Annotated in this window: 54 protein-coding genes (2 of these 54 cut by a window edge); 32 read left to right on the forward strand and 22 right to left on the reverse strand. The window is 63.2% G+C overall.

Features of this window, described 5'->3' with window-relative positions; translation table 11 throughout:
* Positions 1-532, reverse strand: partial view of a ParA family protein gene (locus BLS60_RS08695; protein ID WP_070880206.1) — the 5' portion only. Its footprint begins 233 nt before the window's first position; 532 of the gene's 765 nt are visible here — the first part of the coding sequence; it begins with the start codon at positions 530-532; its stop codon lies beyond the left edge, outside the window.
* Between the two features lie 229 nt (positions 533-761).
* Here BLS60_RS08695 and BLS60_RS08700 point away from each other — a divergent pair, with 229 nt between their 5' ends.
* The 22 genes from BLS60_RS08700 to BLS60_RS08805 are packed head-to-tail and all read left to right on the forward strand — an operon-like array spanning position 762 to position 19,610.
* Positions 762-1,475, forward strand: coding sequence for a beta-ketoacyl synthase chain length factor (locus BLS60_RS08700; RefSeq protein ID WP_092366966.1), 714 nt, complete (start codon positions 762-764; stop codon positions 1,473-1,475).
* Positions 1,448-2,257, forward strand: coding sequence for a lysophospholipid acyltransferase family protein (locus BLS60_RS08705; protein WP_208597289.1), 810 nt, complete (start codon positions 1,448-1,450; stop codon positions 2,255-2,257). Before BLS60_RS08700 ends, BLS60_RS08705 begins: the two co-directional genes overlap by 28 nt.
* Positions 2,238-2,498 (forward strand): phosphopantetheine-binding protein, encoded by a 261-nt coding sequence (locus BLS60_RS08710; protein ID WP_070880208.1) that lies wholly within the window; start codon positions 2,238-2,240, stop codon positions 2,496-2,498. The genes BLS60_RS08705 and BLS60_RS08710 overlap by 20 nt, the downstream gene beginning before the upstream one ends.
* A 10-nt stretch (positions 2,499-2,508) precedes the next feature.
* The gene (locus tag BLS60_RS08715) at positions 2,509-2,766 is read left to right on the forward strand and encodes an acyl carrier protein (RefSeq protein ID WP_092366969.1); all 258 of its coding nucleotides are present in this window, start codon (positions 2,509-2,511) and stop codon (positions 2,764-2,766) included.
* Positions 2,763-3,308 (forward strand): COG4648 family protein, encoded by a 546-nt coding sequence (locus tag BLS60_RS08720; RefSeq protein WP_070880210.1) that lies wholly within the window; start codon positions 2,763-2,765, stop codon positions 3,306-3,308. The genes BLS60_RS08715 and BLS60_RS08720 overlap by 4 nt, the downstream gene beginning before the upstream one ends.
* Positions 3,305-4,963: an acyl-CoA synthetase family protein gene (locus BLS60_RS08725; RefSeq protein ID WP_092366971.1), complete on the forward strand. Its 1,659-nt coding sequence runs from the start codon at positions 3,305-3,307 to the stop codon at positions 4,961-4,963. Before BLS60_RS08720 ends, BLS60_RS08725 begins: the two co-directional genes overlap by 4 nt.
* Positions 4,960-5,709 carry a glycosyltransferase family 2 protein gene (locus tag BLS60_RS08730; protein WP_092366978.1) on the forward strand — a complete coding sequence of 250 codons (750 nt, stop codon included), beginning with the start codon at positions 4,960-4,962 and terminating at the stop codon, positions 5,707-5,709. The genes BLS60_RS08725 and BLS60_RS08730 overlap by 4 nt, the downstream gene beginning before the upstream one ends.
* Positions 5,709-6,644: an LpxL/LpxP family acyltransferase gene (locus BLS60_RS08735; protein WP_070880213.1), complete on the forward strand. Its 936-nt coding sequence runs from the start codon at positions 5,709-5,711 to the stop codon at positions 6,642-6,644. The genes BLS60_RS08730 and BLS60_RS08735 overlap by 1 nt, the downstream gene beginning before the upstream one ends.
* Positions 6,625-8,169: an HAL/PAL/TAL family ammonia-lyase gene (locus BLS60_RS08740; protein WP_092366980.1), complete on the forward strand. Its 1,545-nt coding sequence runs from the start codon at positions 6,625-6,627 to the stop codon at positions 8,167-8,169. Before BLS60_RS08735 ends, BLS60_RS08740 begins: the two co-directional genes overlap by 20 nt.
* Positions 8,159-8,584: an acyl-CoA thioesterase gene (locus BLS60_RS08745; RefSeq protein WP_092366982.1), complete on the forward strand. Its 426-nt coding sequence runs from the start codon at positions 8,159-8,161 to the stop codon at positions 8,582-8,584. Before BLS60_RS08740 ends, BLS60_RS08745 begins: the two co-directional genes overlap by 11 nt.
* Positions 8,581-9,183, forward strand: coding sequence for an outer membrane lipoprotein carrier protein LolA (locus BLS60_RS08750; RefSeq protein WP_070880216.1), 603 nt, complete (start codon positions 8,581-8,583; stop codon positions 9,181-9,183). The genes BLS60_RS08745 and BLS60_RS08750 overlap by 4 nt, the downstream gene beginning before the upstream one ends.
* Positions 9,167-11,494, forward strand: a complete 2,328-nt coding sequence (locus BLS60_RS08755) for an MMPL family transporter (protein WP_092366984.1) — start codon at positions 9,167-9,169, stop codon at positions 11,492-11,494. The genes BLS60_RS08750 and BLS60_RS08755 overlap by 17 nt, the downstream gene beginning before the upstream one ends.
* A complete protein-coding gene (locus BLS60_RS08760; RefSeq protein ID WP_092366986.1) occupies positions 11,491-12,639 on the forward strand; it encodes a cation:proton antiporter in 1,149 nt (382 codons plus the stop codon). Before BLS60_RS08755 ends, BLS60_RS08760 begins: the two co-directional genes overlap by 4 nt.
* Positions 12,626-13,870, forward strand: coding sequence for an NAD(P)/FAD-dependent oxidoreductase (locus BLS60_RS08765; RefSeq protein ID WP_092366988.1), 1,245 nt, complete (start codon positions 12,626-12,628; stop codon positions 13,868-13,870). Before BLS60_RS08760 ends, BLS60_RS08765 begins: the two co-directional genes overlap by 14 nt.
* Before the next feature lie 10 nt (positions 13,871-13,880).
* The gene (locus BLS60_RS08770; protein WP_092366990.1) at positions 13,881-14,603 is read left to right on the forward strand and encodes a class I SAM-dependent methyltransferase; all 723 of its coding nucleotides are present in this window, start codon (positions 13,881-13,883) and stop codon (positions 14,601-14,603) included.
* Positions 14,600-15,079, forward strand: a complete 480-nt coding sequence (locus BLS60_RS08775) for a DUF3261 domain-containing protein (RefSeq protein WP_092367000.1) — start codon at positions 14,600-14,602, stop codon at positions 15,077-15,079. Before BLS60_RS08770 ends, BLS60_RS08775 begins: the two co-directional genes overlap by 4 nt.
* A complete protein-coding gene (locus BLS60_RS08780) occupies positions 15,076-16,284 on the forward strand; it encodes a beta-ketoacyl-[acyl-carrier-protein] synthase family protein (RefSeq protein ID WP_092367002.1) in 1,209 nt (402 codons plus the stop codon). Before BLS60_RS08775 ends, BLS60_RS08780 begins: the two co-directional genes overlap by 4 nt.
* Positions 16,281-16,751: a hotdog family protein gene (locus BLS60_RS08785; protein ID WP_092367009.1), complete on the forward strand. Its 471-nt coding sequence runs from the start codon at positions 16,281-16,283 to the stop codon at positions 16,749-16,751. Before BLS60_RS08780 ends, BLS60_RS08785 begins: the two co-directional genes overlap by 4 nt.
* Entirely contained in the window at positions 16,748-17,476 is a 729-nt protein-coding gene (gene fabG / locus BLS60_RS08790) for a 3-oxoacyl-ACP reductase FabG (protein ID WP_092367012.1), read from the forward strand. The genes BLS60_RS08785 and fabG overlap by 4 nt, the downstream gene beginning before the upstream one ends.
* A 16-nt stretch (positions 17,477-17,492) precedes the next feature.
* Positions 17,493-18,719, forward strand: coding sequence for a beta-ketoacyl-ACP synthase (locus tag BLS60_RS08795; protein WP_070880224.1), 1,227 nt, complete (start codon positions 17,493-17,495; stop codon positions 18,717-18,719).
* Positions 18,720-18,750: 31 nt separating this feature from the next.
* Positions 18,751-19,152, forward strand: a complete 402-nt coding sequence (locus tag BLS60_RS08800) for a hypothetical protein (protein WP_172139228.1) — start codon at positions 18,751-18,753, stop codon at positions 19,150-19,152.
* A gap of 17 nt (positions 19,153-19,169) precedes the next feature.
* The gene (locus tag BLS60_RS08805) at positions 19,170-19,610 is read left to right on the forward strand and encodes an excinuclease (protein WP_092367017.1); all 441 of its coding nucleotides are present in this window, start codon (positions 19,170-19,172) and stop codon (positions 19,608-19,610) included.
* A gap of 272 nt (positions 19,611-19,882) precedes the next feature.
* On the opposite strand, the gene BLS60_RS08810 is transcribed toward BLS60_RS08805, so the two are convergent.
* Positions 19,883-20,437: a methyltransferase family protein gene (locus BLS60_RS08810; RefSeq protein WP_092367020.1), complete on the reverse strand. Its 555-nt coding sequence runs from the start codon at positions 20,435-20,437 to the stop codon at positions 19,883-19,885.
* Positions 20,438-20,497: 60 nt separating this feature from the next.
* On the opposite strand from BLS60_RS08810, the gene BLS60_RS08815 reads away from it, so the two are divergent.
* The 6 genes from BLS60_RS08815 to BLS60_RS08840 are packed head-to-tail and all read left to right on the forward strand — an operon-like array spanning position 20,498 to position 24,868.
* Complete coding sequence (locus BLS60_RS08815; protein WP_070880229.1) at positions 20,498-20,905, forward strand: hotdog family protein; 408 nt, start codon at positions 20,498-20,500, stop codon at positions 20,903-20,905.
* Positions 20,898-21,782: an ABC transporter ATP-binding protein gene (locus tag BLS60_RS08820; RefSeq protein ID WP_092367022.1), complete on the forward strand. Its 885-nt coding sequence runs from the start codon at positions 20,898-20,900 to the stop codon at positions 21,780-21,782. Before BLS60_RS08815 ends, BLS60_RS08820 begins: the two co-directional genes overlap by 8 nt.
* Positions 21,779-22,966: an ABC transporter permease gene (locus BLS60_RS08825; RefSeq protein ID WP_070880231.1), complete on the forward strand. Its 1,188-nt coding sequence runs from the start codon at positions 21,779-21,781 to the stop codon at positions 22,964-22,966. The genes BLS60_RS08820 and BLS60_RS08825 overlap by 4 nt, the downstream gene beginning before the upstream one ends.
* Positions 22,948-23,214 carry an acyl carrier protein gene (locus BLS60_RS08830; protein ID WP_070880232.1) on the forward strand — a complete coding sequence of 89 codons (267 nt, stop codon included), beginning with the start codon at positions 22,948-22,950 and terminating at the stop codon, positions 23,212-23,214. Before BLS60_RS08825 ends, BLS60_RS08830 begins: the two co-directional genes overlap by 19 nt.
* Positions 23,211-24,320 carry a beta-ketoacyl synthase N-terminal-like domain-containing protein gene (locus BLS60_RS08835; RefSeq protein ID WP_092367025.1) on the forward strand — a complete coding sequence of 370 codons (1,110 nt, stop codon included), beginning with the start codon at positions 23,211-23,213 and terminating at the stop codon, positions 24,318-24,320. Before BLS60_RS08830 ends, BLS60_RS08835 begins: the two co-directional genes overlap by 4 nt.
* Positions 24,317-24,868: a hypothetical protein gene (locus BLS60_RS08840; protein ID WP_092367027.1), complete on the forward strand. Its 552-nt coding sequence runs from the start codon at positions 24,317-24,319 to the stop codon at positions 24,866-24,868. Before BLS60_RS08835 ends, BLS60_RS08840 begins: the two co-directional genes overlap by 4 nt.
* Before the next feature lie 148 nt (positions 24,869-25,016).
* Here BLS60_RS08840 and darH read toward each other — a convergent pair whose 3' ends face one another.
* The 4 genes from darH to BLS60_RS08860 are packed head-to-tail and all read right to left on the reverse strand — an operon-like array spanning position 25,017 to position 28,505.
* On the reverse strand, positions 25,017-26,018 hold the full coding sequence (gene darH, locus BLS60_RS08845; RefSeq protein WP_092367036.1) for a BtrH-related acyltransferase DarH: 1,002 nt from the start codon (positions 26,016-26,018) through the stop codon (positions 25,017-25,019).
* Positions 26,015-26,422, reverse strand: a complete 408-nt coding sequence (locus tag BLS60_RS08850) for a DarG family dialkylresorcinol biosynthesis protein (protein WP_092367038.1) — start codon at positions 26,420-26,422, stop codon at positions 26,015-26,017. Before BLS60_RS08850 ends, darH begins: the two co-directional genes overlap by 4 nt.
* Complete coding sequence (locus BLS60_RS08855; protein WP_092367041.1) at positions 26,412-27,569, reverse strand: beta-ketoacyl-ACP synthase III; 1,158 nt, start codon at positions 27,567-27,569, stop codon at positions 26,412-26,414. Before BLS60_RS08855 ends, BLS60_RS08850 begins: the two co-directional genes overlap by 11 nt.
* 18 nt (positions 27,570-27,587) lie before the next feature.
* Positions 27,588-28,505 carry a hypothetical protein gene (locus tag BLS60_RS08860; protein WP_092367043.1) on the reverse strand — a complete coding sequence of 306 codons (918 nt, stop codon included), beginning with the start codon at positions 28,503-28,505 and terminating at the stop codon, positions 27,588-27,590.
* A gap of 161 nt (positions 28,506-28,666) precedes the next feature.
* On the opposite strand from BLS60_RS08860, the gene BLS60_RS08865 reads away from it, so the two are divergent.
* On the forward strand, positions 28,667-28,990 hold the full coding sequence (locus BLS60_RS08865) for a DUF2141 domain-containing protein (RefSeq protein ID WP_241077598.1): 324 nt from the start codon (positions 28,667-28,669) through the stop codon (positions 28,988-28,990).
* Positions 28,991-28,996: 6 nt separating this feature from the next.
* Here the strand turns inward: BLS60_RS08865 and hemE are convergent, their stop codons facing one another.
* The 12 genes from hemE to BLS60_RS08925 all read right to left on the reverse strand — a co-directional run bounded on the left by hemE (position 28,997) and on the right by BLS60_RS08925 (position 45,830).
* Entirely contained in the window at positions 28,997-30,064 is a 1,068-nt protein-coding gene (gene hemE / locus BLS60_RS08870) for a uroporphyrinogen decarboxylase (RefSeq protein ID WP_092367044.1), read from the reverse strand.
* Positions 30,065-30,175: 111 nt separating this feature from the next.
* Positions 30,176-31,270, reverse strand: coding sequence for a glycerol dehydrogenase (locus tag BLS60_RS08875; protein ID WP_092367045.1), 1,095 nt, complete (start codon positions 31,268-31,270; stop codon positions 30,176-30,178).
* Positions 31,271-31,398: 128 nt separating this feature from the next.
* Entirely contained in the window at positions 31,399-32,817 is a 1,419-nt protein-coding gene (locus BLS60_RS08880; RefSeq protein WP_070880241.1) for an FAD-dependent oxidoreductase, read from the reverse strand.
* A 101-nt stretch (positions 32,818-32,918) separates the two neighbouring features.
* Positions 32,919-37,367, reverse strand: coding sequence for a glutamate synthase large subunit (gene gltB / locus BLS60_RS08885; RefSeq protein WP_092367046.1), 4,449 nt, complete (start codon positions 37,365-37,367; stop codon positions 32,919-32,921).
* Between the two features lie 221 nt (positions 37,368-37,588).
* A complete protein-coding gene (locus BLS60_RS08890; protein ID WP_092367047.1) occupies positions 37,589-39,172 on the reverse strand; it encodes an SPOR domain-containing protein in 1,584 nt (527 codons plus the stop codon).
* Between the two features lie 7 nt (positions 39,173-39,179).
* Positions 39,180-40,286, reverse strand: coding sequence for a 3-dehydroquinate synthase (aroB, locus tag BLS60_RS08895; RefSeq protein WP_092367059.1), 1,107 nt, complete (start codon positions 40,284-40,286; stop codon positions 39,180-39,182).
* A 51-nt stretch (positions 40,287-40,337) separates the two neighbouring features.
* Entirely contained in the window at positions 40,338-40,856 is a 519-nt protein-coding gene (aroK, locus tag BLS60_RS08900) for a shikimate kinase AroK (protein ID WP_070880245.1), read from the reverse strand.
* 3 nt (positions 40,857-40,859) lie between these two features.
* A complete protein-coding gene (locus tag BLS60_RS08905; protein ID WP_070880246.1) occupies positions 40,860-43,004 on the reverse strand; it encodes a type IV pilus secretin PilQ in 2,145 nt (714 codons plus the stop codon).
* 54 nt (positions 43,005-43,058) lie between these two features.
* Positions 43,059-43,577, reverse strand: a complete 519-nt coding sequence (gene pilP, locus BLS60_RS08910) for a type 4a pilus biogenesis lipoprotein PilP (protein WP_070880247.1) — start codon at positions 43,575-43,577, stop codon at positions 43,059-43,061.
* Positions 43,574-44,197 (reverse strand): type 4a pilus biogenesis protein PilO, encoded by a 624-nt coding sequence (pilO, locus tag BLS60_RS08915; protein WP_070880248.1) that lies wholly within the window; start codon positions 44,195-44,197, stop codon positions 43,574-43,576. Before pilO ends, pilP begins: the two co-directional genes overlap by 4 nt.
* Entirely contained in the window at positions 44,194-44,766 is a 573-nt protein-coding gene (locus BLS60_RS08920) for a PilN domain-containing protein (RefSeq protein WP_070880249.1), read from the reverse strand. Before BLS60_RS08920 ends, pilO begins: the two co-directional genes overlap by 4 nt.
* Positions 44,766-45,830: a pilus assembly protein PilM gene (locus BLS60_RS08925; protein WP_070880250.1), complete on the reverse strand. Its 1,065-nt coding sequence runs from the start codon at positions 45,828-45,830 to the stop codon at positions 44,766-44,768. The genes BLS60_RS08920 and BLS60_RS08925 overlap by 1 nt, the downstream gene beginning before the upstream one ends.
* 181 nt (positions 45,831-46,011) lie before the next feature.
* On the opposite strand from BLS60_RS08925, the gene BLS60_RS08930 reads away from it, so the two are divergent.
* The gene (locus BLS60_RS08930) at positions 46,012-48,450 is read left to right on the forward strand and encodes a penicillin-binding protein 1A (RefSeq protein ID WP_092367061.1); all 2,439 of its coding nucleotides are present in this window, start codon (positions 46,012-46,014) and stop codon (positions 48,448-48,450) included.
* Positions 48,451-48,667: 217 nt separating this feature from the next.
* Here BLS60_RS08930 and BLS60_RS08935 read toward each other — a convergent pair whose 3' ends face one another.
* From BLS60_RS08935 to rpmE, 4 genes are all read right to left on the reverse strand, one after another.
* On the reverse strand, positions 48,668-49,936 hold the full coding sequence (locus tag BLS60_RS08935; RefSeq protein WP_070880252.1) for a malic enzyme-like NAD(P)-binding protein: 1,269 nt from the start codon (positions 49,934-49,936) through the stop codon (positions 48,668-48,670).
* 102 nt (positions 49,937-50,038) lie between these two features.
* A complete protein-coding gene (locus tag BLS60_RS08940) occupies positions 50,039-51,478 on the reverse strand; it encodes a M48 family metalloprotease (RefSeq protein WP_092367063.1) in 1,440 nt (479 codons plus the stop codon).
* On the reverse strand, positions 51,475-52,272 hold the full coding sequence (locus BLS60_RS08945; protein WP_092367065.1) for a thermonuclease family protein: 798 nt from the start codon (positions 52,270-52,272) through the stop codon (positions 51,475-51,477). Before BLS60_RS08945 ends, BLS60_RS08940 begins: the two co-directional genes overlap by 4 nt.
* A 26-nt stretch (positions 52,273-52,298) precedes the next feature.
* Positions 52,299-52,511, reverse strand: a complete 213-nt coding sequence (gene rpmE / locus BLS60_RS08950; RefSeq protein ID WP_042552353.1) for a 50S ribosomal protein L31 — start codon at positions 52,509-52,511, stop codon at positions 52,299-52,301.
* Positions 52,512-52,835: 324 nt separating this feature from the next.
* Here rpmE and BLS60_RS08955 point away from each other — a divergent pair, with 324 nt between their 5' ends.
* Both BLS60_RS08955 and argS read left to right on the forward strand, forming a co-directional pair.
* Positions 52,836-55,055 carry a primosomal protein N' gene (locus tag BLS60_RS08955; RefSeq protein ID WP_092367072.1) on the forward strand — a complete coding sequence of 740 codons (2,220 nt, stop codon included), beginning with the start codon at positions 52,836-52,838 and terminating at the stop codon, positions 55,053-55,055.
* Positions 55,056-55,187: 132 nt separating this feature from the next.
* A protein-coding gene (argS, locus tag BLS60_RS08960) for an arginine--tRNA ligase (protein ID WP_092367074.1) crosses the window boundary here: on the forward strand, positions 55,188-56,779 show its 5' portion. 172 nt of this gene lie beyond the right edge of the window; 1,592 of the gene's 1,764 nt are visible here — the first part of the coding sequence; the start codon lies at positions 55,188-55,190; its stop codon lies off the right edge, out of view.

Raw genomic sequence — 56,779 nt, forward strand, 5'->3', positions numbered from 1 at the left:
CTTCGTTATGGTCTTCTTTCAGCTCGTCGATTTCGCGCAGCAGGCCGTATAAGGCGTTGCGCGAGAACGTGTCACAATCGAAGGGAATCAACACACGATCTGCCGCGATCAGGGCGGAAACGGTATAGAAATTCAGCGCTGGCGGCGTATCCAGGTAAATCTGCTCGTAATCCTCCGACAACTCTTCGAGCAGTTTTCGCAGTTTGTTGATCTTGTGCTTTTGTTCCAGCTTTGGCTGCAGATCCGCCAGCTCGGACGTGGCGGTGATCACGTGGAGGTTGTCGAAGGGGGTTTCGTAGATATCGACCTTGCCCTTCTTGAGACCGCCCGAGAGCGTCTGCTTGAAGAAGTCGGCGATACCTACGGGAATGTCATCGCCGGTCAGGCCGGTCAGATAATGGGATGAGTTTGCCTGGGTATCCAGGTCGACCAGCAACGTCCGATAACCCTGAGAGGCGCTGACCGCCGCCAGGTTGCAAGCGATACTGGATTTGCCCACACCACCCTTCTGATTGAATACCACGCGTCGCATCTGCACCTCCTCACTAGTACATTGATACTAGGCATAACCTCGTGACAGAAGCGAGAAACAAGCGAAACGGGTTACCCATCAGAAAATCGCTACATAATGTTTGCGGGTGCTCGCCATCGCCCGGATAATGCCGGACGCAGCATCGCTCCCATCGACATGTTTTTTTGTCGCGCAGGGCAGTCGCATAGACAAGGAATGCCCAGCGGGCCAAGCAGAGTTTCATCTAGACATGCATTTCAGGATCGATCAATGGCGTGCCTGGGCTCCTGGCCTGGACAATACGGATAAGTGGCTCGCCTGGAGCAGGGCACCCGAATGCCTGCTCGATACCGGTGAGCAACCTGACGTCAGCTTCCTCCCCGCCCTGCAACGCCGTCGCTTGAGCCGCCTGGCTCGCATGGTGTTTCAGGTCGGCTGGCCGCTTGCCGAAGGTCACTCTGAACTGCCGCTGGTATACATTTCGCGGCACGGCGAAACCCCGCGCAGCCTGTCCATTCTTCAGGATCTTGCAGCAACAGAACCCCTGTCACCGACACAGTTCAGTCTTTCGGTGCACAACGCGATTATCGGCCAGTGGTCGATCCTGCGTGCTGATACCAGCGAGATGACCGCCCTGGCGGGTGAAGGCGATGGCTTGGAGATGGGCATGCTGGAAGCCGCCACGCTGCTCGCCGAGGGTGCGCCCGCCGTGCTGCTGGTGATCGGCGAAGAAGCGCAGCCGGCGCTGTATGCTCCGTTCATTGAGGATGTGCCGTTTCCCTACGCCCTGGCCCTGCTATTGGTACCAGGCGACGACTGGAATCTGCAGCTACATAAAGGCACTGGCGCACGCGCCGCCTGGCCACATCCGTTGAGCCTGATACAGAGCCTGTGCAACGGCTGTGAAACCCTCGAACACACCTGGAAAGAGCGCCAATGGACCTGGTCACGCAAGATCCCGTGAAGCGCTACAGCCCCCCTTACTGGTGGCGGCTGATGGCCACTGCGGCCAGCTTCACCCTGTTCGGAATCGGCGGCCTGCTGCTGCGCGTGCTGGTGTTTCCAGTGTTATCGCTGCTGCCGGGCGACGCTGCCGCTCACCAGCGCCGCGCTCGCCAGGTGGTGAGCTGGAATTTCCGCACCTTCGTCAAATTCATGCACCGTAGCGGCGTGCTTACTTACGAAGTGGAAGGCGCCGAGCGCCTCGGCCGTCCGGGCCAGATGATCATTGCCAATCACCCCTCGCTCATTGACGTGGTGGTCACCATCGCCTTTACCCGCAACGCCAATTGCGTGGTGAAACAGAGCCTGTGGAACAACCCGTGCATGCGCGGTCCAATCCGCTCGGCGGGTTACATCAGCAACAGCGGCAGCATGGACATGCTCGACGAAGCGGCGGGCGTACTGCAGCAGGGCCAGACCCTGGTGATCTTCCCGGAGGGCACACGCACCACGCCCGGCAGCCCGCCCGAGTTTCACCGCGGCGCGGCGGCGATCGCCTTGCGCGGCGCCCATGTGATTACCCCGGTGGTGATCAGCGTCTCACCTACCACGCTCACCAAAGCGGAGCCGTGGTACCGGATTCCGGCGCGGCGTTTTCACATTCACCTGCGAGTGGGCCAGGACATCGACCCGGCGCAATTCACGGCCATGGGATCGGCACCGGTCGCGTCCCGCAAACTCAACGACCACTTGCATCAGCATTTCATAAAGGAGCTCGCCAGAGATGAGCGCTCTACAGCTTGAGATCAAACACCTGATCATCGATTCCCTGGGTCTCGAAGACATCACCCCGCAGGACATCGGCGACGACCTCACCCTGTTCGGCGAAGGCCTCGGCCTGGACTCGGTGGATGCCCTGGAGCTGGGCCTGGCGATCCAGAAGCGTTTCGGCATCAAGATCGACGCCGAAGCCAAGGACACCCGCACCCACTTCGCCAACGTGGCCAGCCTGGCAGCCTTCGTTGCCAGCCGCCAGGCCGCCTGAGGACACCACCATGCAAACCCGTGACGAAATTTTCGCCACCTTGCAAGACGCGCTGGTGGAGCTGTTCGAGCTGAGCCCGGAGCGGATCAGCCTGGACGCCAACCTCTACGAAGACCTGGAGATCGACAGCATCGACGCCGTCGACCTGATCGACCACATCAAGCGCCAGACCGGCAAGAAGATTGCCGCCGAAGCATTCAAGTCGGTGCGCACCGTCGGTGACGTGGTCGAAGCGGTGTATCAGCTGGTCAACGCGGAACCGGCATGAGCCGCCTGCTCGGCCTGCTGGTCGCGCTGGCCAGCGTGGCCTATCCGTTCGCCGTGTACTTCGGCGCCGGCCACCTGTCGCCAACGCTGTTTGCCGCTTTGCTCGGCGGCCTGTGGTTTGCCCGGTTGCTCAGTAACCCGCGTGACCGCAACAGCCAGCAGATGACCGGGGCCGTGCTGGTGTTCTGTCTGCTGTTGGTGCTGGCCGACGAGCCGGCGCTGCTGCGCTGGTACCCGGTGCTGGTCAGCCTGCTGCTCGGCTTGCTGTTCGCCAGCAGCCTGAAACTCGGCATGCCAATGGCTGAACGCCTGGCGCGGCTGAGCGAGCCTGAATTACCCGAGGTCGCGGTGCGTTACACCCGCCGGGTGACCGAAGTGTGGGCCGTGTTCATGCTCGCCAATGGCCTGGTAGTGGTTGCGTTGAATCTGTGGGCACCCTTGTCCTGGTGGGCGCTGTACACCGGGCTGATTTCTTACCTGCTGATGGGCCTGCTATTCGCCGGCGAATGGCTGGTGCGTCAACGTGTAAGGAGATTTGCATGAACTGGCTTAGCCTCGACACCCTGCTGCTGGAGGCGGATGCCAGCCGCCAGGTCACGCCGCAGCTCAACCACGCCGCGCTCCGCCAGCGTGCCCTGAGCCTTGCCGGCCACTGGCAGGCGAGCGGAGTGAAACGCGTAGCTCTGCACCTGCAGGATGCCGCCGACCTGGCCGTTGCCCTGCTCGCCGCCTGGCACGCCGACGTGCATGCCTTGCTACCGTCGGACGCGCAGCCCCAGACCCGCCAGCGTCTCGGCGCCGAGGTCGACCTGTGGCTGGAGCACCTCGATGAACCGATCACCGCCGCACCGCTGCCAGCTCATCGCCTCGACCTGGAGCGCTGCCGCCTTACCCTGTGCACCTCCGGCTCCAGCGGCGAGCCGAAGCTCATCGACAAGAGCCTCGGCCAACTGACCAATGAAGTACAGGCGCTGGAAACCCTGTGGGGCGAGCGCCTTGGCGATGCGCTGATCATCGGCAGCGTGGCCGCCCAGCATATCTACGGCCTGTTGTTTCGCGTGCTCTGGCCGCTGTGTGCCGGCCGCGTGTTTCTGCCCAGGGCACTACCCTTCCCGGAAGACCTGCAGCTGGCCAGCCTGCCGCATCCCGACTTTGCCTGGGTCACCAGCCCGGCGCTGCTCAAACGCATGGGCGACAACCTCGACTGGTCGGCGCTGGGCCGCGTGCGCCAGGTGTTTTCCTCCGGTGGTGCATTGCCGGCCGAGGCAGCCACCTCCGTGCAGCAGCGCCTCGGCCAATGGCCGACGGAGATCTACGGCAGCTCGGAGACCGGCGGCATCGCCTGGCGCCAAGGCGGCGAGTCCTGGCAGCCGTTTGCCGACGTGCAGTTGGCACTGAACGACGAAGGCGCCCTGCGTCTCAGCTCGCCCTACCTGCCGGCCGGCCATTGGGAACAGATGGCCGACGCCGCGCAGATCGATGCCGACGGCCGCTTCACCCTCGGCGCGCGCCTGGACCGCATCGTCAAGCTGGAAGAAAAACGCATTTCTCTGCCGCTGCTCGAGCAGGCGCTGGCCGCGCACGAGTGGGTCAGCGAAACGCGCCTTGGCGTTCTGCAGCAAGGTCGTGCCTTCCTCGGCGCGCTGGTCGCACTGTCGCCGGAAGGCCTGCATGCGCTGCGCAACCAGGGCCGCCGCCAGGTAACCGAGGGCCTGCGCCAGCACCTGGCCGGCCACTGCGAGGCCATCGCCCTGCCGCGCCGCTGGCGCCTGCTGCCGCACCTGCCATACAGCAGCCAGGGCAAGCTGGGTCAGGCGCAGGTCAACGAGTTGCTGGCCGCCGATCGCCCGACGCGGGTCGAGCCGTTCAGCGCCCGGGAAGAAGCCGGCGAATGGCACCTCGAGCTGGACGTGCCGCTCGACTTGGCACATTTCAGCGGCCATTTCCCTGGCACGCCGGTGCTGCCGGGCGTGGTACAGGTCGACTGGGCGCAGCAGCTTGCACGCGCGCTGATCAGTGATCTGCCACCGCTGTTCGGCGGCATGGAAGTGCTCAAGTTCCAGCAGTTGGTGCGCCCCGGCGACCGTCTGCAACTGACTCTGCGTTTCGACCGCGAGCGAAACAAGCTGTACTTCACGTTCCGCAACGGCGAGGCCAACTGCTCGTCCGGGCGCATCCTGCTCAAGGCGGCGCCATGAACCTGGCAATCGGCAGTCATCGCCCGTGCGCACTGATCCCGGTGTACAACCACGAGCACGCGCTGCCCGCTGTAGTAACCGCGCTGCTCGAAGCCGGGCTGCCCTGCGTGCTGGTCGACGATGCCTCGAGCCCGGCCTGCGCCGCGGTAATCGACCAGCTCGCCGTGGCGCCCGACACCTACCTGCTGCGCCTTGCGGAGAATCAGGGTAAGGGCGGGGCGGTGATGGCCGGGCTGCGCGAGGCCCAGCGTCTCGGTTTCAGCCATGCCCTGCAGGTGGACGCCGACGGCCAGCATGACCTGCACGCGGTGCAGGCGTTTCTCGACGAATCCCGCGCACACCCCGAGGCCATCGTCTGCGGCTACCCGCAGTACGACGCCAGCGTACCCAAGGGCCGCCTGTATGCGCGTTACCTGACTCACGTGTGGGTGTGGATCAACAGCCTGTCGCTGCAGATCCGCGATTCCATGTGCGGTTTCCGGGTCTACCCGCTGGCCGCCAGCGTGGCGCTGATCGACTCGGCGACGCTGGGTACGCGGATGGATTTCGACTCGGAAATTCTTGTGCGCCTGTCCTGGCGCCAGCAACCGATGCGCTGGCTGCCAACCCGCGTGCATTATCCCGCCGATGGCATCTCGCACTTCCGCTTGTGGCAGGACAACGTGCTGATCTCGAAAATGCACACCCGGCTGTTCTTCGGCATGCTCTGCCGGGCGCCCTGGCTGCTCTATCGGCGGTGGCGCTGATGGGCCAGAACGAGCATTGGGCCGGCCAGCGTGAGCGCGGCAGTTTCGCGGCAATGAAATTTACCGCCCTGGCGTCCCGTTACCTCGGCCGCCGCGCGATCAGCCCGTTGCTGTACCTGATCGTTGGCTATTTCTTTCTGTTTGGCGCCAAGGCGCGGCGCAGCATTCGCCAGTACCAGAGCCATCTGGCCACCTGGAGCGGCCGGGCCGAACTGCGTCCGACCCGGCGCTCGGTATTCGCCCAGTTCATGGCGTTCGCCGACAGCCTGCTCGACAAACTGGACGTGTGGAGCGGACGCCTGCATTTCCGCGATATCGACCTGATCGACCCTCACGGCCTGCACGGCCAGATGAGCGGCACTCGCGGCCAACTGCTGGTCGGCGCCCACCTCGGTAATCTCGAAGTGTGCCGCGCCCTGGCCGAGCTGAGCGCCCAGGTGCGCATGAACGTGCTGGTGCACACCCGCCACGCTGAGCAGTTCAACCGTCTGCTCAAGGAAAGCGGCGCCAACAATCTGCGATTGATTCAGGTCAGCGAACTGGACCCAGCGGTGATGATGCGTCTGGCCGATCATCTTGAGCGCGGCGAATGGCTGGCGATTGCCGGTGACCGCGTGCCGCTGCACGGCGAGCGTACCGTCAACGTTGATTTCCTCGGCCACTCGGCGCCCCTGCCGCAAGGCCCGTGGCTGCTCGCCGGCCTGCTGCAGTGCCCGGTCAACCTGATCGACTGCCTGAAGATCGATGGCCGCTACCAGGTCATGCTGCAACCCTTTACCGATGCCGTGCAGTGGAAGCGCAGCGAGCGCGAAGCGGTCATCCAGGGGTGGGCACAACGTTACGCCGACCACCTTGCCCAACGCTGCCTGCAAGCCCCGCAGCAGTGGTTCAACTTCTATCCGTTCTGGAACGACCATGACAATCCATCAGCCTGAAACGGTGACCTTCGGCGCTCAGCCGCTGCGCCTCGAACAGATCGTCAGCCTGGCTCAGCGCACGGCGCGCGGCGCGCTGGACAGCAGCACCGAATGGCGCGATCGCATTGGCCGCGGCGCGCGCTTCGTCGACAGCCTGCTCGACCGCGAAGGCATGATCTACGGCATCACCACCGGCTACGGCGACTCCTGCGTAGTGGCAGTGCCGTTGCATCAGGTCGAGGCGCTGCCGCGTCATCTGTACACCTTCCACGGCTGCGGCCTGGGCAAGCTGCTCGACGAGCAGGCCACCCGCGCAGTGCTGGCGGCCCGTTTGCAGTCGCTGTGCCAGGGCATGTCCGGGGTTCGCCTGGTGTTGCTGGAGCGCCTGCAGGCGTTCATCGAACACGACGTGCTGCCGCTGATCCCGGAAGAAGGCTCAGTGGGCGCCAGTGGCGACCTGACGCCGCTGTCCTACATTGCCGCGACCCTGTGTGGCGAGCGCGAGGTGATGTATCGCGGCGAGCGCCGCAGCGCCGCTGACGTGCACGCCGAGCTCGGCTGGACGCCGCTGGTGCTGCGCCCCAAGGAAGCCTTGGCGCTGATGAACGGCACTGCGGTGATGACCGCCCTGGCCTGCCAGGCCTATTCCCGTGCCGATTACCTGCTCAAGCTGGCGACACGCATCACCGCGCTCAACGTGATCGCCCTGCAGGGCAACCCGGAGCACTTCGACGAACGCCTGTTCGCCGCCAAACCGCACCCGGGGCAGAACCAAGTCGCCGCGTGGATTCGCCAGGACCTGGCCATCGATGCGCCGACCGCACCACTGCATCGCTTGCAGGATCGCTACTCGATCCGCTGTGCGCCGCACGTGCTGGGCGTATTGGCCGATAGCCTGGGGCTGCTACGCCAGTTCATCGAAACCGAGCTGAACAGCGCCAACGACAACCCGCTGATCGACCCGGACGAAGAACGCGTGCTGCATGGCGGGCACTTCTATGGCGGACACATCGCCTTCGCCATGGACAGCCTGAAAAACCTGATCGGCAACCTCGCCGACCTCCTCGACCGCCAGCTTGCGCTGCTGGTCGACACCCGCTACAACCACGGCCTGCCGAGCAACCTGTCCGGTGCCCCGGTGGAAACCGCGATGATCAACCATGGCTTCAAAGCCGTGCAGATCGGCGCCAGCGCCTGGACCGCCGAAGCCCTTAAGAACACCCTGCCGGCCAGCGTCTTCTCGCGCTCCACCGAGTGCCACAACCAGGACAAGGTGAGCATGGGCACCATCGCCGCCCGCGACGCCCTGCGCAGCCTGGAGCTGGCCGAGCAGGTCGCGGCTGCCACCCTGCTGGCCGCCAACCAGGGCGTGTGGCTGCGCCAGCGCGCCGAAGCCACGCACCTGCCGAGCGCCCTGGCGAACATGCACACGCAACTCGGCGAGGATTTCCCGCCGGTGATCGAAGACCGCGCCCTGGAAGGCGAGTTGCGCCTGTGCCTGCAACGCATCCGTGCCCAGCACTGGAGCCTGTATGCGCAGTAAAGGCGTACTCCAGGCCGAGGTGGAAATCCTCGTGCCGTTCTTCGACGTGGACATGCTGGAGATCGTCTGGCACGGGCATTACGTCAAATACTTCGAGCAGGCCCGTTGCGCCCTGCTTGAGCGCCTAGACCACGGCTACCTGCAGATGCGTGCAAGCGGTTACGCCTGGCCAGTGATCGACCTGCAACTGCGCTACATCCGCGGCGCCACCTTTGGCCAGCGCATCACCGTATGCGCCGACCTGGTGGAATGGGAGAACCGCCTGAAGATCCACTACCTGATCAGCGATGCCGCCACCGGCGAGCGCATGACCCGCGGCAGCAGCGTGCAGGTCGCGGTGGAAATCGCCAGCCGGGAAATGCAGCTGGCCTCACCCAAGGTGTTCATCGATGCCGTGCAACGGGTGATCGCATGAAACGTCTTCTCAGCACCGCCCTGGCGCTGACGCTGGTCATTCTCAGCCCGCTGGCCCTGGCCTTCGATCTCGACCAGCTCAGCAGCCAGCTGGGCAAACCTGCGGTGGTGCGCGGCGACTTCATTCAGGAAAAACATCTGCGTGCCCTGCCACAGGCGCTGACCAGCCGCGGTCAGTTCGTCTTGAGTCGCGAGCACGGGCTACTGTGGCTGCTCAAGCAACCGCTGCAGCAGGACTACCGCATCGACGGCAATGGTATCGCCCGGCGTAGCGGCCAGGGCTGGCAAGCTGTCGCCCAGCAAAGCGCCACCGCCCAACAAAATCGCCTGTTTCTCGCCGTGCTCAAGGGCGACAGTAGCGGGCTGCAGGAAGATTTTGAGCTCAAGCTGAGCGGCACGGCCGACAACTGGAAGCTCGACCTGACGCCGCGCGGCGTGCTACTCAAGCAGGTATTCAGCGTGATCCACATCAGCGGCGGCGCACTGGTACAGCGCATCGAGCTTCGCGAGGTGCAGGGCGACAGTACGGTGCTGCGCCTGGAAAACAACCGCGCCGATCAGGCCCTGAGCGAAGCCGAGCAGCATGACTTCGCGGATTGAACGCTGGGGGCCGCGGCTGTTTCCGCTGGCCCTGCTCCTGCTGATCGCCGTGGCGGCCTGGCAATGGCGAGCCGGCGCGCCGGTATCTGCCAACCTGCTGGAGCTGGTGCCTAGCGGCACGCCGGACAGTCTCGAGCAGCTGGCCGAGAAGCGCATGCAGGAGCCGCTCAATCGCGAGCTGGTGGTGTTGATCAGCCACCCGGATCGCCAGCGGACGATGAGCCTGGCCGCCGAGCTGGGTCAACGTTGGCAGCAGCAGGGCCTATTCGAGAAGGTTCAGTGGAACCTGCAGACCGATCTGCAGGCGTTGCGACAGCAGCTGCAACAACAGCGTCTGGCCTTGCTGCCCGCCGCCACTCGCTCACGGATCATCGATGACCCCGCCGGGTACATGGCTCAACGCGCGGACGATCTGTTCGACCCGTTCCGTAGCCAGGGCGTGGTTGCCACCGCCGACGATCTGCTTGGCCTCAGCGTCGTCGCGGAAAAAAGCCTGCCGATCAGCCAGAACGTTCAGGTCGACCTGAGTGGCGCCCTGATCGCCGACTACCAGGGAACCACCTGGGCGCTACTGCGGGCGCGCACCACCGCGGATGCCTTCGATGGCAACCTGCCGCTTGCCGTGAGCGACCTGCTCGAGCAGGCGCGCCAACAGGTCACCCGCGACGGCGGCGAGCTGATCGCCAGCAGCGGCCTGCTGTACTCGGCGCACGCCCAGCGTCAAGCCACCCGGGAAATCAGCCTGATGGGCAGCCTGGCCAGCGCCGGCGCCCTGTTGATGATGCTGCTGGTGTTCCGCCGCGTGCGCGTTTTGCTGGCTTTCATCCCCGCCGCCATTGGCGTGCTCGCCGGGCTGACCACCTGCGTCGCGGTTTTCGGCCACATCCATGTGATGACCCTGATCCTCGGCTCAAGCCTGATCGGCGTGGCCATCGACTACCCGCTGCATCTGCTCTCGAAAAGCTGGACGCTGCAACCCTGGAACAGCTGGAGAGCCCTGCGCGCCACGCTGGTCGGGCTGAGCCTGGCCCTGGCGACCAACGTCATCGGTTACCTCGCTCTGGCCTTCACCCCGTTCCCGGCGCTCACTCAAGTGGCGGTGTTCTCGGCGGCGGGCCTGCTCGGCGCCTACTTGTGCACGGTGTGCCTGCTACCGACGCTGCTCGGCAAGGTGGAGATCACGCCGTGGCACGCGCCTCACGACCTTGCCAACCGCCTGCTGGCCTGTCGCACCGCGCTGCTGCAACGGGTCGGTACGCCCTGGCTGCTGCTCATGTTCATGGTGTTCTGCATCGCTGGCGTGGCTCAACTGTCGCACAAGGACGACCTGCGGCAATGGGCCAGCGTACCGCCTCATTTGCTGGAGCAGTCGCAGCGGGTCAGCCAAGTCGTCGGCATTCAGCCCACCAGCCAGTTCTTTCTGGTGCGCGCCGACAACCAAGACCATTTGCTCGAACGCCAGCATCTGCTGAGCGAGCGCCTGGACAAGCTGATCGCCGCCGGCCAGTTGAAGAGCTACATGGCCCTGAGCCAGGTGATCGCCCCTGTCGAACAGCAGAACCAGCTGCGCACTGCCGTGGCCGCCCTGCCAGGGTTCAGCCAGCCGCTCAACGCCCTGGGTATTCCACAGAGCGCCATCGAACAGGAAGCCCAGCGCATGGGCGAGCTGCCGCCGCAACGCATCGAACAGGTGTTGAGTGGCCCGATTGGCGAGCCGTGGCGCCCGCTTTGGCTAGGCACCGCCGCGGACGGCCAAGTCGCCGGGCTGGTCAGCTTACAAGGCTTGAGTAATAGCGACCTGCTGCCGGCGCAAAGCGAAGGGCTGGATGGCGTGAAGCTGGTCGACCGCCTGGGTGAGCTGAATCGCCTGTTCGCTGCCACCCAGATCAGCGCGGCCGAACTCAAGCTGGCGTCCTGCCTGCTGATCTTTGCCGTGCTGTGCATTCCCTTTGGCCCGCGTGGCGCCACCCGTGTGCTGGCGGTGTCTCTGCTAGCGGCGCTGGCCAGCCTCGCCAGCCTCGGCTGGCTAGGTCAGCCGTTGACCCTGTTCAGCATGTTCGGCGTGCTGCTGGTCACCGCCATCGGCGCCGACTACGCCATCCTGATGCGCGAGCGGATCGGCGGCAGCGCCACCAGCCTGCTCGGCACCCTGCTGTCGGCACTTACCACCTGGCTTTCGTTCGGCCTGCTGGCCGTGTCCAGCACCCCGGCAGTGAGCAACTTCGGCCTGACCATCAGCATCGGCCTGGCCTTCAGCTTCCTGCTCGCGCCCTGGGCGGCTGACGGCCCGCCCCGGAATGCGCAGCCATGACGGTCGCACTGTTCTGGCTTGCAGCCCTGGCGTGCTACGCCCTGGTCGGCATCCTAGCCGGTCGGCGGATCATTCCCATCGTTGGCCAACTGTTGGTCGCCAGCCTGGCGATACCCGCACTGCTGCTCGGTTGGGTCGAGCCGCACCTGAACCTGACGGCGGCAGAGCTGCTCGCCCCGGCCTGGGTAGACCTGCTCTACGGCCTGTGCTTCGCCCTGCTGCTGGGCTATATCCTCAGCGACGTGGTCGACCTCGAACTCAGCCCGGCCTGCCTGAAGATCGCCCTGCCAAGCTTTCTGATCCCCATGCTTGCCGGCCTGGCCTGCGCCCTGTGGGTGTTGCCCGGCGAGTACATCTGGCTGAGCGCGGTGGGCATCGGCCTGCTGTTCTCGATCACGGCCATTCCAGTGCTCTATCTGTTCCTGCAGAGCATCGACTACCCGTCGGCGGCGACCAAACGCCTGCTGCACGCGGCGATCCTCATGGATTTCCTGTGCTGGAGCCTGTTCGGCCTGGCCCAGGGCAGCAGCCACCCGGCGAGCCTGCTGTGGCCATTGCTGGCGGCCGCCCTGCCGCTGCTGCTGCACGGGCTGAAGTGTCGCCATCCGCTGTTCTACAGCCTGCCATTCTTCGCGCTGATGGTGCTGTTTCACACCCTCCAGCTCAACGCCCTGGTATTCGGTATCGCCTACCTGCTGTGCCTGGCGTGGGTCGGCCAGCCGCTGCGCCTGCCAATGCCGGAGTCGCTGTGGAAACGCCTGATGAACGGTCTCGCCGTTCCGCTTATCCTTACCTGCGGCGTGCTACGCGTGGACTTCCACGGCATCGACGCGCAGTACTCGTGGCTGGTGATCGGTGTACTGCTGGTAGCGCCGGTGGTGAGCAAAGTGTTGGGCAGCTGGCTGGGGCTGCACTGGGCCGAGCCGAGCGCGGCGGCGCAGGTCAAATGGCGCGAAAGCCTGCTGCTGAATATCCGCGGGCTGACGGAAATCGTGTTTCTCAACCTGCTCCTGCAATTGCAGCTGATCGATGCCATGGTCTATTTCGGCCTGCTGCTGATGAGCCTGTTCTCTACCCTGCTGCCAGCCGTACTCGGCCGGCGCGCCTATCAAGACGAGGCAAAGAGCCGCTATGAAGTCTCCTGAAATCGAGCACCATCAGATCGTCGTAGTGGGTGCCGGCCCGGCCGGTGCCATCGCCGCCGCCATCCTCAAGCGCAAGGGCCACGAGGTACTGATTCTCGAGCGCCAGCGCTTCCCGCGGTTCTCCATCGGCGAGAGCCTGCTGTCGCACTGCCTGGACTTCGTCGAAGAGGCCGGGATGATCGACGCGGTACGTGCTGCCGGTTTCCAGACCAAGCATGGCGCGGCTTTCGCCTGGGGCGAGCGTTACACCGACTTCGATTTCCGCGAGACCTTCACGAAAAGCTTCGGCTCGACCTTCCAGGTACAGCGCGCCAATTTCGACAAGGTGCTGGCTGACGAGGCCGAGCGCCAGGGCGTGACCATTCGCTACGAGGAAGAAATCGTCGCCGTGGACTTCAGCGGCGCGCAGCCGCTGCTGTCGGTACGCCGCCTCGCCGATGGCCATGAATACCAGGTGAGCTGCACCTTCGTGCTCGACGCCAGCGGCTACGGTCGCCTCCTGCCGCGCCTGCTCGACCTGGAGCTGCCGTCCAACCTGCCGATGCGCAAGGCGCTGTTCACGCACATCGAAGACCGCATCGATCACCCGGACTTCGATCGCGAGAAGATCCTCATCACCACTCACCCGACCCTGCGTGATGTGTGGTTCTGGACCATTCCCTTTAGCAACGGCCGCTGCTCGCTGGGCGTGGTCGGCCTGGCCGAGCGCTTCGACGGCTACCCGGAAAACAAGGACGCCGCGCTCAAGCAGTTCGTCGCCGAGACGCCGAGCCTCACCAAGGTATTGGGCAACGCCGTGTGGGACACCCCGGTCGGCGAGATCAAGGGCTACTCGGCCAACGTCAAGGCGCTGCACGGCAAGGGTTTCGCGCTGCTGGGCAACGCCGCCGAATTCCTCGACCCGGTGTTCAGCTCCGGCGTGACCATCGCCATGCGCTCGGCGAGCATGGCGGCCAACCTGCTGCACCGCCAGTTGAGTGGCGAGCAGGTGGATTGGGAACAGGACTTTGCGATCCCGCTCAAACGCGGCGTCGACACCTTCCGCGTGTATGTGGAAGGCTGGTACGACGGCAGCTTCCAGGACGTCATCTACTACCCCAATGCATCGCCCGAGATTCGCGCCATGATCAGTTCGATCCTCGCCGGCTATGCCTGGGATGAGCGCAACCCCTACGTGGCCGAACCCCGTCGTCGCCTGCGGGTTCTCGCGGAGTTGTGCGCCAGTGCCTGAGAACGCTTCGATGAACCGCGCCGCCGCTACCTATGTCGAGGAAACCGGCTTCGGTTTCTGGTTTCTGCAAAGCCGCGTCTGGCAGCACCATGTGCTGCGCGTGGCGATCGACGACCTGCGCGGCCTGATCGACGGCCCGTTGCCGCAGGCCCCGGTGCTGCTCGACGCCGGCTGCGGCCAGGGCAAATCCTTCGGTCTGCTGCAGCGCGCCTTCGCGCCCGCCCGCATGATCGGCCTGGATGCCGATCCGCACAGCCTCGACTGCTCGCGGGCCGAAGCCCAGCGGCTGGGTCTGGACGTGCAGCTGCTGGCCAGCGACTGCGCGGCGATTCAGCTGCCGGATGCCAGCGTCGACCTCCTCTTCTGCCATCAGACTTTCCATCACCTGGTCGAACAGCAACAGGCGCTGGCCGAATTCTGGCGGGTGCTCAAGCCGGGCGGCCTGCTGCTGTTCGCCGAGTCGACCAAGTACTACATCGACACCTGGGTGATCCGCTGGCTGTTCCGCCACCCGATGGAGGTGCAGAAGAGCGCCGACGAATACCTCGGCATGCTGCGTGAACAGGGTTTCACGTTCAGCGACGCCAATGTGTCCTACCCGTACTTGTGGTGGAGCCGTTCAGAAGATTTCGGGCTGCTGGAGCGCCTGGGAATTCGCCGGCCCAAGCCATTCGGCCAGCGCAACGAAACCCTGGTCAATGCCGCAGTGCGCAAACCGCTGGGGCCGACATGAAACCCTGGATGCTGCTCGCCTGCGCCCTGCTGCTGACGGCTTGCGCCGCTCGCACGCCGCTGCCTGTGGCGTCGCCGGTGCTGGAACAACCGCTGCCGATTTCCCTGCAGGTGAGTACGGCCGACGGCCAGGACTGGCTGCTGGTGATTCAGGCCGAAGGCCGCGCCCTGCGCTGGTCGCTGTTCGACCCGCTTGGCGTGCCACTGGCGCGGCAGTCGCTGGTTGACGGCGCCTGGCACAATGACGGCCTGCTGCCGCCCAACGCGGCCGCCCGCGAGTTGTTCGCCGCCTTGTTGTTCGCCCTCACGCCGGCCGATGAGCTGGGGCAGGCTTACGATCAGGCGGACTGGCAGCAGAAAGGTACTGACCGTCAACTCGCGCCGCACTGGCACATCCAGTACGCAGCGCAGCAGACCATCCGGCTGGACAACGGCACGCAGCGCTACCGGGTCAGCCCACTGGAGACGCAACCATGATCGCCCGACTCGATGCGCTCGGTGTGGTCTGCGCCCTCGGCCAGGGTAAGCAGGCCGTGGCGGATGCGCTGTTTGCCGGCGACACCGGCGGCATGCGGCGCCAGGAGGGCTGGATTCCCGAGCGCAGCGTCACCGTCGGCGCGGTCGAAACGCCGCTGCCGGCAATGCCCGCAGGCTTTGAACAGGCGGCAAGCCGCAACAACCGGCTGCTGCTGGCCGCCGCTCTGGAGATCCACGACGAGATCCAGGCGACCATCGCCCGCCACGGCGCCGATCGCATCGCAGTGGTGCTGGGCACCAGTACCTCGGGCATCGCCGAAGCGGGCGAGCACATCGCCGGGTTCATGAACACCGGCGTGCTGTCTGACGAGTACCGTTACAGCCAGCAGGAAATCACCGCGCCAGCAACCTTTCTCGCCGACTGGCTGGGGCTGAGCGGGCCAGTGTATTGCCAGTCCACCGCCTGTACCTCCAGCGCCCGCGCGCTGCTCAGCGCGCAACGCCTGCTGCAGCTGGGCGTGTGCGATGCGGTGCTATGCGGCGGTGTCGACAGCCTGTGCAAACTCACGCTGAATGGCTTCGCCAGCCTGGAGGCAGTCTCCGACGAGCGCTGCAACCCGTTCTCGGTGAACCGCCACGGCATCAATATCGGTGAGGCCGCCGCGCTGTTCGTGATGACCCGCGCAGACGGCGACGATCAGACTCCTGGCATCGCCCTGTTCGGCGGTGGCGCGACGTCCGACGCCCATCATATTTCCGCGCCCCATCCCGAGGGGATCGGTGCCCAGCAGGCCATGCGCAAAGCGCTGGCGGCAGCGGGCCTGGCAGCCGAGCAGATCAGCTACCTGAATCTGCATGGGACGGCCACTACCCACAACGACGCCATGGAGAGCCTCGCCGTGCAGGCGCTGTTCCCGGCGGGCGTGGCTTGCTCGTCGAGCAAGTCGCTGACCGGCCACACCCTGGGCGCCGCCGGAGCGCTGGAAGCGGCCTTTTGTTGGCTGAGCCTGAGCGAGCACAACACAGGCAGGCAACTGCCACCGCACATCTGGGACGGCAAGGGCGACCCGCAGCTGCCGCGCCTGAACCTGGTGCCCGCCGATGCGACCGAACAGCTGCCCGCCCGCGGCGGACGTTACCTGATGAGCAATTCGTTCGCCTTTGGCGGCAACAACCTGTCCTTGATTTTAGGAGACCTGCCGTGAGTGTATGGCCCGTCGCCGAGCTGGTGCCTCACGCTGGCGACATGATTCTGATCGACGAGGTGCTGGAGTTCGGCACCGACCACATCGAGACCCGCCTCGTGGTGCGCTCGGGCGGCCTGTTCAGCAACGCCGATGGCAGCCTGCCGGCCAGCGTCGGGATCGAGCTGATGGCGCAGAGCGTGGCGGCTTTCGCCGGCTGCCATGCCCGACAGGAAAACCGCCCGGTGGAGCTCGGCTTCCTGCTCGGCACACGCAATTTCGCCTGCAACGTGGATCGTTTCCCGGCCGGCAGTACACTGCACATCAGCGCCACCCGCTCGCTGCAGGACGACAACGGCATGTGCGTTTTCGAGTGCCGCCTGCAAGGCCCGGACATTCTCGTCGAGGCCCGGCTGAACGTGTTTCAGCCCCGCGACGTGGCCACCTATATTCAGGAACCCCCTTTAACTCAGGAGCCGTCTGCATGAGCGAGACCATTCTGGTCACCGGATCGAGCCGCGGTATCGGCCGTGCCATTGCCCTGCGCCTGGCGCGTGCCGGTTATGATCTAGTGCTGCACTGTCGTTCGCGCCGCGACGAAGCCGAAGCCGTGCAGGCGCAGATCGAGTCCATCGGCCAACGCGCGCGCATCCTGCAGTTCGACGTGGCCGACCGCGAAGCCTGCCGCACGGCCCTGGAAGCCGACATCGAGGCCCACGGCGCACCGTACGGTGTGGTGTGCAATGCCGGCCTGACCCGTGACGGCGCCTTCCCGGCGCTCAGCGAGGAGGACTGGGATGTGGTGCTGCGCACAAATCTGGACGGTTTTTACAACGTCCTACACCCCCTCACGATGCCCATGGTGCGCCGCCGCCAGCCAGGGCGTATCGTCTGCATCACCTCGGTGTCCGGGCTGATCGGCAACCGCGGCCAGGTCAATTACAGTGCCTCCAAGGCCGGCATCATCGGCGCCGCCAAGGCACTAGCCATCGAGCTGGGTAAACGCAAGATCACCGTCAACTGCGTCGCTCCGGGGCTGATCGATACCGAAATCCTCGACGAGCATGTGCCGCTGGAGGAAATTCTCAAGATGATCCCCGCTGCGCGCATGGGCACCCCGGAAGAAGTCGCCGGTACGGTGAATTTCCTGATGTCCGAAGAGGCGGCCTACATTACCCGCCAGGTAATCGCCGTGAATGGCGGTCTGTGTTGATCAAGAGTGAAGTGGCATGAAGCGCGTAGTCGTTACCGGCATGGCCGGCATTACCTCCCTGGGCGATAGCTGGGACAGCATCGCCGCGAATTTCCGCGCCAACCGCAGCGGTATTCGTGTCATGCACGAGTGGGATCGCTTCAGCGAACTGAATACCCGTCTGGGCGGCCCGGTCGACGAATTCGTCGTACCCGCCCACTGGACGCGCAAGCAGCTGCGCAGCATGGGCCGCGTGTCGCGCCTGTCGGTGTACGCCGCCGAACGCGCACTGACCGACGCCGGCCTGCTTGGTGACGATTCGATCAAGGATGGCCGCATGGGCGTGGCCTGCGGCTCGTCTACCGGCAGCACCGACGAGATCAAGGCATTCGGCAATATGCTGCTCAACTCGGTGGCCGACGGCCTCAACGCCAACTCCTACATCCGCATGATGCCGCACACCACGGCGGCCAACATCAGCATCTTCTTCAACCTCACCGGCCGGCTGATTCCCACGTCCAGCGCCTGCACCAGCGGCAGCCAGGGTATCGGCTACGCCTATGAGGCAATCAAGTTCGGCCGCCTGCCCCTGATGCTCGCTGGCGGCGCCGAGGAGCTGTGCCCCACCGAAGCCATGGTGTTCGACGCGCTGTACGCCACCAGCCTGAAGAACGACGCACCGCACACCAGCCCGCGCCCTTACGACGCCGGCCGTGATGGCCTGGTGATCGGCGAAGGCGCCGGGATGCTGGTGCTCGAAGAACTGGAACATGCGCTGGCCCGCGGCGCGACCATCCACGCCGAGATCGTCGGTTTCGGCTGCAACGCCGACGGCCAGCACGCCACCAAACCGGTGCAGGCGACCATGCGCCGTGCCATGGAGCTGGCCTTGGAAGACGCCGCACTGGCGCCCGAAGCGATCGGCTACGTCAACGGCCATGGCACCGCCACCGAGCAGGGCGACGTGGCAGAAACCCAGGCCACCAGCAGCCTGTTCGGCACCCGCATGCCGATCAGCTCGCAGAAGAGTTATTTCGGCCACACCCTCGGCGCCTGCGGGGCGCTGGAGTCATGGTTCAGCATCGAAATGCTCAACCGCGACAGCTACGTGCACACCTTGAATCTGGAGCAAATTGATCCGCGCTGCGGCGAACTGGACTACCTGCGCGACGGATTTCGCGAGATGAGCAACGAATACGTGATGAACAACAATTTCGCCTTTGGCGGTGTCAATACCTCGCTCATCTTCCGCCGCTGGCGCTAACCGAACCGTTCACTGACAAGGAACATGGATGATGTCTCGCTTCAACCGTATCGCCCTGCTCGCCCTGCTGCTTGTGGGCATCACCGCCTGCACCTCGAAGCCCGTGGTGGACATCGAAAACAGCGCACCGCCGGCGGCCGTAAGGGGCGAGGACGACATGCGCCGCGCCATCCTCACCGCGCTGCAGCGCCGTCAGTGGACGGTTGAGCGCGCCGATCAGGGGCAGATCCTGGCGTTGATCACTCGGCGCAGCCATCAGGCGCAGGTGACCATTGCGTACACTGCATCGACCTACGCGATCCGCTACCGCGACAGTCACAACCTCGACTACCGCAAAGGCAAGATCCACCGTAACTACAACCGGTGGGTGCAGAACCTGGATCGCGGCATCCAGCAGGAATTGAGCAGTCCTTCCCTTTACATGCCCCAGTAAAAATCAAGGAGATACCCATGAAAGCAAAAACCTGGACCGCTGTTGCCCTTCTCACCGCTGCCCTGTTGCCAGCTGTCAGCCAGGCCCGTGATACCGCCCACTTTCTGGACTTCCAGTCGGTGGTCAACGAAGCCATCCAGGCTGGCCGTCTCGACGGTTCGGTGAAGTTCTACCTGAACAAGACACCGGGCGGCGCCAAGATCATCAACCCCAACGTCACCACCAGCCAGAAGACCAACGCCTTCAACAAGACCGATGAAGAGGCCTGCCGCTGGGTACTGCAATCGGCCCTGATCAAGCTGCAAAACTCGGCCAAGTCTGCTGGCGCCAACGCCGTGGTCGACCTGGCCAGCAACTACCAGAACAAGGAATACCGCGACAGCAGCAAATTCGAATGCCACGCCGGCGCCATCATGGCCGGTGTTGCCCTGAAGGGTAAGTACGCCAGCGTCAAGTAAACGGCTCTCGGCGACCGGCTTATGGCAGCTCTCAGAGCCTGTTCACGATCTTTATGCGCCTGAAGTAGCAGCTACAAGGCAAAAGCAGACGGTGAGCAGATTTTCTTTTGTAGAGTGGACGACGCTTCACCTACGCGGCCCGACCCGTCCACCGCTCTGCAATCGCAACGGTGGATGAAAAAAGCGCCATCCACCCTACGGGTCGAACGTCCGTTTGCGCCACTTAGCTGCCAAAATCGGCGAATCTGGGCTGAAAGATTATGAACAGGCTCTCAGAGCACGAATGGTATGAACATCCGGCTGCGTGCCATATAGTCGCGGTAGGCGTCGCCGAAATAGGCCAGGCATTCGCGCTCCTCGCAGCGAGCCGCGAGCCACAGCGCGACACTCGACAGCACCGCCAGCAACAGTGTCACGCTGCTTGGTTGCTTCCAGGCGATGCCCCAGGCGAGCAGCAGCAGCGAGCAGTACATCGGATGGCGGATGTAACGGAAGATGCCGCTGGTGACCAGCGCCGAGGTGCGCTCGAAGGCGAACAGCTCGTCGTCCTGACGCCGCTCGCCAGCGCGCCCGAAACGGCGCATCTGGTAGATGCCGGCGAACAGCACCGCCAGCGAAGCCGTCAGCAACAGCCAGGAAACCTGCTGATGCATCGCATCGCGATTTTCCAACCAGAATGGCACATTGAGCACCAGCAGCACCGCCATCAGCTCCCAGGCGATATAGCGGTAAAAACCATGGCTGCGCGGGTTGCACAGCGACCGCCAGGAGAGCGCCGTCAGGACGCTGCTCAGCCCCACAAAAACCAGTAATTGCCAGAACTCCACCACACGCCTCCCTTATTACCCTCTGTTACACTGCTGCGCTCGCACGCCCAGATACCCGCCATGGATCGCTCTCAACTGCACACACTGCTGCCGCACCAGGGCAAGGCGCTCTGGCTGGATGCGCTACTCGAACACGACGCCAGCACCATCCGCGGTCTGAGCGGCTGGCACCACCTGAACAGCCTGGGCGAACATGCGTCACCGTGCCTGCTGTTCGAAGCCGCTGCCCAATTATGTGCCGCGCATGGTGCCTTATACGGCAGCGACAGCGCCATCGAAATGGCCCTGGTTGGCAAACTCTCGCAACTGCAATTGCACCACCATCCTGCGCAGCGGGACGGCGAATTGCGAGTCAGCGCGACCCAGGAGGCGATGAGCCCGGCCGGGGCCCTGTATGGGTTCACCGTGCATACCGACGAACGCCTGCTGCTCGATGGCAAACTCCTGCTGGTGCTCGTCCGTGCTTGAACTCAACCAACTCGGCTACCGCTACCCCAACTCGCAGCAACCCGCCTTGCAGGGCATTGACCTGCACCTGCAGGCCGGCCAATGCCTGGGGCTACTGGGCAGCAACGGCGCAGGCAAGACAACCTTGCTGTCGCTGCTCAGCGCCGTGTTGCCGCCGTCGAGCGGTGCGATCACCTGGCAGGGCGAGCGCCGCCTTGGCCTGGTCCCACAGCAACTGGCGTTCTACAGCGGGCTGAAGGTGAGGGAAAACCTCGAGCTGTTCGCTGACCTTTATCGGTTACGCGGCCACGAACGGCGCCAGCGCCTGGATCGCTGCATCACCAGCACGGCCCTGGAAGATAAACTCGAACGTCGCGCAGAGCGGCTTTCCGGCGGCGAACAGCGCCGCCTCAACTTCGCCATTGGCCTGCTGCAACCGGCGGATCTGTACCTGTTCGACGAAGCCACCGTGGGTGTCGATGCCAGCAGCCGGCAACTGCTGCTCGCAGCCGTTCAGGAGCTGGTCGCCGAGGGCAAGGCGGTGATTTACACCAGCCATTACCTCGATGAAGTAGAGCGCGTGGCGGATCGTATCCTGCTACTCCACGAAGGCCGTGTGCAGCTGGATGTCGACACCCACCAGTTGCTTGGCGACCAACCAGGACTGTTTCTGGAATGGCCTGAGCGCATGCCCGATGCCTTGTTACCGCTGCTGGGTGAGCTGGGGTTGATGGCCGAGCAACTGCCTAACGGCGTACGTATCGCCTCGCTGGACGTGGCGCAACTGCTGGCGATCACCCGTTTCATCACCCTGCAGCCGCAAGCGCCCAGCCTGCTGCGTTTCGGCCGCCCCTCGCTGGAGCAGCTCTACCTGCGCCTCAACGGAGGTCGGCTATGAGGCTGCGCGCCCTGGTTCGCAAAGAGATCCTCCTGCTGCTGCGCGACCCACACGCGCTGGCCGTACTGTTCATCATGCCGACACTGTTTCTGGTGATCATGGCCGGGGCCATGTCCAGCTACCTGCAGGATCGCCTGCCGCCATTGGAGCTGGTACTCGAAGCGCCGCAGCAGAGCGATTCCAGCCGCTTCTTCCAGAGTGCGCTGCAGGCGCAACTGCCGGACAGCCAGTTGTTGAGCCGCGGGCCGGCGGAGATGACCCGCATTCGCCTCGCCGCCGATTTCGACGAGCGCCTGCTGGACACGCCCCACCAGGGCCCAAGTCTGAGTTTCCCCGCGCAGTTCGACCGCCTTTCGCGCCAGCGCCTGCACGCTGCGGTGACCATCGCCCTGGCGCAGACACGTCTGCGCGCCTACCTGCAGGACAGCGGCGCGCTGCAGGAAGGCCTGACACCGGCCGAACAGCTGGAACTGATCCAGCAACGCACCGAGAGCCAGATCGACGAGCAGGAGCGCCTGGCCAGCGGCGACCTCAGCAACCAGGCCAATGCCACACAGATGAGCGTGCCGGCCTGGCTGATCTTCGGCATGTTCTTCGTCGTGCTGCCGATGGCCGGCAGCTTTCAGCGCGAGCAGCAGAGCGGCGCGCTGTTGCGCTTCCGCTGCCTGGGCCTGGGCCTTGGCACCCTGGCGCTGAGCAAGCTGCTGCCTTATCTGGCCATCAACCTGCTGCAGTTCGTGGTGCTCCTGAGCATCGGCATCTATGGCCTGCCGTTGGCCGGCCTGCCCGCGCTGGAGCTCAATGGCAGCCTGGCGGCGTATGCCTTGCTGGCCGCGAGCATCGCACTGGCCACCAGTAGCCTGGGGCTGCTGCTGGCAGCATTGGCACGCAGTAGTGAACAAGCCCTATTGCTTGGCGGCGGGATCAATATCATCCTCGCAGCCATTGGCGGCATCATGGTGCCCAAGAGCGTGATGCCGGAGGCCATGCGCCAGCTGGCGGAAATATCCCCGATGAGCTGGGCGCTCGACGCCTTCCTCACCCTGCTGGTGGGCCACGGCTCACTGAACGACGTAGCCCCCTGGTGCGTGCGCCTGTTGCTGTTCGCAGCACTGGCCGGCGCCAGCGGCTTGTTCCTGTTCCACAAACGAGTACAGCAAACGCAATGGACCACACACTACTAGAAGAAAAGCTCAAGCAATTGCTGATTCGCGAGTGCGACAAGGAAGACGACATCGACTGGCAGAGCATCGACAACGACGAGCCGCTGTTCGGCCAGCAGAGCCGTATCCAGATGGACAGCCTGGACGCGCTGCAGGTCTCGCTGGCGCTGCAACAGCACTATGGCGTACGCATCGAGGGCGCCAAGGATGGCCGGCGCATCCTCAACACCATCGCCAGCATCGCGGCGTTCATCAGGCAGCAGCAGTGACCCCTGTGTACCTTCAGCGCGGCACGCTGCACAGCGCCTTGGGCGCTGATTTACGCGCCGCTGGCGACGCACTGCAGCGTGGCGTACCGCCGACTGCCAGCACCTTTGTACTGAACGAACTGCAAGAGCCGCGCCCCTATCTCGGCCAGGTCGCGACCGGGGAAAGCCTGGACCAGCAGTTCGACCGGCTGATTGGCGAAACCTTCGGCGAGCCTGCCGGCGCACTGGATGATTGCCTGCTGATCGTCGCCAGTACCAGCCTGGATATCAACGAGCTGGAAGATCGCGCACGCCGCGAGGGCGGCTTCAGCCCGGATCACTCGACCTCGCTCGACCTGATCGCCGAGCAATTGCGCCAACGCTGGGGCTTCGCCGACGCCTTCACCCTCAATACAGCATGCACCAGCGCCGCCAACGCCCTGCTGTACGGTGCCCGCCTGATTGCGGCGAACCGCTACGCGCGCGCGCTGGTGCTCGCCTTCGAAACGCCAAGCGCCATCGCACAGCAAGGGTTCGGAGCGCTGGGCCTGATATCGCCCAGCGGCCACTATCGGCCGTTTCATCCCCAGCGTGATGGCCTGGTGCTCGGCGAGGCTTTTGCCGCCGCGCTGCTGACGGTAGAACCGGGCGCTGAGCCGCTGGCGAAGTTGCTCGGCGGCTTCAGCGCGTGCGATACCAGCAACCTGACCACCACCCGCGAAGACGGCAGTCATATCGATTGGGTAATGCGCCAGGCGCTGCGCAGTGCCGGCATCGAGGCCGAGCAGATCGGCCTGGTCAAGCTGCACGGCACTGCCACCGGTGCCAACGACCGCGCCGAGAGCAACGGCGTGCGCCTGCTGTTCGGCGACGCGCTGCCGCCGCTGTGCGTGCTGAAACCCTGGCTCGGCCACACCCTGGGCGCCTGCGGCCTCAGCGAGACGTTGCTACTGGTGCAGAACCTGGCGCATTTGCCGGCCTGCGATTACGCCAGCGAAGCCTTGCTGCCGCTGCCGTCCGCGCCGCTCGCCATTACTGACGATAGCCTGCTGCTGGCCAACTTCTTCGGCTTTGGCGGCAACAACGCCAGCCTGGTGCTGCAACGCTGCACAGGAGCTTCATCATGAGCACGGCGATGGCTGCCTGCAGCGTACGCGGCGACGCCGGGTGCTCGGACAAGGACCTGAAAGCCGCGCTTACCTCATGGTTGGCAAGCCCACCACGCCGCATCGACCGGATGATCCTCCAGGCACTGCTGTGCACCGCGCCGCTCAAGGTGAAAGTGCTCAGCAATTGCGGCCTGTACCTGGCTTCGCGGCACCCGGCGCGGGCCACCATGGGCTCATTGCTCGATGCGGTGTGCGTTCATCAGCTGCAGCCCAAGCCGTTCGAGTTCGTCAACAGCGTCAGCAACGCGGCGGGTTTTCACGTTGCCGCACAGTTGGGGCTTGAGGGACCGAACCTGTTTATCGGCGCCGGCCCGCGGGCCTGGCAACACCTGCAAGCACTGGCTGCGCTGGACCTGGCCGACGGCCTGATCGCCCAGGCGCTGCTGGTTGTGATCGACGAGAACGGCGAGTTCGAGGCCAAGGCGGTGCTGATCGAGAAGCCAAGCCAGGCAGCAGATTTTGCCGAGCTGACGGTGGGAATAGACGTACTGCAATTGCAGCTATAAACCAGCGGCGGCATTGTGGCGAAAGCAGCCGCTAGCTATGTAGGGTGGATGACGCTCTTTTCATCCACCATTGCGATCGCAGAACGGTGGACGGATGAAGCGTCGTCCACCCTACAACAGGCCGCCTCTGCCTTCCTGCAGCGCTAACTTAGCCCTTGCGCTTGGCCCAGGCGCCCAGCTCTTTCATCAGCACGCGCTCCTGGCCAGCGATGTCGCGCAGCATGTCGGCAATCGGAGTGAAATTCGGCGACTCGCCCTTGCTGCGGCTGGCGCGCACGCAAGCCGAGGCGAACTGCCGCCAGTCATCGCCCACCGCGGTCATGCGCACCGAGGCTTCCTGCAGCGTGGCGTCGCCAAGTTTTTCGCCGGCCTCCTGCAGAAAGCTCGCATACATGAAGCGGAACCCTGCACCACCGGTGCCGATTTCTTCCTGCATGCGCACGATGTGAGTGAGGTACAGGCGGTTGTACTTGATATTGGCGGGGTCGAGAGCTTCGACACGACTGGCCAGGTGGCCGATGCCACGAATGCCGATCCACGGCAGCGGCATGCCATCGAGAATGCGCGCGGTGGACAGCACGCTGGTGCGAATCAGGCGCTGCCAATCCTGCTCGGGCGATACGTCGTCCAGGTAGTACATCAGCCCCTTGGCTGCCAGGGCACCTTTGGCGAAGCGCGCCTTCTGCAGGTCCTCGGCGGCACAGCGCACCGGCGCCTCGAACACCGGATCGCTGAGCAGGTACTCGTTGCCTTCTCGCCCGTAAGCCAGCAGGTTGTGGGCGTTGAAGTGAAAGCGCATCTCCGGCGGAAAGTACGGCAGCCAGAACACCGAACTCTGCAGCCCGGCCAGGCGGCCGCTGTCGAGCGCCGCGTCGAGCGCAATGCGCCCCTGTTCGGGGTTGGCGAAGGTGCGGCTGGTCAGGCGCACGCCCAGGCGCTTGCTGAGGGTCTTTATCAGGTGCCGAGGCGGCATGCGATAGGCAATCAGCGGCATGCCACCAAGCTTGACGATCGGCAGGTAGGCGAACGCCAGGCCAGAGGCCAGGCCGAACGCCATCGGCTCGCTCATTGGCAGACCGGCATGGGTCAGCAGACTGGCCATCACACCGCTTTCGCAATGGGCGCTCTGGCGGTGCTCGAATGCGTTCATGGCAGCTCCTTCTGGTAGCGACGCAATTCTTCGACAGGCAGGCCGAACGCCTCGGCATAGCGCGCCAGCAACGCGGAGTTCAGGCGCCGATAGATATCCGGTCGGAAATGCCGCCGCACGCGCCACTGCCAGAGCCCGGCGATCTGCGCCAGCGCCGGCTCGTCCATGCGGTAGCGGTACATCAGGCACTTCAACGGCGACAGCTCGCCGCGCCGCCAGGCAGCCTCGGCTTCGGCCTCCTGGGTTTCCAGTTCGGCTACCGCCAGTTGCGTGGCATAGGCTTCCGGCTCCCAGCCATCGCTCTGGGTGCCCTGATAATGGCCGCTCGCGTCTACGGCGTAGACCAGCTTGCTGTGGCCACCGTAGGTAGAGCTGTGATCCTGGGGAACCTCGTCAAGCTTCATTGCCGACCACCGTGAGGTGCATGAATGCACTGGAGAAGCGCCCGCTTTCCGGTACGTAGCAGAGCAGCGTCTGGCCACTGCGCAGTTGCGCGCCGTTGAATAATTCATCGAGGATGATGAAAATCGACGCCGCGCCTGTATTGCCCTTGCGGGTCAGGTTGGTGAACCAGCGCTCCTGCGGAATCGGCAGATCGACATTGGCCAGGCCCACGGCCAGGCGATCCCGAAAGAACTCCGAAGAGTAATGCGGCAGGAACCAATCGATGTCCGCCACGCGCAGCTCACGGCGCGCCATGATGCGCCGCAACGCCTCTTCCACGGTGTATTTGACGATGTTCTCGTTGAGCAGTTTGACGTCCTGCTTGATCGCCATCACCGACTGCCGCGCGCGTTCGTCGGCGTCGTAACGGCTCCAGCCGCGCAGGTTACCGCCTTCCATTTCGGCGCCGGCGTACATGCAGGCCGGCATCTGGTCGGCGAACGAGAAGATGTCCAGCCAGTCGACCCGCAGGCTCAGGCCACTGGCGTTGGGGCGATCCTGCAGCAGCACGGCGCCGGCGCCGTCGGAGAGCATCCAGCGCAGGAAGTCCTTCTCGAAGGCGATCTCCGGGTGCTTCTCCAGCTCGTCGACGCGACTTTCGTACTCGGCATTGAAGTTGTGCGCCTGCATCAGCGCCGAGGCGACCTCCGAGCCACAGGCCACGGCATTGCGACTTTCACCACTGGCCACACTCATCCAGGCATATTTCAGCGCGGTCATTCCGCACAGGCAGATGCCCGCTGTTGTTGCCACTTCGCAGGGCGGATTGCCCAACTCGCCATGCACCATCACCGCATGACCGGGCATCACCTGATCAGGCGACGAGGTGCCGGCAACCAAGCAATCCAGACTATCGAGCGCGAATCCTTCACCCACCAACCCACGAATCGCCTCGGCGCTCAGCTGTGCGTTGTTCATGCTCGGCTCGCCGCTGTGCGGATCGATCACGTAGTGACGCTGCTGGATGCCGTTACGGCGCAGCACCAGCTTGCGGGCACGCGATGGCTTGCCACCGACCAGGCCGAGACGCGCTTCCATCTGCTCGTTGTCGACTGGGTCATGGGGCAGGAACGCACTGATGCGGTTGATGAATACGGGTGATGCCACGGGACTACCTCGGTTACATCATTCGCCGGACGGGCCAGCGAAATAGGCCTTTTCACGCTGGATTCGCGCCTTGAACAGCGGGGCCAACAACTTTTTCAACAGGGCAGTGATCGGTACCACGGTCACGATCAGGCAGATCAGGAACACGATGTATACCACCAGCCCGGCGCCACGCCGCCTGCTTTGCTGCGGGCCGAGTGCGCTCAGCAAGCGGCTCCACAGGGTGAAGCTGCGATTACCGACCTTCTCGCTGGCAATCAGCTTTTCGTCCACCTTCACCGCGCCAAGGCCCCTGAGCATCGGCCGATCAATGGCAAGATCGTCGGCCAGCAGGCGGTTCGCCATGGCGGCGCCGAAACGGCTGGCAGCGGCCATCTCCGTCTCGTCGATACCGGCACGCGGCACCCAGCTGTAGGGCTTCTGCCGGCCGGTGAACATCCACAAAGGCGTTGCCAGAAAACTCGCGGCGGTGCCGCAGGCATCGGTCAACACTACGTTGTCGACCAGCCTGGCGCCCAGGTCCTGCAGGCGCGCCTTGACCTTTTCCTGTGCCATCAACCACATGTTGCGGCAGCCGATCAGGGTCACCACCGGTTTGCCTTGTAACAAGCGCGCGGCTTCGGGGGTTGCCAGGAAACTGGTGAACGGTAGCGAGGGCGACAGGAACCACACTTGGTAAGCCAGGATGATCAGGTCGTAATCCCGGCCCGCGTCGACCGCCAGCGGCAGCAGTGGCTGCGGCTTCATCAGCACGGTTTCAGGGAAAATGCGAAAGAAGCCGAGAAACGGCCACGGGAAGGGAAACGGCTTGGCCGGCTGCAGCGCCAAGAAATCCACCGCAATGCCTTCACTCGCTTGCAACGGCGCACAGACCGATTGCACCAGGCGGTTCAATTGGCCAGTCTGTGAGAAGTGAACGACTAGAACCCGGCGCATTTGAATGCCAATCCCTGCAAAATAGGCGGATTATGCCACAGAGAATTCTTCAAATCGTAACCAAACGCTGCACCGTCTGCGCAGTGGTTCTCCTGTCTGGCTGTTTGTCGGCGCAGGCGAGCGATCTTTTGGTCCGCGTGGAAGGCAACCAGAGCGAGGCCATGCTCTACGTAGCACTGGTGCCTGCCGAGCAGAAAGGCTGGGAGCCCACCCTGCAGACGCTGCAGGGCAGCGGAGAACAGCTGATCATCAAGAACGTGCCGCCTGGACGATTCGCCCTGCAACTGTTTCAGGACAGCAACGGCAACGGCCGACTTGACCTCAGCGCGCGCGGCATACCGCTGGAGCCGGTTGCCTTCTCCGGCAACCCGTCATTGTTCAAGGGCAAGCCCAAGCCGAAGGATGCGCAGTTCGAGCACGGTGCCGAAGACACGCTGCTCACCCTGCGCCTGCACCAGCCGAAGGGCGGGCAGCAGGCACGCTGACGCGCATCAGCGGTGATAGTCGCCAGACAGCTCGTGCACGGCTTCCAGGAAGGCACCGGCGTGGGCCGGGTTGACCTCAGGAGTGATGCCGTGGCCCAGGTTGAACACATGACCGCTGCCGCTACCGTAGCTAGCGAGAATGCGCGCCACCTCGGCGCGAATGGCCGCGGGCTTGGCGTACAACACGGTCGGATCCATGTTGCCCTGTAGCGCCACCTGGCCACCCACGCGGCGGCGCGCTTCGCCGATGTCGCAACTCCAGTCCAGGCCCAGCGCATCGGCACCGGTCGCGGCCATCGATTCCAGCCACAGCCCGCCATTCTTGGTGAACAGGATGACCGGAATGGTGCGTCCGTCATGCTCGCGGATCAGGCCGTCGACGATCTTCTGCATGTAGGCCAGGGAAAACGTCTGGTAAGCCGCCGACGACAGGTTGCCGCCCCAGGTATCGAAGATCTGCACCGCCTGAGCACCCGCGAGAATCTGCCCGTTGAGGTAGGCCGTCACCGACTGCGCCAGCTTGTCGAGCAGCGCGTGCATGGCCTCGGGATTGTCGTAGAGCATCGCCTTGGACTTGCGGAAGTCCTTCGACGAGCCACCCTCGACCATGTAGGTGGCCAGCGTCCACGGGCTACCGGAAAAACCGATCAGCGGCACCCGGCCGTTCAGCGCCGACTTGATGGTACGCACCGCGTCCATCACGTAGCCCAGATCCTTTTCCGGATCGGGGATCGGCAGCGCGTCGATGTCGGCTGCGCTGCTGATGACCTTCTTGAAGCGCGGACCTTCACCCGTCTCGAAGTACAGCCCCTGGCCCATGGCGTGGGGGATGGTAAGGATGTCGGAAAACAGAATGGCCGCATCCAGTTGCGGGTAGCGATCCAGCGGCTGCAGAGTCACTTCGCAAGCGAATTCAGGGTTCATCATCAGCTTCATGAAGTCGCCCGCCTTGGCACGGCTGGCCCGGTATTCCGGCAGGTAACGACCGGCCTGCCGCATCATCCACACCGGCGTAACGTCGACGGGCTGCTTGAGCAGGGCACACAGAAAACGGTCGTTCTTCAAGGCAGTCATGGGATTTCCCGAGCAGAAGCGGTGAGCAAAAAGTGTGCACATTGTCGCAGAGCAAGCAGCAAAAGGCACGGCGTGGGACGCCGTGCCGCAGGCAGGAGACGGCCGGTGCAGCTAGGCAGCCTTGCGGCGACGCCCCTCGGCATCCGCAGTACGCATGGCGGCAACCACGCTCCGAGCGTCCACCGCGAAGGGTTCGTTGTGGATGCTCTCACCGGCGGCGCAGGCCAGCCCGGCAACACGCAGCAGGTCGGCATCGGCGACCTCGGCCAGGCCGATGTCGGCAAGCGTGACCGGTAGGCCGACGGCGAGGCAGAAACCGTACACCTCATCGATCAGTTTCGGTTCGCTGTCACGCAGCATCAGCATGCTCAGCACACCAAAGGCTACCTTCTCGCCATGCCAATAAGCGTGGGTGCCTGGCAGCACAGTGAAGCCATTGTGGATCGCATGGGCAGCCGCCAGGCCGCCACTCTCGAAACCCAGCCCGGACAGCAATGTGTTGGCCTCGATGACATGCTCCAATGCCGGCGTCACCACCTGCTGGTGGCACGCCTGAGCGGCCAGCGGGCCATACTCCAGCAGGGTGTCATAGCAGAAGCGCGCCAACGCATGAGCGGTGCGCGGCCCTTGGCGACCAGTCATGTTCGCGGCGCCGCTGATGCGACAATCCTCGGCTTCAAACCAGGTGGCCAGGGCGTCGCCCATGCCGGACACCAGAAAACGCACCGGCGCCTGGGCGATCACCTGACTATCAACCAGCACCAGATCGGGATTGCGCGGCAGCACCAGGTAACGCTTGAAGGCGCCCTGTGCGGTGTAGATCACCGACAGCGCGCTGCACGGCGCATCGCTGGAGGCCAGGGTCGGTACCACGGCCACGGGCAGGCTCAATTCATAGGCGAGGGCCTTGGCGGTATCCAGCGCCTTTCCGCCCCCCATACCAAGGATTACCTCGGGCGCGATCTGCTGCGCCAATACCACCAGACGGGCGATTTCCTCGTCACTGCATTCGCCGCAAAAGCGCACGCGTTCGCAGTCGAGATGACCCGCACAGCTGGTTTCCAGCTGATCACCCAGGTGGTCGTCGGCAAACGGATCGAGCAGCGCCAGCGCCTTGCCACCGAAACGCGATAGCTCAAAGCCGAGCCGCTCGAGCGCACCGCGCCCCTGCACATAACGGGATGGAAAAATGGCCGTGGTGAGCATGGGAACCTCCAGAGAAAACCATGGAGGCACTGTGACTGCGCAATGAACGCGGCGTATTGCCTCAGGTCAGCAAAGGCGCAGAAACGACGAGGCCGGCATGCAGCCGGCCTCGTCGGGAAGATGAATACTCAGACACCGAGGTAGTCGAGAATCCCTTCCGCCGCATTGCGGCCTTCGAAGATGGCCGTTACCACCAGGTCGGAGCCGCGCACCATGTCGCCACCGGCAAACACTTTCGGGTTGCTGGTCTGGTGCTTGAACGTGGCCTTTTCAGGCGCGACTACACGACCCTGGCTGTCGATACTGATTGCGAAGTCATCGAACCACGGCGCCGGGCTCGGGCGGAAGCCGAAGGCGATCAACACGGCTTCCGCCGGGATGATTTCCTCGGAGCCCGGAATCGGCTCGGGACTGCGACGACCACGAGCGTCCGGCTCGCCGAGACGGGTCTCGACCACTTTCACGCCCTCGACCTTGTCCTCGCCAACGATGGCGATGGGCTGGCGGTTGAAGAGGAACTTCACGCCCTCTTCCTTGGCGTTCTTCACTTCCTTGCGCGAGCCCGGCATGTTCGCTTCGTCGCGACGGTAAGCGCAGGTCACGGCCTTGGCGCCCTGACGGATCGAGGTGCGGTTGCAGTCCATCGCGGTGTCACCGCCGCCGAGGACTACGACGCGCTTGCCCTTCAGGTCGACGAAATCTTCCGGCGCCTTCTCGAAACCGAGGTTGCGGTTGACGTTGGCAATCAGGAAGTCCAGCGCATCGTGCACGCCCGGCAGGTCTTCGCCCGGGAAGCCGCCCTTCATATAGGTGTAGGTGCCCATGCCCATGAACACGGCATCGTACTCATCCAGCAACTGCTGCATGGTGATGTCCTTGCCGATCTCGGTGTTCAGGCGGAACTCGATGCCCATGCCTGTGAACACTTCGCGGCGATTGCTCAGCACGGTCTTTTCCAGCTTGAACTCGGGAATGCCGAAGGTCAGCAGACCGCCGATTTCCGGGTTCTTGTCGAACACCACTGGAGCCACGCCATTGCGCACCAGAATATCCGCACAACCGAGACCCGCCGGGCCGGCACCGATCACCGCGACACGCTTGCCGGTCGGTTTGACCTTGGACATGTCCGGGCGCCAGCCCATGGCGAACGCGGTATCGGTGATGTATTTCTCCACCGAACCGATGGTCACCGCGCCAAAGCCGTCGTTGAGCGTACAAGCGCCTTCGCACAGGCGGTCCTGCGGGCACACGCGGCCGCAGACTTCCGGCAGCGTGTTGGTCTGGTGGCTCAGTTCGGCTGCCGCCAGGATGTTGCCTTCGGAGACCAGCTTCAACCAGTTGGGGATGAAGTTGTGCACCGGGCACTTCCACTCACAATACGGGTTGCCGCAGCCCAGGCAGCGGTGCGACTGCTCGCCGGCCTGAGCCGGTTTGAAGGTGTCGTAGATTTCGACGAATTCTTTCTTGCGCTGACGCAGCAGCTTCTTCTTCGGGTCTTTGCGCCCGACTTCGATGAACTGGAAGTCGTTATTCAGACGTTCAGCCATGTCATAAACCTCTTAGCAGCAGCTGCCCGCCATAAGCGCGGAGCTGCAAGACAATCACGTTGAGCGACAAGCCCTCAGTTGGGCTTGCCGCTTGAAGCTGCTTATTGCGGGTTGGCGCGGATGCTGGAGAGCAGCGACTTGAGGTTCGCGGCCTTGGGTTTGACCAGCCAGAACTTGCGCAGGTAGTCGTCCAGGTTTTCCAGCAGATTGCGGCCCCACTCGCTTGCCGTCTCTTCGACGTACTCGGCCAACACGCGCTCCAGGTGGCTGCGGTAAGCCTCCATGGATTCGTTGTTGATCCGTTGAATTTCTACCAGCTCATGGTTAACCCGGTCGTAGAAGCTGTTGTCCAGGTCGAGCACATAGGCGAAACCACCGGTCATGCCGGAACCGAAGTTGTAGCCGGTCTTGCCCAGCACGCAGACGAAACCACCGGTCATGTACTCGCAGCAGTGGTCACCCACGCCTTCCACCACCGAGTGGGCGCCGGAGTTGCGCACCGCGAAACGCTCGCCCGCAGTGCCGGCAGCGAACAGTTTGCCGCCGGTAGCACCGTACAGGCAGGTGTTGCCGATGATGGCGCTGTCCTGGGTTTTGAACGGGCTGCCCTTCGGCGGCACGATCACCAGCTTGCCGGCGGTCATGCCCTTGCCGACGTAATCGTTGGCGTCGCCTTCGAGGTACAGGTTCAGGCCGCCGGCGTTCCACACACCGAAGCTTTGCCCGGCGGTGCCTTTGAAGCGGAAGGTGATCGGCGCCTTGACCATTCCCTGGTTGCCATGCACCCGGGCGATTTCGCCGGAGACACGGGCACCGATGGAGCGGTCGCAGTTGCAGATATCCAGCGCATAGTCGCCGCCACTGGCACTGTCGATAGCCGATTTGGCCATGGACAGCATTTCTTCAGCCAGCAAACCCTGGTCGAACGGCGGATTGCGGTCGACCTGGCAGAACTGTGGTTTGTCCGCCGGAATGTGATCGCTGCCGAGCAGGGGGGTCAGGTCCAGGTTGTTCTGCTTGGCGGTTTCGCCCGGCAGAACTTCCAGCAGATCGGTACGGCCGATCAGCTCGCCCAGGCTGCGTACGCCCAGCTTGGCCAGCCACTCGCGGGTTTCTTCGGCGACATAGGTGAAGAAATTCACCACCATGTCCACGGTGCCGATGAAGTGATCCTTGCGCAGCTTGTCGTTCTGCGTGGCTACGCCCGTGGCGCAGTTGTTCAGGTGGCAGATGCGCAGGTATTTACAGCCCAGAGCAACCATCGGCGCGGTACCGAAGCCGAAGCTCTCGGCGCCAAGGATAGCGGCCTTAACCACATCCAGGCCGGTTTTCAGGCCGCCGTCAGTCTGTACCCGTACTTTGCCGCGCAGGTCGTTGCCGCGCAGGGTCTGGTGGGTTTCCGCCAGGCCCAGTTCCCACGGCGAACCGGCGTATTTGATCGAGCTCAGCGGTGAAGCTCCGGTGCCGCCGTCATAACCGGAAATGGTGATCAGGTCCGCATACGCCTTGGCGACACCGGCGGCGATGGTGCCGACACCCGCTTCAGACACCAACTTGACCGACACCAGCGCGCTGGGGTTGACCTGCTTGAGGTCATAGATCAGCTGCGCCAGGTCTTCGATCGAATAGATGTCGTGGTGCGGCGGCGGCGAAATCAGCGTCACGCCCGGTACCGCATAGCGCAGCTTGGCGATCAGACCGTTCACCTTGCCACCTGGCAGCTGACCGCCTTCGCCGGGCTTGGCACCCTGGGCCACCTTGATTTGTAGCACTTCGGCATTGACCAGGTATTCCGGCGTCACACCAAATCGGCCCGTGGCGATCTGCTTGATCTTCGAGCTCTTGATGGTGCCGTAGCGCGCCGGGTCTTCACCGCCTTCGCCGGAGTTGGAGCGTGCACCGAGGCGGTTCATCGCCTCGGCCAGGGCTTCGTGAGCCTCTGGCGACAGCGCGCCCAGGGAGATACCGGCAGCATCGAAGCGCTTGAAGATCGACTCCAGCGGCTCGACTTCGTCGAGTGCCAGCGGCGAATCGGCAAGCTTGACCTGCAGCAGGTCACGCAGCATCGACACCGGGCGGGTATCCACCAGCTTGGTGTATTCCTTGAACATCTCGTAGCTGCCCTGCTTCACCGCCGCCTGCAGGGTATTCACCACATCGGGGTTGTAGGCGTGGTACTCGCCGCCATAGACGAACTTGAGCAAACCGCCCTGCTGGATGGACTTGCGGTTGTTCCAGGCTTCACCCGCCAGCGCCTTCTGCTCGGCTTCCAGATCCACGAAACGCGCACCCTTGAGGCGGCTCGGCACGCCACGGAAACACAGGCCGGTCACTTCATCGGCCAGGCCGACGGCTTCGAACAGCTGAGCACCGCGGTAGGAACCGACGGTGGATATACCCATCTTCGAGAGGATCTTCAGCAGGCCTTTGGAAATGCCCTTGCGGTAGTACTTGAACACTTCGTACAGATCGCCCAGCACTTCGCCGGTGCGGATCAGATCACCCAGCACTTCGTAGGCCAGGAACGGGTACACCGCCGAAGCGCCGAAACCGATCAGCACCGCATAGTGATGCGGATCGCGGGCGGTGGCGGTTTCGACCAGGATATTGCAGTCGCAGCGCAGACCGGTCTCGGTCAGGCGATGGTGCACCGCACCGGTAACCAGTGCCGCATGCGCCGGCAGCTTGCCCGGGGCGATGTGACGGTCGGTCAGAACCAGCAGCACCTTGCCGGAACGCACGGCTTCTTCCGCCTGGTCGGCCATGTTGCGCACGGCTGCTTCCAGGCCGATCGACTCGTCGTAGTTGAGGTCGATGATCTGCCGCTCGAAACCCGGGCGTTCCAGGTTCATCAGCGTGCGCCACTTGGCCGGCGAGATCACTGGCGAGCTGAGGATCACCCGCGAGGCATGCTCCGGCGACTCCTCGAAGATGTTGCGCTCGGCACCGAGGCAGATCTCCAGCGACATAACGATGGCTTCACGCAGCGGGTCGATCGGCGGGTTGGTGACCTGCGCGAACTGCTGGCGGAAGTAGTCGTACGGCGAGCGCACGCGTTGGCTCAGCACCGCCATCGGCGTGTCATCGCCCATCGAGCCGACCGCTTCCTGGCCCTGCTCGGCGAGCGGGCGCAGCACTTGGTCACGCTCCTCGAAGGTGACCTGGAACATCTTCATGTACTGCTTGAGCTGATCCGCGTCATAGAAGGCCGAACCATGGTCGTTATCTTCCATGGTCGCCTGAACGCGCAGCGCACTCTTGCGCAGCCATTGCTTGTAGGGGTGGCGGGACTTGAGGCGATTGTCGATGTCGTCAGTAGTCAGCACCTGGCCGGTTTCGGTATCGACCGCGAGGATCTGACCCGGGCCGACACGACCCTTGGCCACCACGTCCTCGGGCTGGTAATTCCATACGCCGATTTCCGAAGCCAGGGTGATGTAGCCATTGTTGGTGGTGACCCAGCGCGCTGGACGCAAACCGTTGCGGTCGAGCAGGCACACAGCGTGGCGGCCGTCGGTCAGCACCACGCCGGCCGGGCCATCCCAGGGCTCCATGTGCATAGAGTTATATTCGTAGAACGCCCGCAGGTCGGCGTCCATGGTCTCGACGTTCTGCCACGCTGGCGGAATGATCATCCGCACGCCACGGAACAGGTCGATACCGCCAGTGACCATCAGCTCAAGCATGTTGTCCATGCTCGAGGAGTCGGAACCGACACGATTGACCAGCGGACCGAGCTCTTCAAGGGCTGGAATCTGGCCATTCTCGAACTTGGTGCGGCGTGCCTGAGCCCAGTTACGGTTGCCGGTGATGGTGTTGATCTCGCCATTGTGGGCGAGAAAGCGGAACGGCTGAGCCAGCGGCCATTTCGGCAAGGTGTTGGTGGAGAAGCGCTGGTGGAACACACAGATCGCGGTCTGCAGGCGCTCGTCACCCAGGTCCGGGTAGAACTGCTGCAGGTCGGCCGGCATCATCAAGCCTTTATAGATGATGGTCTTGTGCGAAAAGCTGCAGATGTAATGCTCAGTGTCCGCGGCATTGGCCACCGAGGAGCGGCGGCGAGCACAGAACAGCTTGATGGCGAAGTCCTGATCGCTCAGGCCATCGGCGCTGATGAACACCTGTTCGATCTGCGGTAGGCGCTCAAGGGCCAGACGGCCGAGCACGCTGGTGTCGATCGGTACCTTGCGCCAGCCGACCAGGGTCAGACCAGCGGCTTCGATCTCGCGGTTCATGTTGTCGCGGGCAGCGCTGGCCTTGGTATCGTCCTGATTGAGGAAGACCATGCCCACGGCATACTGCTTGGGCAGTTCGACGCCAAAGGTGTCCTGGGCGACAGCGCGCAGGAACAGATCGGGTTTTTGAATCAGCAAACCACAGCCATCACCCGTCTTGCCGTCGGCATTGATGCCGCCACGGTGGGTCATGCAGGTCAGTGCTTCTATCGCGGTTTGCAACAGGTGATGGCTCGCCTCCCCCTGCATGTGCGCGATCAGGCCGAAGCCGCAGTTATCCTTGAACTCATCAGGATGGTACAGACCTGCTTTCATAGGGAACTCTCACCAGACTGCCTTACTCGGCATTTTTCTTTCTAATTCAATCAATTACCCTGCGCGCAGGTCGATGCGCCCGGCTTTGCGCAGGCAAACGGAGGTCATTGTACATAGCGAGATAAGCGTCACAAAGAACAATGTGACGAAAAACAGGAATAAAATGTCGCAAAAATGAAAGAGCCCATTGCGTCAGTTTGTACGCAACGGGCTCGTTTCGATCAGTTCGCCATTTCCTGAGTAACACTGGCGAAGGTCTTCGGCCAGGGCTTACCGGCCTGAACCTTGGCGGGCAAGGTCTTCACGGCTGCCTGGGCGGCGTCGCGGCTGGCAAAGCTACCATAAGTGATGACGAAAAGTGGCTTGCCCTGGTGCATCTTCTTGAAATACCGATACTGCGCGCCGTTCTGACTGACGAAGGAGCGTGCAGCGCTTTCGGTACTGGTGCCGAGCACCTGCAGGGTGTAGTGGCTCTTGGTTTGCGTGGCGTACCAGCCATTGGCCTGAGCTGGGCCCGCAGGCGCCGGCCTCGCGGCGGGCGCGGGGGCAGCGGCCGGCTTGGGCTGCTCCACCGGTTTGGGTTGCTGGGCGACAGGCTGCGGCGGCTGAGGGGCCGGGGCAGGCGTAGTAGGCGCTGGGGTTGGCGCAGGCTGCGAGGCTGTCGGTGGAACAGTCACCGGGGTGCTCGCGACAGGCTCTGGCAATTCGACATTGGCCTCACCGTCGGTCTCACCCGCCGCCTGAGCCAGTGGCTGGCGAATGACCGGCTGCGACTGCCCCACGAGCGGCAATGGCAACGGCTGGTTGCTCCCGGCGAATTCGATGGCAGGCCGGCCGTCAGCACCCACTTCGGCTTCAGGCTGCGGCTGTGCAGGCGTGCCCGCCTGTTGTTGTGGCCGCTCATTGGCACCCAGCGGCAGCTGCGCCTGAGGCGCTGGGGCTTCCGGAGAATCCGAACGCCCTTGCATCAGCAGGGCCGCCGCCACACCGACGCCAATCACCGCCAATGCCAGCAAGTGTTTTTTCGGCAGACTGAAAGAGAAGCCGCCGCCCTTCGCCGCGCCTCGGCGAGACGCCATGGCGTCGATCAGCACATCGCGCGCTACCCGGTTGATTTCGCCCGGCCAACCGCCGGAGCGGTCATGAATCAGCTCGACTTGTTCGTCGGACAATAATTCGATGCCCTGCGCAGCACCCTCCAAGCGCAGCGCCAGGTATTCACGGGTCTCGTCCTCTGCATAAGGCTGGAGCTCGATGACATGGAACACTTCATCGGCACCGGCCAGCGCATCCAAACGCGGGATGACATCAGAATCGGCAAACAGAAAGACATGAGGACGACCATCAGCGTTGCCTTGCGCCAACACCAGCAGCGCTTCTAGCGCAGCTTCGCTGAGCTCCTCGGCATCATCGATCAGCAAATAGACTTCCTGCCCGGTCAAGGCAAGCTGACCAACCTGAGCGAGCAGCGCCGCGCGATCCGTCTGCTGGGTGTTCAGGCCTTGGGCGATGTGTCGCATCAACGTTGCCGGATCGGCTGCGCCTTGCGCGGAAACCACGACGTTGTGAACAGCCTGCTTGTTGGTGCTGGCGACCAGTGCCTGGCGCAACAGGGTCTTGCCACTGCCTTCCGGCCCGGTAACAACCAACACCAACTGACTGTAGCGTGCCAGATGATGAAGCTGCCCCAGCACCGGCTTGCGCTGCGCCGGGAAGAACTTGAAGCCTGGCACCCGCGCCGCGAAGGGATCATGGGTGAACTGATAGTGGTCGAGAAACGCTTCGTCGGCGTGCAAACTGGTCATTGAATACTCACTGATTGTTAAGCCGAGCCACCAACGCCGGGTAATCGGCAGCCAGGGTGGCATTCAAGATGTCTCGCGGGTAATCACTGGTCACTACCGCCTCGCCCAACGAGCGCAACAGCACCAGGCGCAACTGGCCATCCAGCACCTTCTTGTCGACCGCCATATGCTCGAGAAAATCCGCGGGGGTCATTTCCTGCGGCGGCACGACAGGCAAGCCTGCCGCCAGGAACAGGCGAACACCACGGTCACGCTCATCCGCGGTTATCCAGCCCAGACGGTGAGACATCTCCAGCGCCATCGCCGTTCCGGCGGCCACCGCTTCACCATGTAACCAGACGCCATAACCCATGTGGGTCTCAATGGCGTGACCAAAGGTATGCCCCAAGTTCAACGTGGCACGTACACCGGTTTCGCGCTCGTCGGCACCGACAACGCGGGCCTTGGCAGCGCAGGATCGCTCGATCGCCTCGGTAAGCGCAGCCTGATCCAGGCCGCGCAACGCTGCCACGTGCTCTTCGAGCCAGCCTAGAAACGGCTCGTCGCAGATCAAGCCGTACTTGATCACCTCAGCCAACCCAGCCGATAGCTCGCGCTGCGGCAAGGTCTCCAGGCTGCGCGTGTCGATCAGTACAGCCTGGGGCTGATAGAACGCCCCCACCATGTTCTTGCCCAGCGGGTGGTTGATACCGGTCTTGCCACCCACCGAGGAGTCGACCTGGGAGAGCAGCGTGGTAGGAATCTGAATGAAATTCACACCGCGCTGGTAACAGGCCGCTGCGAAACCCGCCATGTCACCGATTACGCCACCGCCAAGGGCGATAACCGTGGTCCGACGATCATGACGAGCCCCAAGCAGACCATCAAAGATGGTTTGCAGGGTCTGCCAATTCTTGAAGGCCTCGCCATCGGGCAGCACGATCGAAGTGACCCGGTAATCGGCCAGGGTCGCTTGCAGTTCAGCCAGATACAGCGGCGCAATGGTCTCATTCGTGACGATCGCGACTTGCTGCCCCACGATATGCGCTGCCAGCAGATCAACACGGCTCAGCAGGTCTGCGCCTATATAGATGGGGTAGCTGCGCTCAGCGAGATCGACATGGAGTGTTTGCATAGAGCCCCCGATTGAAATAGGGCGCTAGGATACCGCAGTTCGGCCCAGTCATTAACGGGGCGCCAGCGCTTCCAGCCGCTCGAGGATTTCCTGAACCACCATACGCGGCGGACGTTCATCGGTTTCGATGATGACGTCGGCAATCTCTCGGTAAAGCGGGTCGCGGATGGCCAGCAGATCGGCCAATACCTGCCCCGGATTGGCGGTGCGCAGCAAGGGTCGATTGCGATCACGTGCCGTGCGGTCAATCTGCTGTTCCACTGAAGCATGCAGATATACCACTCGCCCGCCAGCACGTAACGCCTGGCGATTTTGTGGTCGCATGACCGCCCCGCCGCCGGTAGCCAGCACCAGACCATCGGCATCACACAGCGAACAGATCACCGCTTGCTCACGCTCGCGAAAACCCTGCTCGCCTTCGACGTCGAAAATCCAAGGAATATCTGCGCCGGTCCGCTGCTCGATCTCCTTGTCGGAGTCTTTGAATGGCAACCGCAACTCTTTGGCAAGGAGACGCCCGATGGTGCTTTTTCCAGCGCCCATCGGGCCAACAAGGATCAGATTACGCACTAATTACCGACTCACGGCCACCGCTTGACTGTTCATGATGCGCGGCGTGATGAAAATCAGCAACTCGGTCTTGTTGTCGGTGACCATGTCGCGGCGGAACAGCCTTCCCAAATAAGGGACATCCCCGAGAAACGGAACCTTCGATACCGCTTTACTCTGCGCATTCTCGAATACACCGCCGATCACAATTGTCTCGCCATCAGCTACGAGAACCTTGGCGTTGACTTCGTTCTTGTTGATCGGCGGCGCCCCACCAGCGATCGCGCGCTCATAGTCAGCCGAGTCCTTGGTGACTTTGACTTCCATGATGATGCGATTGTCGGGCGTAATCTGCGGAGTCACTTCCAGCGACAGAGCGGCTTCCTTGAACGACGTGGAGGTCGCACCGCTGGAGCTGGCTTCCTGATAAGGAATTTCCTGGCCGCGCAGAATCTTCGCGGTTTCCTTGTCAGAGGTGACGACCTTTGGCTGGGAAACGATTTCGCCGTTGCCGGAGCTTTCCATGGCAGAGAGCTGCAGATCCAGAACCACGTTATTGGTCAGGAAGCCAATACCGATACCCGAAGTGCTGTTGGCTAGCCCCATATCAACGAACGGAACGGGCGCCGTACCTTCCTCGGCTTCGAAGTTGCCAACAGTGCTGGAGCCTGGAAGGAATGCCTGGCCGTCTTCGAACGTGGTGGCACCGTCCTTGCCATATACGCTCCAGTTACCACCGACACCTGCACCACCCCAGCGCACGCCGAGGGATTTGCCGTAGTTAACGTTGGCTTCCACGATCCGCGCCTCGATCATCACCTGGCGCACTGCCACGTCCAGCTGAGCCACAATGCGGCGCAGCTCGTCCAGGCGCTCCTGAGTCTGGTAGGCAATGATGCTGTTGGTGCGCTCATCGACAGTGATGGAGCCGCGCTCATCGACGGCACCATCAGCGCTGGTCACCGACTGGAACAGCTTGGCCATGTCGGCCGCCTTGGCGTAGTTGACCTGAATCAGCTCGCGGCGCAGCGGAGCCAGCTCGGCGATCTGCTTCTGCGACTCAAGCTCCTGCCGCTCGCGAGCAGCAATTTCCTCAGCCGGAGCAACCAGCAGTACGTTGCCGATCTGACGCTTGTCGAGACCCTTGGTTTTTAACACCAGATCCAGTGCCTGATCCCACGGCACGTTCTGCAGGCGCAAGGTGATGTTGCCGGCAACCGTGTCACTGGCGACTAGGTTGAGGTCGGTGAAATCGGCGATCAACTGCAGCACCGAACGCACGTCGATGTCCTGGAAGTTCAGCGACAGCTTCTCGCCCGTGTAGGCAAAGCGCTCGGCCTGACGCTTCTCGGCATCTTCAGGAGTCAGCGGCTTGACGCTCAGGGTCAGCTTGTTTTCGGTCTGGTAGGCCAGGTAATCAAACGCGCCAACAGGCTCGATGACAATGCTGGCGTCATCGCCCGTGCCGCTGGCGCTGACGAACTGCACCGGCGTGGCGAAGTCCTTCACATCCAGACGCACGCGCAGCGCTTCTGGCAATTGCGTACGGTTGAAATTCAGGATGATCTTGCCACCACGCTCCTGAATATCAGGGCTTACCGAGGCGTCGGAAAGGTCGATGACAATGTTGCCTTCGCCCTGCGTGCCGCGCTGGAAGTCGATATTGCTGATCGCCTTGTTCACCGCACCGAATACCTTGGGTGCTGCCGGCGCAGCAACAGGCGTCGCCGCTGCTGGGGCCGGGGCCGGGCGTGCCGCAGCGGTGCTGGCAGGGGCTGCGCTCATGGCGACGCCCGTACCAACCTGCACGAACAGGTTATTGCCTTCGGTGCGCGTGTTGTACGGCGCCAGGTTGGTCAGGTTGATGATCAGGCGGGTACGGTCCTTGGCCTCGACCACGGTAACGCTACGGGCGTTGCCCATTCCCAGCTCACGGTTCTTGACGCCCAGCTTGTTGGAAACGCCCGGCATATCCAGCGCAATACGTGCTGGCTGCTCGATGGTGTAACCACGCGGCGCGGTAACAGGCTCGTCAAAAGACAGTTTCAGCTCGACACGGTCACCCGGCAGCGCAGCGACATCCAGCGCCTGCAGGTTGGCCGCCAGGGCTGCGGGAGAGAGCAGAATGGCCAGCAGCGAAACGCTGAGGCGTGAAAAAGAGCTGTTCATGCTTGGATTCCGTTTGGCAGACCGGTTATTTCTATTCATGGCTCACCTCGCTCCTCAGGAGCGCTCCTTCAGAGTGAGGGTACGGGGGCGCTCGAGCCAGCCACCATCACCGTCAGGGACGATTTCGACTACGTCGATTTTTGCACTGTCGATAGCGACGATCCGGCCCTCATTGCGTCCCAGGTAATCCCCAACCTTGACGCGATGAACACCACCGGCACCGCTAACCAACGCGAACGAGCCATTGTCATTGGCCAGCGTGCCGACCATTTCAAAGAGTTCGATATTGAAGCCTTCGAGGAACTGCTTGACCCGATTTTCATCCGGTTTGATTTGCTTGTCCCCCTTCACCCGATTCACCAGGTCGACCTTGACGGGCGGCTGGAACGGACTGCGCAGGGCGGCGGCGCTGTAGGTAAAGCTCTCGTAAGGTTCGGGCTGAGGCAGCGGTTCGATCTGGCCTTTCGGACGCGCACGCACCTCATCCATATACGCTTGCAGATCGCTGAAATCACCGCCACCGCAACCGCTCAGGCTAAGAAACACCAGACTCGACAGGAAGACGCGCTTCATGGCTGAGCTCCCTTGTCATTGTAACGATAGGTCTTGGCCAGAATGCTCATACGCAGTTTGGATGTGCTGTCCTGAGAGGCTGGGACGAGTTCAAAGTCATGCAACGTGACGATGCGCGGCTGGCTGGCCACCCCACTGACGAACGTCGCCAGATCGTGGTAACCACCGACGACCTGAATTTGGATCGGCAATTCGATATAAAACTGCTGGGTAACTTCCGGCAGCAGCTTGATTTCCTCGAACTCGAGGCCGCTGTCCAGGCCAATGCGCGTGATGTCTTCGAGCAGGCCAGGCACCTCGGTATCGCTCGGCAGCTGCTTGAGCAGTGCACCGAAGGAAACCTCGGCTTCTTTCATCTGATCGCGATAGGCCTCGAGGTTGGCAGCCTGAAACGCCTTGGAGGAAAACTGCTGTTTGAGATTCTCTTCCTCCATCCGCTGTTGATCGAGGTTCGCCTGCAGATCCTTGAGGTGGAAGTTGTAGCCCAGCGCCAGCACCAGTACCACGGCAAGAATGCCAGCGATAACCTTCACTGCTGCCGGCCAGGATCCAATGTTGTTCAGATCAAGGTCGTTGATATCGACCTTGCGCAGGCCTGCGAGGGATTCGCTGAAACTCATGGCTTCACCTCCGCTTCTGCCTTGACCGGTTGCGACTGCTGCACGGTCAGCTGAAAGGTATTGGCCTGCTCAAGCGCCCCGGCGGTGACGGCCTTGACTTCGGTCAGGTTGGGAGCTGTCAGCCACTCGGAGGCGTCCATGTCGCGCATCAGTTTGGAAACGCGACTGTTCGACTCGGCCGCGCCGACGATCGCAATACTCTTGCCCGTCATTTTCACCCCGGTGAAATACACGCCATCGGGCAGGGTTCGCACCATCTGGTCGAAAACCCGACCGATGATCGGGCGATTGCCCTGCAGGTCCTGAATGATCTTCATCCGCTCGAGCAACTGCTGACGACGTGTGCGCAGCTCGCTGATCTCGGCGATACGGGTATCCAGCACGGCAATTTCCTTGCGCACGAAATCGTTGCGCGCCTGCTGGTTCTCGATCTCGCCACTGAGGTACTGGTCACCCAAAAATATCAACGCCGCTGCGGCGACCAGAAGGCCACCCAGAGACACCAGAAAGCGCTGCTTGCGTTCTTCGCGCAGCTGCTCGCGCCAGGGAAGGAGGTTAATCCGTGCCATCAGTCGAAACTCCTCATCGCCAGGCCGCAGGCAATCATCAGAGCCGGCGCATCACTGGCCAGCGCACCCGCATTGACCTTGCCGCTGAGGGCCATGTCGGCGAACGGGTTGGCGACCAGGGTCTGGGTGCCGATTTTCTGCTGAATGAGACGGTCAAGATCAGGGATCGACGCAGTGCCGCCAGCCAGCAGGATGTAATCGACATCGTTGTACTGGCCAGCAGCGAAGAAGAATTGCAGGGAACGGGACACCTGTTGCACCAGGGCATCCTTGAACGGTTGCAACACTTCGCTTTCATAATCGTCCGGCAGCCCGCCCTGCTTTTTGGCGAGGCCGGCCTCGTCGACGGACAGGCCGTAGCGACGCTGAATTTCTTCGGTCAGCTGGCGACCACCAAACAGCTGCTCACGGGTGTAAATGGTGCGCCCGTTATGCAGCACGCTCAGGGTGGTCATAGTCGCCCCAATGTCGACGACCGCAACCGTCAGGTCGTCATGGCTGTCGCCGAGCTGTTCGGCCAGCAGGCCATAGGCACGCTCCAGCGCGTAGGCCTCGACGTCCACCACCTTGGCAGTCAGGCCTGCCAACGCCAGAGCCGCCTCGCGAACCTCGACGTTCTCTTTGCGGCAGGCAGCCAGCAGCACTTCGACCCGCTCGGGATTGCGCGGTGAAATGCCCTGGACTTCGAAATCGATCGCCACTTCTTCCAGTGGATAAGGAATGTACTGATCAGCTTCCAGCTTCAGCTGATTTTCCAACTCGTCGTCAGACAGACCGGCTTCCATCTCCACGGTTTTGGTGATGACCGCAGACCCGGCGACGGCGACTGACACCGAGCGCACATTGGTCTTGGCTTTCGCCAACACGCGCGACAGCGCCTGACCGACACCCTCTAATTCGGCGATGTTCTTTTCGACGATTGCGTTGGCTGGGAGCGGCTCGACAGCGTAGGCCTCTACTTTGTAGCGGCTTCCCGAGCGACTCAATTCAAGGAGCTTGACCGAGGTCGAACTTATATCGATCCCCAAAAGCGTATTCGCTTTCTTACTGAAGAGCCCTAGCACGACCGATTTCCTATTGGCATCCATAACTTACGGACGATTTATGTTTTTCCACATTAAATAGCAGGCTTGACAGAAGCGCAAATGGCTCCCCGGCAGAAAAAGCGCTTATAATGTGATCAGTTTTTGCCTTTTCGCATTGCCTTCCGCTTAACTCATTCTTTTATCTGGAAATTCAAAAATCTTGATGCGTTTGCTGAAGTTTTTCTGCTGGTCCGTTATCGCTGTTTTTTGTGCGCTGTTACTCAGCGTCAGCGGTGCCTTCCTCTATCTGAGCCCGACGCTACCCTCCGTCGATGCCCTACGCAGCATAGAGCTACAGATTCCTCTGCGCGTCTACAGCAGCGATGGAAAGCTGATTGCCGAATTCGGAGAAATGCGCCGCTCGCCCATCGCATTTGCCGATATTCCGCCCGACTTCACCAGCGCACTGCTTGCCGCAGAGGACGACAACTTCGCAAACCATTATGGCGTTGATCTTACAAGCCTGATGCGCGCTGCCACGCAATTATTGAAAACGGGACAAATTCAGTCAGGCGGCAGCACCATCACCATGCAGGTGGCGAAGAACTTTTTCCTCACGAGCGAACGCAGCTTTTCCCGCAAGATCACTGAAATACTCCTGGCCCTGCAGATCGAGCGCGAACTCAGCAAGAACGAAATTCTCGAGCTGTACGTCAACAAGATCTATCTGGGCCACCGGGCATACGGCATCGAAGCTGCCGCCCAAGTCTATTACGGCAAATCCATCCGAGACTTGAGCCTCTCCCAGCTTGCGACGATAGCCGGTCTTCCCAAGGCACCTTCGGCTTTCAATCCGCTGACCAACGCCCCCCGCGCCAAAGAGCGCCGTGACTGGATCCTTGGTCGTATGTATCGACTGGGTCGCATCGACCAGGCGCGCTACGAAACGGCGTTAGCCGAGCCTGTCGATGCTAGCTACCACGTACAGACGCCTGAAGTGCCGGCCCCTTACGTGGCGGAAATGGCACGTGCCGAGATGGTCGGACGCTATGGCGGCGACGCGTACACCCAGGGTTTCAACGTCACCACCACGGTGCCAAGCGACCTGCAGCTGATGGCCAGTAAGGCACTGCGCGATGGTTTGATCGACTACGACCAGCGCCACGGCTATCGCGGACCGGAAAGCCGGCTGCCGGGCATGACGCGCGAAACCTGGCAGACCGAGCTGAGCAAACAAGGGCCGCGCGGCGGGCTGGACCCCGCCATCGTCACCCAGGTCGAGAAGAGCGGCATTCTGGTGCTGACGCGTAGCGGCTCCGAGGAGGCGGTTTCGTGGGATAGCATGAAATGGGCGCGCCCCTTCCTCAACACCAACAGCCTGGGACCACGGCCGCAGCAACCTGCCGACGTGGTTCAGATCGGTGACCTGATTCGCGTGCAGCGTCAGGATGATCAGAGCCTGCGCTTCGTGCAGCTGCCCAGCGCCCAGAGCGCGCTGGTGTCACTCGACCCACAGAACGGTGCGATCCGCGCGCTGGTTGGCGGATTCTCCTTCGAGCAGAGCAACTACAACCGCGCCATCCAGGCCAAACGCCAGCCAGGCTCAAGCTTCAAGCCGTTTATCTACAGCGCCGCGCTGGACAATGGCTACACGGCGTCGAGCTTGTTGAATGATGCGCCCATCGTGTTCGTCGATGATTACATGGATCAGGTTTGGCGCCCGAAGAACGACAACAACACCTTCCTCGGCCCGATCCGCCTGCGTGAAGCACTCTACAAGTCACGCAACCTGGTATCGATTCGCCTGTTGCAGGCTATGGGCATCGAACCGACGCTCAACTACATCGAACGCTTCGGTTTCAATCGCCAGGACCTGCCCCGCAACCTGTCTCTGGCGCTTGGCACCGCCAACCTCACGCCCATGGAGATCGCCACTGGCTGGACGGCATTTGCCAACGGCGGCCACAAGGTTCAGCCCTATCTGATTCAGCGCATCGACAACCGCCACGGCGACCCGCTGTTTATTGCCAACCCGCCGACCGTGCCGGATGCTGCCTTGTCGGAGGTGCCGCCGCCAGTCAACGAAGAAGGCGTGATGAACCCCGAGGAAGCCAAGCCGGAACAACTGCCGGAGGCACCAGAACCGGCAGCTGCCGAACGCATTCTGGATGAGCGCACCGCCTACATCATGACCAGCATGCTGCAGGACGTGATCAAGCGCGGTACCGGCCGCCGCGCCATGGCCCTGGGGCGAACCGACCTTGCGGGCAAGACCGGCACCACCAACGAATCGAAAGACAGCTGGTTCTCCGGTTACAACGCCGATTACGTGACCACGGTGTGGGCCGGGTTCGACCAACCGGAAAGCCTCGGCCGCAACGAGTACGGCGGCACTGTGGCGCTGCCCATCTGGATGAGTTACATGGGCGCTGCGCTCAAGGACAAACCCAACCATGCGCCAGCCGAGCCCGAGGGCATCCTCACCCTGCGCGTCGACCCACACAGTGGTCGCGCCGCCTCGCCAGGGACGCCGGATGCATACTTCGAGCTGTTCAAGAGCGAAGACTCACCGCCGCCGATGAGCGAATTCGACCCTGGCATGGGCGCACCTGGCAGTCCGCTGCCTGCCGACGAGGCCGCTCCGATCGATCTGTTCTGACGCGAGCGCCTGCCGCTGCGAGCCCTACGCGCGCTCGCAGCGGCCTCTTTCCGAACCAGACCGCGCTGAGCTGACGCTTCACAGCCCTGCGATTGGCAAGCCAGCAGTCGCCGAGCGCTTGAGAAGCTGCCGACGAAGCTGACAGCAGACTTACCAGCAAAGTGCAGACGTAAAAAAACCCGCCGAGGCGGGTTTTTTTGTCTTCAGCTGATATCGATCAGCCGTTGAACACGTCGTTGACCGACTGCAGCGGGTAGTGCTTCGGATACGGCAGAGTCGCCACACCACTCTCGATGGCGGCCTTGGCCACAGCATCGCACACCACGTTGATCAGACGAGCATCCATCGGCTTCGGAATGATGTACTCACGACCGAACGACAGCGCGATGCCGCCGTAGGCGTCGCAGACTTCCTGAGGCACCGGCAGCTTGGCCAGCTCGCGCAGGGCGTTGGCAGCGGCGATCTTCATCTCTTCGTTGATGCGGGTGGCACGAACGTCCAGCGCACCGCGGAAGATGAACGGGAAGCCTAGTACGTTGTTGACCTGGTTCGGGTAGTCGGAACGACCGGTTGCCATGATCACGTCATCGCGGGTGGCGTGAGCCAGTTCCGGGGAGATTTCCGGGTCCGGGTTCGAGCAGGCGAATACGATCGGGTTCGGTGCCATCAGCTTGAGGCCTTCGGCGCTCAGCAGATCCGGGCCGGACAGACCGACGAACACGTCGGCGCCGGTCAGCGCGTCATCGAGGGTGCGCTTGGTGGTTTCGGTGGCGAATACCGCCTTGTACTGATTCAGGTCGTCGCGGCCGGCGTGGATCACGCCCTTGCGGTCGATCATGAAGATGTTCTCGACCTTGGCGCCCATGCTCACCAGCAGTTTCATGCAGGAGATGGCGGCAGCGCCGGCGCCCAGGCAGACGATCTTGGCGTCAGGCAGAGTCTTGCCGGCGATTTCCAGGGCGTTGAGCATGCCGGCTGCGGTGACGATCGCGGTGCCGTGCTGGTCATCGTGGAAAACCGGGATGTCGCACTGCTCGATCAGGGCGCGCTCGATCTCGAAGCACTCGGGTGCCTTGATGTCTTCCAGGTTGATGCCACCGAAGGTGATGGAGATGCGCTTGACGGTGTCGATGAAGGCCTGCGGGCTTTCAGCATCGACTTCGATGTCGAACACGTCGACGCCGGCGAAACGCTTGAACAGCACGCCCTTGCCTTCCATGACCGGCTTGGAAGCCAGCGGGCCGAGATTGCCCAGGCCGAGGATCGCGGTGCCGTCGGAAATGACTGCTACCAGGTTGCCTTTACCGGTGTAGCGGTAGGCGAGCTCCGGATCGCGAGCGATCTCGCGCACTGGCTCGGCAACACCCGGGCTGTAAGCCAGAGACAAGTCACGGGCAGTGGCGGTGGGCTTGGTGAGCTCGACGCTCAACTTACCCGGACGGGGCTTCTCATGGTATTCGAGAGCGGCAGTTTTCAGATCAGACATAGTGGCATTTCCGCTTTTTTGGGCTATTGACTGGCAGGCGGCCGAGGATACGCAAAGTGCAGGGGCCTGCACAAGACTATGCAGTCAGCCTGCAAACGTGCCTCAGCGAACCGTCTTGAACCAATCACCTGGGCGAGGCTCGCCCTGTGGATAAAGATTATTGAGCAGGCGCAGGCTGCCTTCTGCGTCCCCGGACAGCCCGCTTTTGGCAGCCAGCGACTTGACCGTCTGGCCCTGGCCTACACGCACCAGTTGCAATCGCAATGGCTCGGCCAGCTTGCGCTCGGCGGCCTGCAAAGGCCGAAAGCTGCTGATCGCCGCGATGAACTGCGCATCGTCTTCAGCACGCACTGCACGGCCTTTCACCGCACCAACGAACAGGAACGCCTTGCCGCCTTTGAGGATAGCCGCCACACGGCGCGGCGTGTTGCCGTCGATCAGCCCCATATGGCCCTGCAAGCCGGCCTGTTGCAGCGGCCTCTCGTCGCGCAGACGATTGCCACCGATACGTTGACGCAACAGCGTGGCGGCGTCGAGTTGGCGTGGATTGTCTTCCAGGGTCATGGCGACAAACACCTGTTCATCAGCCGAATGACCGATCAACACCTCAGGTTGATTGACGATGCTCCAGCCCTTGGCGAAGGCCAGGGTGAAGTCGAGGTCACGGTGATAGAAACGCTCGCCGCGCCGAATGCCGCTCTGCGCCGAATCGCCATAGGGCAGGTTCTGCAAACGCTGCAGGAATACGCCGCGGTTGACCTCCTGCTGGCCGGCTACCAAGGCCCGCGCGGGGCCGATCACCTGCTGCAGCCGACGGTCGTTGTCCGGGTGAGTATCGAACAGCCCGTGATAGCCGGCTGCAGGTGGCTGCTCGCCTCGTTTGGTAGCCTGATCACGGGCGAAATCCTCCTGCAGCTTGAGCACCTTGACCACTTCGATCATCGCCTGTGGATCGTAACCGCCGCGTGCCAGGTACTGCGCGCCCAGCCCGTCGGCCTCAAGCTCCATGTCACGGCCATAGCCGCGCACGAACGCGGTGCCCAGTGCTCCCGTTACATCTGCCGCCGCGCCCACACCGGTGCCCATTGCCACAGCCTGACCAAGGATGCTCCAAGCCGTCGACTGGCTCTGCTGGCGCACCCCATGACGGGCCGTTACGTGGCCGACTTCATGCCCCAGCACGGCGGCCAGCTCGGCTTCCGAACCCAGGTAGGCGAGCAGACCCCGGTGTATATAGATGTAGCCGCCTGGCAGCGCGAAGGCGTTGATGTCCGGGCTGTCGATCACCGTGAAACGATAATCCAGCTGGCCTCGATGGCTGTGCCGGGCCACCCGCTCGCCCACACTCTGCACATAAGCCTGCAACGCCTCGTCGGCATAGCGCGGGTATTGTTGAAGGATCTGCTGGTGGGCATCACGGCCGAGCGTCAGCTCCTGCGCCTCGCTCATCATCACAAAGTCGTTGCGTCCAGTGGCGGGATTCACTGCACAGCCCACCAGCGTGGCCGACATCGACATCAGCAACAGCATGCGCAACGTCATCGCAACACCTCCAACATGGCGCTGTGAGTCAACGGCAGCATCCAGCGCGCCTGACCGGCTTTCAGCTTGCCCTGGCGGGAGCGGTCCGTCATCCAGCCCCGCGCTTCGATTCGCTTGCCCTGCAAGTCGCGCAGCAGAGATGGCTCGAAGGTGTCCAGCACCTGCGGGGCAATCCGCAACACCACCGAGCTGCCCATTTCTATCCAGACACCGCCCCGATTATGCTCCACGCGCTGCACCTGGTCCTGGAGCAGCACAAAGCCGCCGCTTCGTATCGCCTTGGCAGACAGAGGCCGCTCCTGCGCCCAGAGCCCGACTCGCTTGGCGCGGGCCGCGCTCTCCGCTTCTCGGTGGCACCCGACCAGGGCGCTATTCGGCGCAACCGCAACCATTCGGCCGAGCCCTTCGGCCAGCATCTGCGCTTCAAGATTATTGCCCGCGGCGTCGTAAAGATGTGCCAGGGTACGACCGTAACGGTCCCGCCTTTGCGCGCCCTGCTTTACCCCGACACCACCGCCATTGGCGTTCACCAGTTGCAGCAAACGCTTGCGCGCGGCCTCGGCGAAAGGTTCCGCCGTACGCCCTTGGCGTGCCAGCTCAGGCGTGTCGATGCCAATCAACCTGACGCTACGGCCGTCGACCAGGCGCACGGTATCGCCGTCCACCACCCGCTGCACTTTGATCTGCGGCAGCTTGCCCGGCGATGGGCAGAAAGCCTGCGCCGGCAGGCAAACCATAGAAACGAAAAAGGCGCCCACGAGGGACGCCTTCTTCAGTAGCGCGAAAACAGCCATGTGGGCTTTCTTCGCTGCTCGGCCGCTTACTTGGCGCCGAACACACCGAAACGCTGCTTGAAGCGGTCGATACGGCCGCCAGCGTCCAGAACCTTCTGCTTGCCGGTGTAGAACGGGTGGCACTCGGAGCACACGTCCAGGCTCAGCGGCTTGGCCAGGGTGGAGCGAGTCTTGATGACGTTACCGCAGCTGCAGGTAGCGTCGATGGCAACGTATTCCGGATGGATATCGGCTTTCATGATTGTTTCCTCAGGTCTTGTGCCGCCACCAGACTGGATGCCCGGTACCGCACGTAGGTTGGCCGCGGATCATACCAGAGCGCGACAATGATGCAACTCGGCTGCGGCTACCGGCCGTCGCACGCGTGCAGGCCAGGCAGGTCGTTGAAAAACGTCACCGAGGCAGTCAGCGCAATACCGAGGGCGGCCCCGCAAGTAGGCGAGAAAGCGGAGTTTACGGTTGTAAATGAGCATTTTTTTGCCTGCTTTTAACGCAGCGATGGCAACGTAGGTAGTTTTCCAAGGGCCTGCTAATATCGCGCCTCGCCTGCCTGGAGCCTTTGCGTGCCCGACGCCATCCTGCGACTCGCCCTGCCCTCGCCACTGCGCCGCCTGTTCGACTACCTCGCCCCCGAAGGCGTGTCGGCCCGGGATCTGCAGCCCGGCGCGCGGCTGCGCGTGCCGTTCGGCCGCCGCGAGATGATCGGCGTGCTGGTCGAAGTCAGCGATCACAGTGACGTCCCGGCCGACAAACTCAAGCCTGCCCTGCAACTGCTCGACCTGCAGGCGCCCATGCCGCCAGCGCTGCTGCGCCTGTGCCAGTGGACCGCACAGTACTACCAGCACAGCCTTGGCGACACGCTCAGTTGGGCACTGCCGGTGCTGCTGCGCCAGGGCGAGCCGGCCGAAGCCCGTCAGGAGCGTTTCTGGCTGATTGCCAAGGACGCGCATCTGGATGACCCGCGCCTGGCCCGCGCGCCGCGCCAACGCGATGCGCTGAAAACCATCGCCCAGCACCCCCATGGGGTTGCTCACCAATTGCTCAGCCAGCTGCAGATCAACCGCGACAGCCTGCAACTGCTGCAGGAGAAAGGCCTGGTGCGTGTGGAAGTGCGCCGCCTGAGCAGCCCCGAGCGCCACGCCAGCTGGCTGGCCCAACCGGAGTTGCCGCTAAATGCCGAACAGCGCGCGGCAACCGAGGCGATTCGCGCAGGCTTCGGCAGTTTCAATGCCTTCCTGCTCGCCGGGGTGACTGGCAGCGGCAAGACCGAGGTCTATCTGCAACTGATCCGCGAGACGCTGGAGGCTGGCAAGCAGGCGCTGGTGCTGATCCCCGAGATCAACCTCGGCCCGCAGACCCTGGCGCGCTTCGAGCGCCGCTTCAATGCACGCATCGCCCTGCTGCACTCGGCAGTCAACGACCGCGAGCGCCTGGACGCCTGGCTGGCAGCGCGCGACGGCGAGGCCGACATCATCATCGGCACCCGTTCCGCACTGTTCACACCGATGAAGCGCCCTGGGCTGATCATCATCGACGAGGAACACGACGCGTCCTATAAACAGCAGGAGGGCCTGCGCTACCACGCCCGCGACCTGGCCGTGGTGCGCGCCCACCAGGAAAACGTGCCGATCGTGCTGGGCTCGGCAACGCCCTCACTGGAAAGCCTGCACAACGCCCACAGCGGCCGTTACGCGATGCTGCGCATGAACCAGCGCGCTGGCGGCGCGCATCCGCCGCGTTTCCTGCGCCTCGATATCAAGAGCCGACCACTGGATGCCGGCATGTCACCACCGCTGCAGCAGGCCATCACCCAGACCCTGGCCGCCGGCCAGCAGGTGCTGGTGTTTCTCAACCGCCGCGGTTTCGCACCGACCCTGCTGTGCCACGAATGCGGCTGGCTATCGGAATGCCCGCGCTGCGATGCGCGGATGACCGTACACCAGCGCAGCCGCGAGCTGCGCTGCCACCATTGCGGCCACGCCGAACGCCAGCCGAGCAACTGCCCGAGCTGCAACAATGTCGACCTGCGCCCGGTTGGCGCTGGCACCGAGCGCGCTGAAGAACGCCTGGAGATTCTCTTTCCCGATGTGCCGGTGCTGCGCGTGGACCGCGACAGCACCTCGCGCAAGGAAGCCATGACCACGCTGTTCAACACCGTACAGCGTGGCGAGCCGTGCATCCTGGTCGGCACCCAGATGCTCGCCAAAGGGCACCATTTTCCGCGAGTCACCTTGGTGGCGATCCTCGATGCCGACGGCGGGCTATTCTCCGCCGACTTCCGCGCCAGCGAGCGCATGGCTCAGTTGATCGTCCAAGTGGCCGGCCGGGCCGGACGCGCGGAGGAGCCGGGCAAGGTGATCATCCAGAGCCACCTGGCCGACCACCCGTTGCTGGTGCAACTGACCGAGCAGGGTTATTTCGCATTTGCCGACCAGGCACTCAGCGAACGCCGCGCCGCTGGCCTGCCGCCGTTCTGTCACCTGGCCTTGCTGCGCGCCGAAGCGCACAAGCCGGGCCAGGCCGAGGGGTTCCTCGATGAAGCCTGCAACGAAGCAGAGCAACTGCTCGGCGAGCTGAACCTGAGCGGTATCGAGCTGCTGGGCCCGGTGCCCGCGCCGATGGAGCGCCGCGCCGGCCGCTATCGCGCCCAGCTATTACTGCAAGGCAACGCGCGCGCGCCTCTGCACAAGCTGCTCGCGCACTGGCTACTGATGCTCGAGAACCTGCCGAGCGGACGCGCCGTGCGTTGGTCGCTGGATGTCGACCCGATCGATCTTTTCTGAGCAGCGGTACTCGCCGTCGAAACACCCCGCAGCCGTTATGGCTTGAAGCGGCGCCCTTGCCCCGTCGATAATGCGGGGTTTTCAACCCACGCTTTCGAGCGGCGCCGCGTCTCGCGGCCGAACGAGCAGACCATGAAAGACAGTATTCGCCACCTGATCCAGCAAGCCCTGACCCGCCTGACCGCCGAAGGCGTGCTGCCCGAAGGCCTGAGCCCGACGATCCAGGTGGAGAACACCAAGGACAAGACCCACGGCGATTTCGCCAGCAACATCGCCATGATGCTGGCCAAGCCGGCAGCAATGAAGCCACGCGACATCGCGCAGAAGCTGATTGACGCCCTGCCTGCCGACCCGCAGATCAGCAAGGTCGAGATCGCCGGCCCAGGCTTCCTCAACTTCTTCCAGAACAGCGACGCCCTGGCCGAGCGCCTGGAAGCGGCGCTGGCCGACCAGCACTTGGGCGCGCGCAAGAACGGCGCAGCCGAACGGGTGGTCGTCGATCTGTCCTCGCCGAACCTGGCCAAGGAAATGCACGTCGGCCACCTGCGCTCGACCATCATCGGCGACGCAGTGGCACGGGTGCTGGAGTTTCTCGGCGACGAGGTAATCCGCCAGAACCACGTGGGCGACTGGGGCACCCAATTCGGCATGCTGCTGGCGTTCATGGAAGAGAACCCGGCCGCCGCGGAAAGCGAGCTGGCTGACCTGGAAGGCTTCTACCGCGCCGCCAAAAAGCGCTTCGACGACTCCGCCGAGTTCGCCGAGCGCGCACGCGCCCTGGTCGTCCAGCTGCAGGCCGGCGAGCCGGAATGCATGCGCCTGTGGCATCGTTTCAACAGCATCTCCCTGAGCCACTGCCAGAAGGCCTACGACCGCCTGGGCGTGAAGCTGACGCCAGCCGACGTCAAGGGTGAGAGCGCCTACAACGCAGAGCTGCCGGGTGTGATCGAAGCCCTGCGCGAGAAGGGCCTGCTGACCGAAGACAACGGTGCGCAATGCGTCTTCCTCGACGACTACAAGAACGCCGAAGGCAACCCGCTGCCGGTGATCGTGCAGAAGGCCGGCGGCGGCTACCTGTACTCGACCACCGACCTGGCAGCCATGCGCTATCGCAGCCAGGTGCTTAAAGCCGACCGCGCCCTGTACTTCGTCGACCAGCGCCAGGCCCTGCACTTCCAGATGGCCTTTGAAGTGGCACGCCGTGCGGGCTTCGTGCACGAGGGCATGCAGCTCGAACACATGGGCTTCGGCACCATGAACGGTGCCGATGGCCGCCCGTTCAAGACCCGAGACGGCGGCACGGTGAAGCTCATCGACCTGCTCGACGAAGCCGAAGTGCGCGCTTACGAGCTGGTCAAGGAACGCAACGACCAGCGTGCCGCCAAGGGTGAGACGCCGTTCGACGAAGCCGAACTGCGTGAGATTGGCCGGATCGTGGGCATTGCCTCGGTGAAATACGCCGACCTGTCCAAGCACCGCACCAGCGACTACAGCTTCAACTTCGAGCTGATGCTCAGCTTCGAGGGCAATACAGCCCCCTACCTGCTATACGCTTACACCCGCACGGCAAGCATCTTCCGCAAGCTGGGCAAGGGCATCGACGAGATCGATGGCCACATCGAACTTCATGCACCTCAGGAAATCGAACTGGCCGGCAAGCTCGCGCAGTTCGGCGAAGTGCTCGGCAGCGTCGCCGACAAGGGCACGCCGCATCTGCTCTGCGC

The organism is Phytopseudomonas seleniipraecipitans (assembly GCF_900102335.1).
Taxonomy (GTDB): domain Bacteria; phylum Pseudomonadota; class Gammaproteobacteria; order Pseudomonadales; family Pseudomonadaceae; genus Aquipseudomonas; species Aquipseudomonas seleniipraecipitans.

Bases quoted from the DNA above. Each gene is read 5' to 3' on its own strand.
- BLS60_RS08710 (WP_070880208.1), top strand. From the start codon at position 2,238: ATGAGCGCTCTACAGCTTGAGATCAAACACCTGATCATCGATTCCCTG.
- BLS60_RS08735 (WP_070880213.1), top strand. From the start codon at position 5,709: ATGGGCCAGAACGAGCATTGGGCCGGCCAGCGTGAGCGCGGCAGTTTC.
- BLS60_RS08745 (WP_092366982.1), top strand. From the start codon at position 8,159: ATGCGCAGTAAAGGCGTACTCCAGGCCGAGGTGGAAATCCTCGTGCCG.
- BLS60_RS08865 (WP_241077598.1), top strand. From the start codon at position 28,667: ATGCTCTACGTAGCACTGGTGCCTGCCGAGCAGAAAGGCTGGGAGCCC.
- BLS60_RS08850 (WP_092367038.1), bottom strand. From the start codon at position 26,422: ATGAAGCTTGACGAGGTTCCCCAGGATCACAGCTCTACCTACGGTGGC.
- BLS60_RS08875 (WP_092367045.1), bottom strand. From the start codon at position 31,270: ATGCTCACCACGGCCATTTTTCCATCCCGTTATGTGCAGGGGCGCGGT.
- aroB (WP_092367059.1), bottom strand. From the start codon at position 40,286: ATGCAAACACTCCATGTCGATCTCGCTGAGCGCAGCTACCCCATCTAT.
- BLS60_RS08750 (WP_070880216.1), top strand. From the start codon at position 8,581: ATGAAACGTCTTCTCAGCACCGCCCTGGCGCTGACGCTGGTCATTCTC.
- BLS60_RS08770 (WP_092366990.1), top strand. From the start codon at position 13,881: ATGAACCGCGCCGCCGCTACCTATGTCGAGGAAACCGGCTTCGGTTTC.
- BLS60_RS08700 (WP_092366966.1), top strand. From the start codon at position 762: ATGCATTTCAGGATCGATCAATGGCGTGCCTGGGCTCCTGGCCTGGAC.
- BLS60_RS08775 (WP_092367000.1), top strand. From the start codon at position 14,600: ATGAAACCCTGGATGCTGCTCGCCTGCGCCCTGCTGCTGACGGCTTGC.
- BLS60_RS08815 (WP_070880229.1), top strand. From the start codon at position 20,498: ATGGATCGCTCTCAACTGCACACACTGCTGCCGCACCAGGGCAAGGCG.
- BLS60_RS08780 (WP_092367002.1), top strand. From the start codon at position 15,076: ATGATCGCCCGACTCGATGCGCTCGGTGTGGTCTGCGCCCTCGGCCAG.
- rpmE (WP_042552353.1), bottom strand. From the start codon at position 52,511: ATGAAAGCCGATATCCATCCGGAATACGTTGCCATCGACGCTACCTGC.
- pilP (WP_070880247.1), bottom strand. From the start codon at position 43,577: ATGAAGCGCGTCTTCCTGTCGAGTCTGGTGTTTCTTAGCCTGAGCGGT.
- BLS60_RS08740 (WP_092366980.1), top strand. From the start codon at position 6,625: ATGACAATCCATCAGCCTGAAACGGTGACCTTCGGCGCTCAGCCGCTG.
- BLS60_RS08945 (WP_092367065.1), bottom strand. From the start codon at position 52,272: ATGGCTGTTTTCGCGCTACTGAAGAAGGCGTCCCTCGTGGGCGCCTTT.
- BLS60_RS08935 (WP_070880252.1), bottom strand. From the start codon at position 49,936: ATGTCTGATCTGAAAACTGCCGCTCTCGAATACCATGAGAAGCCCCGT.
- BLS60_RS08825 (WP_070880231.1), top strand. From the start codon at position 21,779: ATGAGGCTGCGCGCCCTGGTTCGCAAAGAGATCCTCCTGCTGCTGCGC.
- BLS60_RS08890 (WP_092367047.1), bottom strand. From the start codon at position 39,172: ATGACCAGTTTGCACGCCGACGAAGCGTTTCTCGACCACTATCAGTTC.
- darH (WP_092367036.1), bottom strand. From the start codon at position 26,018: ATGAACGCATTCGAGCACCGCCAGAGCGCCCATTGCGAAAGCGGTGTG.
- BLS60_RS08760 (WP_092366986.1), top strand. From the start codon at position 11,491: ATGACGGTCGCACTGTTCTGGCTTGCAGCCCTGGCGTGCTACGCCCTG.
- BLS60_RS08715 (WP_092366969.1), top strand. From the start codon at position 2,509: ATGCAAACCCGTGACGAAATTTTCGCCACCTTGCAAGACGCGCTGGTG.
- BLS60_RS08920 (WP_070880249.1), bottom strand. From the start codon at position 44,766: ATGGCACGGATTAACCTCCTTCCCTGGCGCGAGCAGCTGCGCGAAGAA.
- BLS60_RS08905 (WP_070880246.1), bottom strand. From the start codon at position 43,004: ATGAACAGCTCTTTTTCACGCCTCAGCGTTTCGCTGCTGGCCATTCTG.
- BLS60_RS08795 (WP_070880224.1), top strand. From the start codon at position 17,493: ATGAAGCGCGTAGTCGTTACCGGCATGGCCGGCATTACCTCCCTGGGC.
- gltB (WP_092367046.1), bottom strand. From the start codon at position 37,367: ATGAAAGCAGGTCTGTACCATCCTGATGAGTTCAAGGATAACTGCGGC.
- hemE (WP_092367044.1), bottom strand. From the start codon at position 30,064: ATGACTGCCTTGAAGAACGACCGTTTTCTGTGTGCCCTGCTCAAGCAG.
- BLS60_RS08705 (WP_208597289.1), top strand. From the start codon at position 1,448: ATGGACCTGGTCACGCAAGATCCCGTGAAGCGCTACAGCCCCCCTTAC.
- pilO (WP_070880248.1), bottom strand. From the start codon at position 44,197: ATGAGTTTCAGCGAATCCCTCGCAGGCCTGCGCAAGGTCGATATCAAC.
- BLS60_RS08940 (WP_092367063.1), bottom strand. From the start codon at position 51,478: ATGACGTTGCGCATGCTGTTGCTGATGTCGATGTCGGCCACGCTGGTG.
- BLS60_RS08860 (WP_092367043.1), bottom strand. From the start codon at position 28,505: ATGCGCCGGGTTCTAGTCGTTCACTTCTCACAGACTGGCCAATTGAAC.
- BLS60_RS08840 (WP_092367027.1), top strand. From the start codon at position 24,317: ATGAGCACGGCGATGGCTGCCTGCAGCGTACGCGGCGACGCCGGGTGC.
- BLS60_RS08720 (WP_070880210.1), top strand. From the start codon at position 2,763: ATGAGCCGCCTGCTCGGCCTGCTGGTCGCGCTGGCCAGCGTGGCCTAT.
- BLS60_RS08755 (WP_092366984.1), top strand. From the start codon at position 9,167: ATGACTTCGCGGATTGAACGCTGGGGGCCGCGGCTGTTTCCGCTGGCC.
- BLS60_RS08805 (WP_092367017.1), top strand. From the start codon at position 19,170: ATGAAAGCAAAAACCTGGACCGCTGTTGCCCTTCTCACCGCTGCCCTG.
- BLS60_RS08800 (WP_172139228.1), top strand. From the start codon at position 18,751: ATGTCTCGCTTCAACCGTATCGCCCTGCTCGCCCTGCTGCTTGTGGGC.
- fabG (WP_092367012.1), top strand. From the start codon at position 16,748: ATGAGCGAGACCATTCTGGTCACCGGATCGAGCCGCGGTATCGGCCGT.
- BLS60_RS08730 (WP_092366978.1), top strand. From the start codon at position 4,960: ATGAACCTGGCAATCGGCAGTCATCGCCCGTGCGCACTGATCCCGGTG.
- BLS60_RS08880 (WP_070880241.1), bottom strand. From the start codon at position 32,817: ATGGCTGAACGTCTGAATAACGACTTCCAGTTCATCGAAGTCGGGCGC.
- BLS60_RS08765 (WP_092366988.1), top strand. From the start codon at position 12,626: ATGAAGTCTCCTGAAATCGAGCACCATCAGATCGTCGTAGTGGGTGCC.
- BLS60_RS08830 (WP_070880232.1), top strand. From the start codon at position 22,948: ATGGACCACACACTACTAGAAGAAAAGCTCAAGCAATTGCTGATTCGC.
- BLS60_RS08725 (WP_092366971.1), top strand. From the start codon at position 3,305: ATGAACTGGCTTAGCCTCGACACCCTGCTGCTGGAGGCGGATGCCAGC.